The sequence below is a fragment of the Arthrobacter sp. P1_D12 genome, assembly GCF_056406175.1.
Genome location: NZ_JBFUAR010000025.1, coordinates 57,376 through 114,321 on the forward strand (window position 1 = coordinate 57,376; position 56,946 = coordinate 114,321).

Sequence of the window (56,946 nt, forward strand, 5' to 3'; positions counted from 1 at the left end):
GTCAACGGCGTGGAGATTCCCAAGGAGTCCCTCCGCTTCGAACTGCAGGACAAGTCCTACTCCATAGCTGAACTCCCGGAGCAATGGGAAACCCTGTGGTTCGTCGCAGACAAGCCCGACGTGATCATCCCGCTGGACCGCGTCCCCGACGCCGGCGAGGAGATCGACGTCGAGGTCATCCTCACCCTGCGCCTGCTGTATATGCAGATCGCGCCGATGCGTTACGTCGGCAACCGCGTCGCGGTTGAACGGAAAGTGGTGCTCGCATGAAAACCCTGCGCGTGGCCATGATCGGTTATGGCTTCATGGGTGCTGCCCACTCCCAAGGCTGGCGGACGGCGCCGCGGGTATTCGACCTGCCTGCCGAGCCGGAAATGGCGGTTATCGTCGGCCGTAACGCTGAAGCGGTCGCCGCCGCTGCCAGCAAGTGGGGCTGGGCCGAGTCAGCAACAGACTGGCGGGACGTGATCGCCCGTGACGATATCGACGTCGTCGATATCGTCACCCCCGGCGACTCCCACGCCGAAATCGCGATCGCCGCGCTGGAGGCCGGGAAGCACGTTTTGTGCGAAAAACCACTCGCCAACACCGTGGCGGAAGCCGAAGCGATGGCCGAAGCTGCCGAACGGGCGGCTGCCCGGGGTATCCAGGCAATGGTCGGGTTCACCTACCGCCGCGTTCCGGCCGTCACCTTCCTCCGCAACCTCATCGCCGAAGGCGCCGTCGGCACGATCAACCAGGTGCGTGCCTCCTACCGGCAGGACTGGCTGGTGGACCCGGAGATGCCGCTGGCGTGGCGCCTGCAGAAGGAACGCGCCGGCTCGGGGGCCCTGGGGGATATCGGTGCCCACGCCATCGACCTGGCCCAGTTCGTCACCGGCTTGAACCTGGAGAAGGTGTCCGGCGTTATCGACACCATCGTGAAGGAGCGGCCTCTTTTGAAGGGCTCCACTTCAGGCACTGGCCCTTCCGATACCGGGCTTTCCGGCGCTGCCGGTGTCGGCTCCGGCGTCGGCTCCGGCCAGGTGACGGTGGACGATATCGCCATCTTCACGGGCCGCTTCGAATCCGGCGCGCTGGCGTCGTTCGAGGCCACCCGGTTTGCCACCGGCCGGAAGAACGCGCTCCAGATTGAGGTTTCCGGGGACAAGGGCGCCCTGGCCTTCGACCTGGAGGACCTCAACAGCGTCCAGTTCTACGACCGTACGGCACCTGCGGACCGCCAGGGCTTCCGGAAGGTCCTGGTCACGGAAGCGGAGCATCCCTACGTTTCGGCGTGGTGGCCGGCAGGCCACATGCTCGGTTACGAGCACGGGTTCTCCCACCAGGTCAAGGACCTCGTGGAGGGCATCGTGGGCGGCGCCGTCCCGCATTCGTCGTTCGCTGACGGGCTGAGGGTGCAGCGGGTGCTCGACGCTGTCGAGCGCAGTTCCGAAAATGATTCCGTCTGGACACGGGTCGCTGCCGGCGTTCCCGTGCCGGCCAGTTGAGGAGGGGAAGTACGTGGCACGACCAATTACCTTGTTCACCGGCCAGTGGGCCGACCTGCCGTTCGAGGAGGTGGCCCGGCTCGCCGGCGAATGGGGCTACGACGGGCTGGAGATCGCCTGCTGGGGTGACCACCTGGATCCCTGGCGCTGGGACGACGACGCCTATGTGCAGGGCAAGCTGGACATTCTTGAACGCCACGGACTCACAGTCTGGACCATCTCCAACCACCTCAAGGGCCAGGCCGTCTGCGACGACCCGATCGACGAACGGCACCGCGGCATCCTGCCGGACGTCGTATGGGGCGACGGCGATCCTGAAGGGGTCCGCCGTCGTGCCGCCGAGGAACTGAAGAACACGGCACGGCTCGCCGCAAAGCTGGGCGTGAAAACGGTGACCGGCTTTACGGGATCGTCCATCTGGAAGTACGTGGCGATGTTCCCGCCCGCCTCCGAAAAGATGGTCGACGCCGGCTACCAGGACTTTGCCGACCGGTGGAACCCCATCCTCGATGTCTTTGACGAGGTGGGCGTCCGGTTCGCCCATGAGGTGCACCCATCAGAGATCGCGTACGACTACTGGACAACGCAGCGCGCCCTCGAGGCGATCGGGCACCGCGAGGCCTTTGGCCTGAACTGGGACCCGAGCCACATGGTGTGGCAGGACATCGACCCTGTGGGGTTCCTGTGGGACTTCAAGGACCGGATCTACCATGTGCACTGCAAGGATACGAAGAAGCGCCTGTCCAACGGGCGCAACGGCCGGCTGTCCTCCCATTTGCCCTGGGCTGATCCGCGCCGCGGCTGGGACTTCATCTCCACCGGCCACGGCGACGTGCCGTGGGAGGATGCGTTCCGGATGCTGAACGCCATCGACTACCGCGGACCGCTGTCCGTGGAGTGGGAGGACGCCGGAATGGACCGGCTGGATGGCGCCCCCGAAGCGCTGGCTTTCGTCCGCCGACTCTCCGGCTATGAACCCTCCGCCGCAGCTTTCGACGCCGCATTCAGCACGAAGTAATTCGCAAACAAGTGAGGGCGGGCCCCCGGGGGCGGGCGTCATCTCCGTTGGGTCGTCCTGCAGCCACTCGTGGCCGCCCCATTCGCTGGTCAGCGTGCCCGTGAAGCCGGTCCCGCGCAGCAGGCTGCCAAGGTCATGCAGCGGCTGGGAAACCCGGCCGCCGTCGTCCTCCAGATCCCAGAACTTCAGATGGAAGGCGCCCACCAGGGGGAGGATGCCCTGCAGATCTGCGGCGTCACTGCGGCCGAAGCGGATGAGCAGGTTCATGAAGAGGGTGTGGATGCGCGGCGGAACCTTCCCTGCGCGGAGCAGGGCGGTGACGGCATCGGGGGTGGCGGGATCGCGCCAGTCATTCTCCAGGCGCGCCAGAAGATCGGAAGGAACGCCGCCCTGCCGCAACTCATGAAGGTAGGTGACGGGAAGGGCCGGCATGAGCATGCTGATGTCGACGAGTACCCGCACGTGGTCATCTGCCAGCCCGGCTATCGCATCCAGTGCTGGTGCCACCGAAGGGTTGTTTGGAGTCTGCTGCCCTTGGATTTCTTCGTACAGCACCAGATCGAGTTCATGCAGCAGCGGCTGCAGCAGGGTGAGCAGTTCCGTGCCCGCCTGTCCGATCGGTAACCGGATCCCGCGGGCACCCACTCGGCTGGCGGCGCTGAGCTGGGGGACCAGGAAGTCCAAGCGCTCCTGCAACGAGCGGCGGTCGGTTGGGGACGTGAAGTCGTCGAGGCTGGCGCCAACGATGCTGACGCGGCCCCCTCTTGCCGCCAGCGAATCCCGCAGTTCGTCTACCTCGGCGTCCTGCGGAGCGGGGAAGGACCGCCACAGCAGCCCAGGTTCGAGTTCTATTGTCTTCGCCACGGAATCCGCGATGCCAATCACAACGTCCGCGGCTGTCCGCCGGGCTGCCGTGATCTCCGGAATCCAGTTGAACGAGCTGGCGCAGAGGGGCCAGTTGTGAGGAAGTGCGGGGGCCATGTGATGCCTTCCCATTTATGCTTGTTAATGACAAACTTATGTCACTTTTAGGATAAAGGATGGAAGCCATGTTGCAAACCGCTTTGCGCGAAGATGCGCTGACGGCCACGCCGGAAGGCTTTGAACTCCGGCTCGGCCTGTCATGGATCCGCTCCATGCCCCTTTCCAGCGTGGCTGGGCTCGCAGTTGAGGTCGACGGCATCCCGGTGGCGCCAGGGGAGTTGACGGTGGTGCTGGGGGCCCGGCGCGTGCGTGCGGACGCATTGCAGGCGGAGTCCGGGTGGTGGTTCGTGCAGGACAGGGTGGTCCTGGCCGGCCGGCGCGAGCTTTCCCGCGGGGTGCACGCCATCGCCGTCGACTTCCAGCTGCTGGTGCCCTACCTTCAGGCGCGTCCCGGTTCGCCGCTGGTCCTGCCGTTCCATCTGGAGGCCCGGCTGGAGCTTGACCGGGAACCGGTGCCCAGCGTCTCCCGCGATGTGGCCTGAGCGGCTATGCCCAGGCCGCGCGGTGGACCCTATGCGGGGACAGCGGCCCGTTCCGGTGAGGGCCTGCCGTCAGCAAACCAGCGCGGGAAGGTGACATCGAACAGCTGCTCGCGCGCCAGCTCAGCTCCTCCGCGCAAGGGTTCGCGCTCATCGTTGACGGACAAGGTGATGGTGAGGTCGCGGGTGGCGAGCGGCAGGGACAGCTCGTAGACCCGCTGGCGCACTTCGGCCAGGAATACTTCGCCGGCCGATCCCATGGCCCCGCCGATGACGATGATTCCGGGGTTGAACATGTTCACCAGCGCTGCAATGGTCTCACCCGCTACCCGGGCCGACTTTTGAATCAGTGTGATGGCCAGCGGGTCCCCGGCCTGGGCCGCGAGGGTGATCTCCTCGAGGGTCAGTGTCCCCTTTTTTGCCAGCGGGGCCAGGGAGCTCCGGGTGCCTTCCTTGACAGCCTCTTCCGCGTCCCTGACCAGGGCCCAACCGCTGGCCACCGCTTCGAGACAGCCGATCTTGCCGCAGCGGCATTGGGCATGGGAGTCGGAGACCCGGACATGGCCGATGTCGCCGGCCGCGCCGTTGGCACCGCGGTGGATCCTGCCCTGGGACAGCAGGCCGGCACCGATGCCCGAACCGATCTTGCAATAGATGAGGTTCGCAAGGGATTCGCGACGCCGGGCGCGCTCACCAAGGGCCAGCAGGTTGACGTCGTTATCCACCCACACCGGTGCGTTGAAGCGGTCCTCGAAGGGCGTGCGGACATCGAATCCATTCCACCCGGGCATGATCGGAGGTGCCACCGGTTGTCCCGTGGCGAAGTCAACCGGGCCGGGGAGGCCCACCACTACGCCCCAGACGGGCACTTGGTGATCCTTTTTCAGCACGTCGTCAACGAGGGCCATCACTGCGTCAATGGTCTTCTCGGGGCCCTGGGCGATATCCCAGGTGCGGTGCGTGTGTTCCAGGATGTCGCCGTCAAGGGCGGTGACGCCAACCCTTATATGAGCGGCTCCGAGGGCACATATGACGATCCGTCCCTGCTCCGCGCGGAAGCGAAGGGTCCGGGGCGCGCGGCCACCGGAGGAGGCGCCGAATTCTCCATCCCCGAGAAAGCCGATCTCAATGGCCTGGTCCACACGCTGGCTGACAACGCCCCTGCCCAGCCCGGTGACCTTGCCGATTTCAGGGCGCGTTGTTGCCTCGCCCGTTCGCACCAGGTTGACGATCCTCAGCAGGCTCGTCACTTCATCCGTTTGTGCTCCAAAGCGGAGTGTGGACTCTGTCGTCATGATCACAATTCTCACACATAAGAGCGGACTAAGGTGGGGTTGAACGCGACTATAGCCGGATATTTCCGTACTTATGAATAATATGGACAAAAGAGGAGGTTGATGATGCCTTGGAATGTAGGAGTTCTTGGGGCCGGACCGGGCGTCGCGGCCCTGCATCTGCCGGTGCTGGGGCGCCTGGCGGACCTGTTCAAGGTGGTGCACATTGCCGATGCGGGAAGTGGGCGCGCCCAGGGCCTGGCCGAAAGGCTTGGTGCCCGGTGGTCAGTGGGGGAGGCGGACCTGCTTGCGGACCCGGCAGTTCACCTGGTGGCCATCTGCAGCCCGCCCGCTGAACATGCCCGCCAAATCCTGGCGGCTGTAGCCGCTGGGAAGCCTGCCATCTTTTGCGAGAAGCCATTGGCCACCAGCAGGGAAGAAGCCGACGAGGTCATCTCTGCCTGCCGGCTCGCGGGAACGGTCCTTCTGGTGGGGACGAACCACCTGTTTGACGCCGCGTGGGGGCGGGCCAGGCATCATCTCGTCGCCCTCGCAGGCCGGGTGCAGGCGATCTCCGTGACGCTGGCGCTTCCGCCGAATGACAGGTACCACCGGCTGGTCGCCGAGGGCGGCCCTTTCCAGGCCGCCCGGCGGGAACGCCTGGACCTCGACAGTCCCGCGGTTGCGGCCGGCGTCCTGCGGCAGCTGCTGACCGGTCTCGCGATCCATGATCTTCCGGCCGTGAGGGACATCGCGCCAGGCATCGACGAGGTTGTTTACGCCAGGGTCGCCCCGCCAGTCGGCTACCTTGTGGGGTATCGGGCCGGCGGAATCCTGGTCCAGTTGGCGCTTACCATGCTTCCGGAAGGACCGGATGCTCTCTGGAGGATGAATATCGCCACCTCCCACGACCGCATCGAGGTGAATTTCCCGCCCGCCTTTGTCCATGCCGGAAGCGCGGCCACCCGAGTGCGAAGCACGGACGGGCAGTGGACGGAGTACAGGCGGGATCCGGAAGACGGCTATATGGCGCAGTGGCGCCTGCTTGCCTCACTCCTTGAAGGCGGGGTCCCAGTTGAGTACGACGAACTGCTGGCTGACTCACACTTTGCAATCGACCTGGCCGATGCTGCCGCAGCGAAGGTTCTGGAAGGGGTGCCGCAATGAGTTCGGCAAATCCAGGGCTCGGCATCTTCACCGTGTTGCCTTCCTATGTCGCGGCTGTCGCCGAGCTTGCCGTCAGTGCTGCACTCACCAGAGACGTCAGTGGGGCGGTGGCTGTGGTGCCCGGATCCGGCGATTGGTGGCAGGGCATGCTGGACGCCCGGGCCAGGGGAGCGGCAGCGGTGGTGATTGCGGACCCTGCTGCGCTCCCGCAGAAAGGACCCGGAGCCTACCCATGGCCCGGTGACATCCCGGTCATCGTTGAGCGTCCCCGGCTGCGCCCGGATGTGGTTGCCGACGCGGTCCGGGCAGGACGAGGCAGGCCGGCCCGGATCGTCACCGTTGAGTGCGCCGCCCCCGCGGCAGGTCTTGAAGCGGTAATCCGCGACGGCTTGGGCTGGGCGCGGTCACTGGTCCGGGGCCCGTTGACGCTCCAGGTGTGCAGTGCCACGGCGCACGCCAGGATTGCTCTGCTGGATTCAGGGGGATCCGCGGGCGGGGCAATACCCGTCACCCTGGGGGCGACGGCGGCAGCGGGCCTTCACGCCGACGGCCTGCTCCAGGTGCTGGCCCTCGGCGAGGTGCGAACCGAAGTCACCGTGGACCAGCAGGCCGGGCTGACGCGGCTGGAGACGTCCACTGAGGACGGGACACTAAGGGCGCCGGAGCGCTATGAATCATCAGCCCGTCTGGCGCTGCGCCGGGCCATTGAGGCGCAGTCTTCGGGCCAGCCCGGAACGGACCTGGATGAGCTGCTCGAGGACATGTCCCTCACGCGCGCCGTGCTTGCTACATAAGGGATGCCCGCCACAGGTGTCTAATTCACGCATTCTTTTGTTGCTTTCAAACTAAAGTGGGGTAGCATGAGTAACGGCGCCGGGGTTCCTTCCGAACCCGTTCTCCGTCGTGATGGTGCGCCGGAGGCACAACACGTCGCGTCGACGGCCCGATCGTTCGGGTAGATCACTATGCCACTTTCACCTTTGAGACTCCGTCTCCTTGTTATCTCCCTGCTCACGGTTTCGTTCCTCGGGGCCCTGGACCACACCGTGGTGTCCACATCCCTGGCCACGGTTGCGGGTGAGCTGGGCGCGCTGAAGCTCATGAGCTGGGTTGTTGTGGGATACACCCTCGCGAGCACAGTGCTGCTGCCGGTGCTCGGCAAACTAGGCGATGTCCTGGGAGCCCGCCGGATCTTCCTCGGTTCGCTGGTAATGTTCCTGGCGGCCTCCCTGGCCTGCGGCTTTTCGCAGGACATGGCATGGCTTATCGCCGCGCGCGTCCTGCAGGGGATGAGCTCCGCGGGCCTGCAGCTGATGTCGCAGACCATCATCGCCAGGGTCACCTCGCAGCGGGAACGTCCGCGCTACATGGCCATCATTGGCGCAGCTTTCCCCATCGCGGTCCTGGTTGGCCCCGTTCTCGGCGGCGCCATCACCGATTACTGGGGCTGGCAGTGGGTTTTCTGGATCAACATCCCGGTGGGCGCTGCAGCCCTGGCCCTTGCCCTGGTTGCCGTTCCCCACCTGGAGCCCGGCCCCATGCCCCGCCACTTCGATGTTGCCGGGGCGGCTGTTTTTACCGCTGCACTGGTGGCCCTTGTCCTCGCCGCCACCTGGGCCGCAGAACGCAGCGCGGGCCCCGCCGCCGCTGCCGCGCTCGCGGTCAGCATGCTGGGCTTCGTTGCCTTCTACTTTGTTGAGCGCCGCGCACCCGAACCCATCGTCCCCCTGCATTTCTTCGCCAACCGGACCATCGCGGCAGGCACCGCACTCTCGGCGATTATCGGCGTCGGCCTCTTCTCCATCACCGCCTATTTGCCGACGTACGTCCAAATGGCGTACCAGACCACCGCCACCGTGTCCGGGCTCGTGCCCATCGCAACCGTGTTCGGCATGCTGACCAGCAACCTGCTGACCGGATGGCTGGCCAGCAGGACGGGGCGGTACCGGATCTTCCCCATCCTGGGAACATCGTTGGGGGCCGCCGGACTATTTGTGATGGCGGTGTTGCCCGCCGGGCTTCCGCTGTGGGTTCCCATGATCGTTATGGCCGTTGTTGGGATGGGCACCGGCGCGTTCATGAGCCTGATCGTCACTGTGGTCCAGGGAGCTGCTCCGGCCAGCCAGACCGGCACCATCACCGCGACGATCAACCTGGTGCGGCAGGTGGGGTCAACAGTGGCGACGGCGATTATCGGCGGGGTGATCGGCTTCGGCGTGGCGGCCCTTTTGCCGGCGGGCCTGGACGCTTCCACCCTGACCCCGCAACTGGTCAAAGGGGCCGCCCCGGCAGTCCAGGCCAGCGTGGCTCAGGTCTACGCTTCAGTCTTCACACCCATCTTTATTGCCTTGGCGGCCACGTACGTAGTGGGAATAGTCGCGGCGGTCCTGCTTCCGCACGGGCGCCTCTCCGACGAACCCGTTCCCGCCCCCCAAACAACTTCCGAATCCCTTTCGGCCTGATTTCAAAGGAGACATCATGTCCAACCCAACCATCGCCGTCGTCGGCAGCGGGCCGATCGGCTCCACCTATGCGCGGGTGCTCCTCGAGCAGGTCCCGGACGCGCGGGTGGTGATGTTCGAAGCCGGACCGCAGGTGACGGAGGTTCCCGGCGCAAGCGTCCGCAACATCGCCGACCCTGGCGAAAAGGCCCGTGCCCGCGAAATGTCGCAGGGGCCGCAGGCCGGCGCCTACCGTGAGTCGCTCGGCATCCCGGCAGCCACGGTCACCGAGGGAATGTTCACCGCCCGCCAGGGCACCCACCTTCTCGACTTCGGCGGCGCGGGCTCCGCCCACGCCTCGAGTTTTCCCGCGGCGGCTGCGGCCACCAACGTCGGCGGCCAGGGTGCGCACTGGACCTGCGCGACGCCGTCGCCCGCCTTCAGTGAAAAAATCCCCTTCATAGCGGACGACGAATGGGACGGGCTGATTGAGGACGCGAAGCAGCTGCTGCATGTCCACAGCGCAGCGTTTGCCGACTCCGCCGTTGGTGAGGCCATTCGGACCCTCCTCGATGAAGAGTTCGGCGCGGAGCTGCCGGATGGGTACGGCGTGGGCACCCTTCCGGTTGCCGGGGACCCGCAGCCCGACGGCTCCGTGCGTTGGGCGGGGGCCGACGTCGTCCTCGGCCCGCTGGTCGACAAGGACAGTCCGGTCTCGAAGCAGTTCGAACTCCGTGACCTCACCCTGGTCCGCCGCGTGGAACTGGACGGACACCGGGTCACCGGTGTCACCGTCGAGGACCTCCGCACCGGGGAGAAGTCATTCGTGGCAGCGGACACCGTGGTGGTGGCCGCCGATGCCTTCCGCTCCCCGCAGCTTCTCTGGGCATCCGGTGTGCGGCCGCAGGCCCTCGGCCACTACCTGACCGAGCATCCCGTGGTCATCTCCACGGTGGCGCTGGACGCCGAAAGGATGGGGCGGTACGCCACCGAAGAGGACCTTAAGGCCGAGCTGGCCCGGCGCGCACTGAACCCGGCAGACCCCGTCGCGGCGGTCAACCGCATCCCGTTCTCGGAGCCGGAACACCCCTTCTCCGTCCAGGTGATGTACACCGAGACCACGCCGTTCCCGATGGAGCCGGGAACCCCCTACTCCGAGAACCGCTGGGGCTACGTCAACATGGGCTACGGCATGCGCAAGCACCCGCGCTACGAGGATGCCGTCACGTTCGACGACAATGAGCCGGACTACCGGGGATTCCCCAACATGAGAATCGAGTACGCGCTCACAGAACGGGAAAACGCGGAAATCGCCGAGGCAACCGAGCGGCTGCGGCGTGCCGGCAAGGCCCTTGGTGCCTTCGTGGCCGAGCCCAGGCTCATGCCGAACGGCTCGAGCCTGCACTACCAGGGCACCATGCGCATGGGTGAAACCGACGACGGCACCTCGGTGGCGGATCCGTGGTCACGCGTGTGGGGCTACAACAACCTGGTGGTGGGAGGAAATGCGCTCATTCCGACGGCAACTGCCATGAATCCCACGCTGATGAGCGTGGCCATCGCCGTCCGCGGCGCCCGGAAGGTTGCTGAGGAGCTTGGTTCGCAGAGTGCCTAGGTCAACTGTTCGTAGGGGCGCAGACGCCCGCCAGCTGTGGCTGGGCTGACGTCGAGGCACGGATAACCTGTGGGTATGAAGAACCTGGACCTCAACCTGCTGCCCCAGCTGCAGGTCCTGTTGGAACTGCGGAACATCTCCCGGGCAGCCGAGAGGCTCCAGCTCAGCCAGCCGGCCACCAGCGCCGCAATGGCCAGGCTCCGGCGCCATTTCGACGACGAACTCCTGGTGCGGAACGGGCGCACCTATGACCTCACGCCGTTCGCACAGTCCCTGGTCCCGCTGGTTGATGAAGCCATGCTTCACATCCAGCGGGCCACGCGGGTGCGGTCCGGCTTCGACGCCGGCACGAGCGAGCGGGAGTTCATTATCGCCGCCTCGGACTACGCGGCGGCCCTGATCGTGGGGCCGCTGCGGGGGATCCTGCGCGAGGAGGCCCCCGGAGTGTCGGTGGATTTCGTTCCCACAGCCAAGTCCGGGATCCAGGGCCAGATGGCCGACTACTCAAAAATCGACCTGCTCGTCGGGCCCACGGGATACCAGATGCAGGGAGCCAGCAAGCAGCTGTTCCGGGACAGCTTTGTTGCTGTGGCTGACGCCGGAAATCCCCTGCTCCAGCAGCCCCGGCTCACCGTGGAGGACCTGGCCACCGTTCCCCACGCCGTCGGCTATTTCGGTGAGGGAATCAGCACCCCGGCGGACAAGTTGTTCGAATCGCGAGGTATTCAGCGCCGCGTGGCGGCTGTGGTGGCCGGGTTCCTGTCCCTGCCACTCCTGGTGGAAGGGACAGACCTCGTGGCGCTCGTCCCCGGGATGCTGGCAGCACGGGCCCAGCGCGGCGCGGATATCGTTGTGCTGGGGTTCTCCGAAGGCGCTGAAGCGTCCCTCGTGGAAGCGATGTACTGGCACCCGTCCCAGGCGGAGGACCCTGCCAGCGTCTGGCTGCGTTCCGTGGTCCAGCGGGCCTGTTCCCGGCTGCACGAACTTTTCCCCATCACCGCGCACCCGGTAGCTATCCACGCGGCGGATACCACCTAGAGCCAAAGCGCCGTTCCCCATCCGGACCATCCCTGCGAAAGTCGAAGAAACGCACTTTCGAAAGGGATCCCGCATGCCTGTCTCCAGCCAGCGCCTGGACGGCAAGACCGCCGTCATCACCGGAACGGCCAGCGGCCAAGGCAGGGCGGCGGCGCTCGCCTTCGCCGAGGCGGGCGCCGTGGTGGTGGGCTGTGACATGGACGACGACGGCGCCGCGGCCACCGTCCGCCAGGTCACCGCAGCCGGGGGCCGGATGAGCAGCAGTCGGGTTGACCTCACGGACGAGGCCGCTGTGGCGGCCTGGGCGCAGGATGTAGCCGCAAACCACGGCCAGGTCCACATCCTGTATGCCAACGCGGCGGTCACCCGCTTCGCCCCGGTGGAGCAGCTCACGTTTGCCGACTGGAAGTGGAATGTCGAACACGAGATGGATGTGGTCTTCCTGCCGGTCAAATACTTCTGGCCACAACTGATCCAGGTGCGGGACGCCGCCATTGTGCTGGTGGGATCCACGGCAGGAGTTACCGGTTCCATGACCAACGGCCGGCTGGCCCACACCGCCACGAAAGGGGCCGTGGTGGCCATGACCAGGCAGCTCGCGGCCGAAGGGGCTCCGCATGGACTCCGCGTCAATACTGTCAGCCCCGGAATGATCCGCACCGCAGCGACCGAGGGCAACCTCCTGGCCGCCGACCACCCCATGCGGTCCATCGCCGGCAGCATCCCGTTGGGCCGGATCGGCACGCCGGAAGAAGTGGCCAAATGCGCGCTGTTCCTGGCCTCCGACGAAGCGTCATACGTGACGGGCGCCAACCTGATGGTCGACGGCGGCTGGTCGGCCGTGCTGCCGGGCTAGTTGGAATCGTGCGCCGCGTCAGCGCATGGCGTCGGAGACAGACTTTGCTCCGCCGTGGCCCGACTGGCCGCCGTCCACCGGGATCTCGGCACCGGTCACGAAGGACGAGAGCGGGCTGAGGAGGAACAGCACGACGCCGGCCACTTCCTCCACGCTTCCAGTGCGGCCCAGCGGGGTCTCTGCCAGGGTGGCCTGCCTGAATTCGGGCTTGGCGCTCGCCGTCATGGGCGTTTCGATGAAGCCCGGATGGACAGTATTAACGCGGATCCCCCGCGGGCCGAGTTCCATGGCGGCGACCTGCGAGAGTCCCCGCAACGCCCACTTGCTGGCGGTGTAGGCCACCGGATAGTGCGCGGTCAGGCCCGCGACGGAACCGACATTGACGATGGATGCGGCACTGCCCATCAGCGGTGCGAGCGCCTGGATTCCCAGCAGGCTTCCGGCGACATTGACTTCATAGACGCGCTGCAGGTCAGCCACAGAGGCATCCAGCAACCGGCTCCGCTGGGTGATGCCTGCATTGTTGACCAGCCCGTCCACCTGCCACCCCTTGGTCTGTATCCAGTGCGCGAGATCGGACCAGCCGGAGGCATCGCGGACGTCCAGCTGACGGTACACCAGCGCACCGGCCGAAGCCGATGACACGGCGGCCAGCTCGGCTGGCATGTCCCCTGCGAGGTCTGTGGCAATGACGCGGGCCCGGGCTTCCACCAGCATGCGCGCCTCGGCAGCGCCCTGGCCCTGGCCGGCGCCGGTGACCACCACGGTCCGGCCATCGAGCTGAAGGGAGACCACCCTACGTCCCGGAAGGAACCGTAAAGGCAACCCGGTTGCGCGGACGCTGCCGGGCACGCACCAGAGTCCCGGCGTTGCGGCGTTCACCTACCGTGTTCTCGATTGTCCCGATGCCTTCCACCGTCATGCGGACCACGTCTCCCGTCTTCAGCGGCGGGGGAGTCTTCGCGCCGTTCCGTCCCCAGAGCTCCGCGAGGCAACCGCTGCCGCAGGTGCCGGAGCCCAGCACATCGCCGGGCCCGACCACGGAATCCTGCGAGGCGTAGGCCACGAGCTCGGCGAACGGCCAGCCCATGTTGGACAGCAGGTCCTGGCCGATGGCTTTCCCGTTGACTTCCACGGCCATGGAGATCGGCAGGAACCCCTCGGCGTCGTGCAGGTCCTCGAACTCATCCGCGGTGACAATCCAGGGCCCCAGGGTATTGGCGAAATCCTTTCCCTTGCACGGGCCGAGACTGACCTTCATCTCCCGGCGCTGCAGGTCCCGCGCCGACCAGTCGTTGAGGACGGTGTAGCCGAGGATGTGCCGGTGCGCCTCCGCTGCAGTCAGGTTCCGGCCGTCGCTTCCGGGGACGCGCCCGACGACGGCGGCGACTTCGGTTTCAAAGTCCAGATCCTCGCAGCCCGCCGGAATACCAATCACCTCACCGGTGCCGGTCACCGTATGCGGGTTGGTGAAGTAAAAGGTGGGCGCCTCGTACCATTCGGGCACCACGCCGGCCACGCCGTCGATGCTCTTCCGCACGCCTTCGACGTGTTCCTCGAACGCGACAAAATCCCGGATGGTGGCGGGCGCCAGTGGGGCGAGCAGCTGCACGTCCGCCAGCGGAACGGCCGGGCCAGACCCGATGATCCGCCGGGCCACACCCAGCGTCTCCTCGAGCCCGGCGTCCAGGAGCATCTGGACCGTGTGGCCGGCGGGGAGGGCGTAGCAGGTTCCGCCGTCGACGAAGCCGGACTGCGTCCCGCCGTCGTGATTCCAGCGTGCGATCTTGACCATGAAAATTCTTCCTTAGGCTGTGCGGCGGGCAGTGAGGGCCGAGGCGGGGGTGATGCCCAGGGCAGCAGCGTTGCCGGACAGCACCCTGGCCTCGTCCTCGGCGGAAAGCTGTGCCGCGATGACCTCGGCCGCGGGGCGGTCGGAGCCCATGTCGAACGGGTAGTCCGAGCCGAGCAGCACCTGCCCCGGGCCAGCGGCGGCCACGAGGGCCCGCAGTTCGGCCGGGCTGTGGACCAGGGAGTCGAAGAACAGCTTCTTCACATACGACGACGGCGGCTCAGCGCAGCCGTGTGCCTCCGGCCGGACCCGCCAGGCGTGATCGGAGCGGCCAAGGCTGGTGGGAAGGTAGCCGCCGCCGTGCGCGGCCAGAACTTTGAGATCCGGGTGCCGGTCCAGGACCCCGCTGAAAATCAGGTGGGACAGAGCCACCGCATTTTCCGCGGGCTGGGAGACGGTGTTGGCGAGGTAGAAGCGGTCCAGCCGCTCGTCCAGCGAGCACCCGAACGGGTGCAGGAAGACCAGAGCACCAAGCTCCTCGGCCCGGCTCCAGAACGGCTCCAGCCTGGGGTCGGAGAGCTCAACGGTGCTGCGCCCCGGGTCGGCGGGGGTGGCGGCGAACGAGCCGATTTCCACGCCTAGCAACCCGCACTCCAGCATGGCGTGTTCCAGGGCTTCGACCATCAAGGAAGGGTGCTGCAGCGGGACCAGGCCCAGGCCGTTCAGCCGTTCGGGGGCGCGGTCCACTAACTCCCGCACCGCCTGGTTGGCAGCCTTGGCAACCTGCAGGGCCAGCTCTTCCGCGGCGAAATAGTAGAAGTGCGACGGCGACGGCGAAACCAGCTGCACGTCCACGCCTTGGGCGTCCATGTCCGCAAGACGGCGGTCCAGGTCCGTCAGCTGCGGCCAGCGCTCCTTGATCATCTTTCCCGAAGCGGCCATCGACTCTGGTCCGTTACGCCGGACTTCCAGGGCCTGTTGAGCGCCGAAGCCCTCGGGATCAGCTTCGGCCACCAATTGCTGCAGGGCCGGAAGCAGGATGTGGGCGTGGACGTCCACGGTCGGATTTTCAGCACGGCCGGTGCTCATGCGGGCTCCCTAACCAAGCTGGAGACTGAATGCATGAGGCCCGGTACGTTGGCTTCCCGGACGCCGTCGAGCATCCACTGGCCCAGCTGGACGGAGGCGTCGACCACTGCTTTTGCCCGGTCCAGTCGGCGGTCGGTGAACTCTTTCCAGAGCGTCTCGGTAATGTCGTCGGCGCCGATCAGGATATCGGCCAGCACGGCTGCGTCTTCCATTGCCATGGCAGCACCTTGCGCGATGGTCGGCGGGCAGCTGTGGGCGGCGTCGCCGATGATGACGGTGCGGCCGCGGTTCCACGGCCCGTCCACCAGGTGGGTAGTGAACCACGTGTAGTTGATACGGGCGCTCTGGTCCAGGTTGGCGCGGATCTCGTTCCACGGGCCGCCGTAGGCTGCGGCGAGTTCGGCCATAATGCGGGGGCCGTCCTCGTGCTTGCGCTCCTGGGCCCTTTCCACGAGGTAGGCATAGATGGTGTCCGGGCCGGTGGGGCAGTAGCCGGCAATAAAGCAAGGCCCGCCGTACGTCAGGTCGGTGCGGACCACGTCCTGCGGCCGTTCCACGAACGCGCGCCAGATGCCCATGCCCGTGGACCGGGGTTCACCATCGATGCCGATGGCCTTGCGGACAGCTGAGTGCAGGCCGTCGGCGCCGATCAGGAGGTCGTAGCGGGCGGTGCCGCCGTCGGCGGTGCTCACGGTGACGGAACCGCCGTCGTCCGTTATTTCGGTGACCGTCTTGCCGTAGCTGATCCGCGCGCCTGCCCGCCCGGCACGCTCGCGGAGGATGGCGGTGAGGTCGGGGCGGTACATGCCCAGGGTGGCTGGGAGATCGTCACCGCCGGTCCGCATGTCATCCAACACGGCGATGACGGTGCCGGCGGGGTCCGGGGCGCGCAGGCCGAGGGTGCTGAACGCGTAGCCCTTCGCCTCGATTTGCTCCCAGACACCCAGCTGGCGGAGGACCCGCAGGGCGTTCCCCTGCAACGTGATTCCAGAGCCAAGGGTTTGCGGGGCATCGGCCTTCTCCAGGATTTCAACCTGGATTCCCGCGTCGGCCAGCAGGATGGCGGCGGTCAGTCCCGCGGCTCCCGCCCCGACGATTCCGACGTTCTGTACTGCTGCCATCGCTGACTCCTTTGTATTGACGGCGTGACTGATGATGGTTGTGGTGCTGTTGTACTGAAAGCTACCCGACGGTGTTTACCGGAGGGCGATCGGGTTGACGGGCGATCCGACGGCGCCGGTAATGGGCAGGGGCGCCGCGGTGAGCAGGAAGTCGTACCTGCCGTCTGCCGCGCAAGCCTCCGCGAGGCCGTCCGGGTCCCACATTTCGCCGAGGAACAGTCCGAGGTTGGGGATGGCGATCTGGTGGAGGGGCTGGAAGGCGCCGTCGAACTCGTTGGGCCGGACCTCGAAACCCCAGGTGTCCGTGGCGATCCCCGCGATTTCACTGCGGTGAAGCCAGGGTGCGGTGCTGAAGGACAGCCCGGGGGCTGAGCCGCCGGCGTAGTCGCCCCAGCCGTCGCGGCGCACCCGGGTGTGCTGTCCGGTGCGGATCACCAGGATGTCGCCCCGGCCAACCTTTGAGCTGGGGCCCTGCAGGTCGATGGTCCGCTGGAGGTGTTCGGGGGTGATGGCGAAACCGTCCGGCAGCTCGCCGTCGTTCCTTCCCAGTTCGGGTCCGAGCGCGCGGCCGACGTCCAGCAGGACGCCGCGGGTGACGATCTTGGCCGCGGCGGTTTCGATGCCGGTGACCAGGTCGCCTTCGGAGGTGACCACGTCCCCTGCGGCGCGGCCGTTCCAGGCCTTGCCCTGGTCGAAGATGTGGCCGAGGCCGTCCCACTGGGTGGAGCACTGCAGCGGCATGGCAATGACGTCGTCCGCGCCGCCGAAGCCGTGCGGGAAGCCCTGGTTGCCGCGTTCGGCGTCCACCCCGGTATCGGTCATGGTGTGGACAGGGTTGGTGCGCCGCCGCCAGCCTTTCTGCGGTCCGTTGGTGTCGAACGGCTGGGACAGCGAGAAGGCCTCGCCCGTCTTTACCAGGGCTGCTGCTTCAATGCGCTTGTCCGCGTCGATGAAGTTCAGGGTCCCAAGTACGTCGTCCTGGCCCCAGCGGCCCCAGTTGTTGTGGGATTCGGCCATGGCGCGGATGCTGCCGAGCGGATCGTCACGCCGGATGACCGGGGAATCGGTGGCTGATTCCCCGGTGCCGGTGGTGGTTGGTGCTGTGTCCTGGCTGGTCACTGCTGGCTGCCTTCAGTGACAACTTCGTCCTCGCAGTGGATGAGCTGGGTGCCCAGGCCCGTAATGGTGCCCTCCATGACGTCGCCGTCCCGGAGCAGCCTTCCCCAGTGCTGGCCGTTGCCGGCGGGGCTTCCGGTGAGCACCAGGTCTCCCGGGCGCAGCGGCATGATCTGGGAGGCCTCGCTGATCAGCTTGGCGACACCGAAGATCATGTCTGAGGTGGACTCGTCCTGCATTGCCCTGCCGTTGAGCTTCAGCGTGACCTGGACGTCCTGCGGGTCGCCGAAGAACTTGGCGGGTACCAGCAGCGGTCCGGTGGGCAGGAAGCCGGGGGCGTTCTTGGCGCGGTACCAGTCCGAGCCGATCGCTGGCATGTCCTTGCGGAACACGTACTCACGGGTTGTGATGTCGTTGACCATGGTGTAGCCGAAGACGTAGTCCAGGGCTTCCTCGGGGGTGACCCGGAACGCCGTCCTGCCGATCACCGCGGCCAGTTCAAGTTCCCAGTCGTGGGACTTGGAGTAGGCAGGCAGGGTGAGGTCGTCCGTGGCGGACGCGATCGCCGTCGGGAGCCCGATGAAGAAGTACGGCGTTCCCTGACCCGCGCGCTTGTCCATCATCGCGGCGGTCCGGTCCCGGACTTCGTCCTCGTCCTGGCCGGGTTCGCGGTGGGCTGCAGCGAGGTCGATGACGTGCTTGCGGTAGTTGGCGCCGGTCTGAAGGACCTGGACAGGCTCTACCGGGGCGAGGACCTCGATGTCGGCCATTGCCAGGCCGGTATCCTCGCCGGCCGATGCGGCGATGGCGTCCAGCTGGCTCTCGGTCGTGTCCCAGTGCTCGATCAGGGCGTTGATCTCCCCATCCAGCGGCAGGACGCGGTCGCCGACCAGCAGGCCCGCGCGGGCCTTGCTGTCACCGGTCTCCTGGAACCGGATGAGTGCATATTGTGTTTCGGCCATGGTGTCCTAGCCCCGTCCCTGCTTGGCGTAGGGGTTCAGGAGGGCTTCTTTCATCTCCGGGGACGCGCCTTCTTCGGTGGCGGTAAAGCCTTCCGCGGGAGGGAAGGATTCGGTCATGGAGTGCGGCATGGCGCCGTTCTTGTAGAAGTTGTTGGAGCCCTCGGAGGGCTTCCAGGTGTTGGCTTCCCAGTCCGGGACGTAGTTGCGGTATCCGCCGGAGTTGAGCTCGACGCGCAGGCCTGACGGGTCGCGGAAGTAGAGGAAGTTCTGCTCGCCCACGCCGTGGATGGAGGGGCCGTATTCCATGGCGGTGCCGTTTTCCATCATGACGTCCGCGGTGCGGAGCAGGTCTTCGGTGGCGTCCACCCAGAAGGCGATGTGGTTGACGCGTCCCGCGCGGCTGGAGGTGTCCAGGACCACGCCCAGGTCGTGGGACTTTTCGTTGGTCGTGAGCACGGAGAAGACGGTGATGGGTGCCTCGTCCAGGTCCACGAACGCCATCACGCGGAAGCCCAGGGCCTCGTTGTACCACTTGGCGAAGCCGCGGACATCGGAGGAGGCCACGGTGACGTGGTCCAGGAAGCGGGGCGCTGCGGCATGGCTGCTGCGGCGCTCCGGCCGGTCCGGGTAGGTGGATTCAAAACCGGGCTCAGCCACGAACTTCTCAACGTCGAAGAAGAGGCGCATGGGGTGGCCATAGGGGCCGGTGAATTCGTAGGCCTTGCCGTAGCCGTGGCCGCCGACGGTCCAGCTGCCCTGGACGCCGGTTGCTTCGACGCGCTGGGCTGCGGCTTCCAGGGCGGCTTGGGAGTTGGCGCGCCAGGCCATCCGGCCCAGGGAAGCTTCCGGACCTTCGGTGAGGACCAGGCTGTAGCGGTAGTAGTCACCCCAGCAGCGCAGGTAGACGTTGCCGTCCACGCGGTCGATGATGCGCATGCCGAACTTTTCCTCGTAGAACCGTGCCGAGGCTTCGACGTCGGGGGTGGTGATCTCGAGGTGGGCAAGATGGGAGAGGGGAGTTTCCACGTTGAATTCCTTCTAAGTACTGATTGCCTTGAGTGGGGTCGCTGCAGGTCTAGTAACCAGACTGAGGCAAAAGAGGTATTCGGTGAAGAGGCGTTTCCTGATGCCACCTATTTGTATGGCAGATACCTGGCCTGAGTGGTCGATCCGCGCGCAATGCCGTACCCGCTGCTCCGGCTTTTGAACCAGTGCCGGGTGAACCAGTGCCGGAGTTCCTAGCCCGCCGCGGGCGCGGTGCGGGTGGTTGTGCCGAGGCCCGCGGGGTCGGCCAGGAAGGGGGTAAACGCCAGCTCCGCGGCCCCGATCATCATCAGGTCAGAACCGAGCGCTGCACGGTAGATCTCGACCTGGCCGGCGGGGCCGTCCATTGCCTGGGAGAGCAGCACTCCGTCCGCCGACTCCGGTGCGAGGGCGTACAGCGTTCCCAGGAAACCGTCCAGGACGATCGCCTCGGGGTTGAAAATGTTCACGGCATTGCGCAGGGCTATGTCCAGGAACATGAGCTGACGTGCCACTTCGTCGTTCACCTCAGCACTGCTGCTGGTCGCCAGCGCCTTTTCGAGGTCGGCGGTGTCGCCGCGGCTTAGGCCGGCCAGTTCGAGGAGGCGGGACTGGGAGACTTCGGTTTCCAGGCAGCCCGTGGCGCCGCAGTGGCAGCTCTTTCCTCCGGAGCGGACAAAGGTATGGCCGATCTCCCCGGCGTAGCCGGAGGCCCCCCTGAGCAATTGCCCGTCGGAGATGATTCCGCCGCCGATGCCGCTGGCGCCGCCGTTGAGGTAGATCAGGTTCCCCTGCCCGGCGCCGGCGCCGAAAATCAGCTCCGCTTCGGCGCCGAGGGAGGCGTCGTTCGCGGCCTGGCACGGATAGCCGGTGGCTTCGCTCAGCATTCGGGCGACCGGCTCGTTCCGCCAGCCCAGGTGCGGAGCGTGCCGGACCACGCCGTCGTCGCGGTTGACCAGGCCCGGCACGGCCATGCCAATGCCCGTGATCCGGTAGGACGCATCCAGCTCGGAGCGCATCCCGGCGATAACAGCCGATGCGATATTCACCGCTTCGCGGGCGCTCGGAATCCGTTCAGTGTCGAAGCGGATCTTCTTTTGCACCTTCCCCCCGAGACTGACCAGGCCGATAGTGACGGCGTCGATCTCTGGGTTGACTGCCAACGCCGCGACCGACGGGCTCGGATGGACGTCCGGACTCGGCCTGCCGACCTGCCCTTCACCGGCGCGCGCCGTTTCATAGACCAGGCCCAACGCAACGAGCTGTCCGATCAGCGTCCCGACGGTGGAACGGTTCAGTCCCGTGTGCCGGGTCAGTTGGGCACGGCTGAGGACGCCGTGGTGGTGGACGAGGGAGGTCAGCAGCGACAAATTGTTGCGGCGGGACGGATCCGGCTCCCTCGCCGCCGCGGAAGCAAGAGTACGTGGAGGCATCATCGTGACACTATCAGCGGCCGGCCACCGTGCAGTTCAGGAAGGCGTTGCGGAATTTCCCATCCGAATCCAGCCGGAGGTCTTGCGGTTCCGACGCAGTGCACGGATGGGTTTCGGAGCTGAGGCTTTCCGGCCAATCGCGTTCAGCCACCATCTGATCAATCACGGTGGATTCCTTCCCTCAAGGGCCTCATTGCTAGATCTGCCGCCCAAATTGCTGTTATGCACAACTTAACATCCACTCACCCGCAGCGCCAGAGCCGGGTACCCATTCCGCGCTAGCGGGGGTTGACACCGACAAAATTCATAATATGTTTGGGTCTAGAACAATTCCCGCTGGTTTCCCCGCCAGCCGCGCAACAGCAGCCACCCCTACCTTCGGAGCATTCAATGGCGATTCAGCCCACCCGTGACGACAAGTTTTCCTTCGGCCTCTGGACGGTGGGCTGGGAGGCCCAGGACCAGTTCGGTTCCGCCACCCGCCCGCCGCTGGATACGGTCGAAGCCGTCAACAGGCTCAGCGACCTCGGCGCCTACGGCATCACCTTCCACGACAACGACCTCTTTCCCTTCGGCTGCTCCGCGGCCGACCGCCAGCGCGAAATCGACCGGCTCACAGGTGCGCTGAAGGCCACCGGCATGATCGTCCCGATGGTCACCACCAACCTCTTCAGCCACCCCGTCTTCAAGGACGGCGGCTTCACCAGCAACGACCGCGGCGTCCGGCGCTTCGCCCTGCGCAAGGTCCTGGACAACATTGACCTCGCCGCCGAGCTGGGTGCGGAAACCTTCGTCATGTGGGGCGGCCGCGAAGGCAGCGAATACGACGCCGCGAAGGACATCCGCGGCGCGCTGGAACGCTACCGCGAAGCCGTGAACCTGCTGGGCGACTACGTCACGGACAACGGCTACAACATCCGGTTCGCCATCGAGCCCAAGCCCAACGAACCCCGCGGCGACATCCTCCTGCCCACCCTGGGCCACGCCCTGGCGTTCATCGAAACCCTCGAGCGCCCCGAACTGGTGGGCATCAACCCCGAGACCGGGCACGAGCAGATGGCCGGACTGAACTTCACCCACGGCATCGCCCAGGCGCTCTACCAGGGCAAGCTCTTCCACATCGACCTCAACGGCCAGCGCAGCATCAAGTTCGACCAGGACCTGGTGTTCGGCCACGGCGACCTGCAGAACGCGTTCTCCCTCGTGGACCTGCTCGAAAACGGCGGCCCCGACGGCGGACCGGCCTACGACGGCCCGCGCCACTTCGACTACAAGCCCAGCCGCACCGAGGACATCGACGGCGTATGGGACTCCGCGGCCGCCAACATGCAGACCTACCTGCTGCTCAAGGAACGCGCCAAGGCTTTCCGCGCCGACCCCGAGGTCCAGGCCGCGCTGCAGGCCTCCCGCGTGGCGGAAATCAACGAACCCACCCTCAATCCGGGCGAAGGCTACGAACAGCTCCGCGCCGACCGCGCCTCCTACGAGGACTTCGACGCCGGCGCCTACTTCGGCGGCAAGGGCTTCGGCTTCGTGAAGCTGCAGCAGCTCTTCATCGAGCACCTGCTCGGCGCCCGCTAAGACCGTGACGGCTGCTCCCATGACACTTGTTGCCGGCGTCGACTCCTCCACCCAAAGCTGCAAAGTGGTGGTCCTCGACGCCGGCACCGGCACGCTGGTCCGCGAGGGCCGGACCGCCCACCCGGACGGAACGGAAGTCCACCCGGACCACTGGTGGCGGGCCTTGTCAGCGGCGTTCGACGACGCCGGCGGGCTGGCGGACGTCAGCGCGCTCTCGGTGGGGGGCCAGCAGCACGGCATGGTGCTGCTGGACCACGACGGCAACGTAGTGCGCCCGGCGCTGCTGTGGAACGACACCCGATCGGCGTCGGCAGCGGCCGCTCTCACCGACGAAGTGGGGGCGGAGGACTTTGCCCGCAGGACCGGGCTGGTCCCGGTGGCCTCCTTCACCATCACCAAGATCCGCTGGGTCCGGGACCACGAACCGGACCTGGCGGACCGGGTGGCGGCTGTTGCGCTGCCCCACGACTGGCTGACCTGGCGGCTCCGCGGTTACGGCCCGGCAGCAGCCAGCCCGCTGGGCCCGGACCTGGACCAGCTCACCACCGACCGCTCCGATGCCAGCGGCACCGGATACTGGAGCCCTTCGGCCGGCGAATACGATCTGGAGCTGTTCAAACTGGCCTTCGGCCGGGACGCCAGGGAGGCCAGCGGGGGTGCCGGGCACCGGGATCCAGGCACCGTGGTTCTGCCGCGGGTGCTTCGCCCCGGGGACGCCGCCGGGGGGGTTCACCCCGGCTGCTTCGGACCCGCGACCAAGCTGCCCGGCCAGTCCGGATCAAGCCCGGCCGGACCCGGGCACCGCATTCTCCTCGGTGCCGGCGCCGGGGACAACGCGGCCGCCGCCCTCGGTCTGGGGGCCGAACCCGGTGACGTGGTGGTGTCTGTCGGCACCAGCGGCACGGTGTTCTCGGTGGCCTCGCGGGCCGTTGCCGATCCCAGCGGAACGGTGGCGTGCTTCGCGGACGCCAGCGGAGAATACCTGCCCATCGCCGTCACACTCAATGCCGCGCGCGTGCTCGGCTCCGTGGCCGGCATCCTGGGCGTGGACTTCGACGAACTTGCGCGACTTGCCCTGGGCGCCGAACCCGGCGCCGGCGGCGTGGTGCTGGTGCCGTATTTCGAAGGTGAGCGCACGCCCAACCTGCCCCACGCCAAGGCCAGCTTCCACGGGCTCAGCATTGCCTCCAGCACCAGGAGCAACCTGGCCCGGGCCGCCATCGAAGGCATGCTCTGCGGGCTGTCCGGCGGCCTGGAAGCCCTGCGGGCGCAAGGCGGCGCGGCAACACGGCTCCTGCTGATCGGCGGCGCCGTGCAGAACCCCGCGGTGCAGGCCATCGCAGCCCAGGTCTTCGACCTGCCGGTCGTGGTCCCGAACCCGGGGGAGTACGTGGCCCGGGGGGCTGCCGTCCAGGCAGCCTGGGCCTCCAGCGGCAACCGGCCGGCCTGGCCGGTCGCGGTGGACGCCGCACCCGCCCCGGACTTCCACCCGGCCATTATGCAAAACTACCTGCGGGCGAGCAGTCGCGTAGACCCCGGCAACTGAGCCGGAGCTCATGAATGCCTTTGCTTCATCGGGGTAACGAAATGCCGGCTGACCGCTGAGAATACGGTGGTCCTCGTCGGCTGAGTTAGCCGCCACAACACCGCCGCCCGGCCCCGCCATCCCTAACAGGTGCCTATCGGTCCTTGATCCCTATCATCACCATTACGGTGCGGGCTGCCCGGCCGATCCCGAATCCGAGGACACCTCGGGCTGCGGGGTCGGTTCAGTTGCAGGGGCAGGCTCCGGGCTCTGGCCGGTTTCGGGGGCGACGTCCGCTGGCGTGCTGTCGCTTGGTGCGCCGGCTCCCGGCACTGCGGTTCCGGCCGAGCCGCTGTCCGCGCCACTGGTGCTACCGTCCGTGGTCAGGCCATCTACTTTGTTGGCGCCTTCCTCGACTTTCGCAGGCACTTGCTCAACTTGCCCAGGTCCTTCCTTCACGTCCTTGGTGGATGCGTCCGTTTTGTCCGGGGCAGTCGGAGTGCCGCCCAGGGCCGTGCCCAGCGTCGTCGTGGGTCCGGTCGCACCGCCCTCGATGCTCGACGCCGACGAGACAAGGCTGGAGATGGGCTTATTGGTTCCGAATTCGACCGCAGTGACACCGACCATCGCGATCACGAATGCGGCAGCGCTGACCGCCCCGACCTTGATCCAGGTCTTCGGTGTGAACTGCCTCTTCAGCCGTTTGGCTCGAGGTCCGTCGCTCCCGGCCGGGGCGCTGGCGGCCAGCACGCCGGCGTCGTCAGCGGGCAGTCCACCCCGGCGTCGCTTTGGGATTTTCGTCATTGCCACGGTGGCGGCCGAACTGAGTGTCCGGGCATACAGGGCGGCGCCCACCGTGGCAACGATGGAGCCGAGTGCGGCGCCAATAAGAGTCCCGGCAACGCCAAGAAAGGACCCCACCAAGGCAGAGGTCACAGCGGCCAACGCCGATCCAATAGTCTGGGTGCCACTTAGCCCGAGGAGCTGTTTCGGCTTGTCTTCAATAGCGGAGTCTGCAGGCATCTTCAAACACATTTCAGTCAGATAAATGTTACGAACAGATAACTTTACCCTGCTGGCGGGTGGCTCCTGGCTGCCTGCGTAAAAATTTGAGACGCTTCACGGTAGATGATCGGCGCCATCCACGCCTCAGACGCCGGCTGGCCCGCACTGTAGTCGCCTTCGCCCAAACGCCAGCGGACGACGGCGGAAGCCCCGCCGCCGTCCGGTAAAGAGTCCGGTAAACGATCAGACCTCCGCCGCAGTCCGTCGGGCCCGGGCGGCCCGCACGAGCCCGCTGGACACGGCCGCTCCCACGAGGGCGAGGGCCGCGAGCACGAGGAACACGATGTGGTAACCGCCGGCTCCCGGATTCGCGTCGAGGATTGCCCCGTAGACGATGAAAGCGAACATCCCTGGTGCATAGCCGACCAGGCAAGCGATTCCGAAAGCCGTGCCGCTGGTCTCCTCCGGAATCCCGACCTCGTCCATCGGCGCCCAGAACACACCCCGCATGGTGAAGACGATCAGTGAAAACAGCAGGGTCACGATCATCGCCGGGATCTGGCTGCCCGGATCGGCCGGGAGGAGCAGCAGCACCGCCACCACCGGGATCAGGCACAGGAACGCCAACCGGATGTACCGGCTCGCACCCTTGACTACCTTGTCCGCGAGGACTCCGCCGAGCGGGCCACCGATGATTTTCAGACCGTACTGGTTGATGATGCCGTAGGCGCCGACCAGCGCGACAGGCAGCCCGTACACGTAGGTCAAATACGGGATGAAATAGGTGAGGCCGCAGTACACGACGTACACCATGAACACGGTGAAGCTCACCCACCACAGCTGCGGCTGCTTCGCGGCACGCCAGATTTCGCCGAGGCCGGCCTTCTTCTTCTTCGGCACGGGCTGCTGGCCCGCCGGCTCGCTTGTCTGATTGCTTGGCTGACTGCGAAGCAGCAGGAACAACAGCACGCCGACGACGACGTCAATGATGGCGTAGAAGGCAATGGCCGCACGGAATCCGCCGGTACCCGAACCGAGTAGGACGAAGATTCCCAGCGCGGAGAACGCCACGGCAGTGTCGACGACGCCGCGACCGCCCTCGAGGAGGCCGAAGAGCCGCCCCTGTTCCTTCGAGCCGCCAAGCTGGCGGATGCTCTTCAGCAACGCGGGCCAGACCAGGCAGTCCGAGCACACGGCGAGCAGCGCGAACAGGAGCAGGAGCGTGCTGAAGCCGGGGAAGGTGCTGAGGAACAGGCCCAGCGCTCCGGTTCCGACGAGTCCGAGCGGGATGAGGATCCGCGTGGAGAAGCGATCGGCGAGGTAACCGCCGACAATGAAGAGCGCCGTCGCGACCATCGAGTTGACGCTCAGCAGGGTGCCGATCTCAGTGTGGCTGAGGCCCATTGCCTCCTGCATGGGGACGTAGAACGCGTCCTTGAGGTTGGCGAGCTTATAGATCGTGCCGCCCGCCATGACGAGCAGGGCGAAGCGGATCCACTTGCTCCAGTCGACACGGTTCGTGGACTTCCCGGGGGTCTGAGTCAATGTGGTCATCGTGCACCTGCCAGAGAGTTCGTTGTGTCGAGCTGCGCGACGGCGACGTTGCGCAGCGAGGTCAGCAGATCCTTCACATAGGCCACCTGGTGGTCGGCCCAGCCTGGTTCTGCAGCGAGCAGTTCATCCCGGGTCCATCCGGCCGGGATGCCGGTAGTGCTCAGATCGCGGTACGGGATGAACGGGTCCGCGCCCTCGCCGGCGTGCCGGAAGGCGGGAGCGTAGTAAAGGTTTTCCTGTTCGAGGGCCAGGGCGATGACCTGGGGCTCGTCCTCGCCGAGCATCAGGAGCTCGAAGAGCATCCGCGCACCGGGCAAGTCGTCTTCAGGGCTTCCCTGCAGCACGCCGCGGTGACCATAGCCGTCCCCCTCGGGAAGAACATGGACCCCTTTCAGGTGAACCTGCAGGATGTGCGGCGCGAGCGCGGAGAGGGCATCCATCGGGCGCTCGCAGGCATTGATCATGTTCCCGAAATCAAACATGGCGTGCAGGCGCGGATGGGAGACCCGGCCCAGCAACTCGGCGATCTCGGTGGAGCGCAGTTCCTCGTGCTGCTCGAAGGAGAAGTGCAGATCGTGCTCGTCTGCGAGCACGGCGAGCCGGCGCAGGTCCTGCTCGATCAGTGTCATCACCTGCGAGAGCGTGCCCTCGAAGCGCGAGTAGACGCGGATGTGCTGGACGCCGAGGACCCCCGCGATGCGGACCACCTCGTCCACGTCCGCGCGCAGGGTGGTGCTGATCTCGAGGTGGATCCCCAGGCCCAGGTGGCGCGCGCGGTCGGCGAACTCGCGCAGCCTGTTCTCGCTCATCCGGCCCAGGCTCCGCTCCTCGCCGTCGAGGAGGTGGATGCAGGCGCCGGCCAGGCCGTGCCGATGCGCGAAGTCGAGCACATCATCGGGCCCGTACCCGCCGTAGGTCAGGTTGCCAAGGAGGGCGTAAGCGTGTGCGAACAGAGGGGCGCGGTCGATCCGTTCGATCAGGGTCCGGGCCAGCTCGTCGGTCAGGCGGGGCAGGGACCCGATCTCCTCATCGTTGAGGCGGGATCTCAGGAGCGCCTGAAATTGGGCGTCGGCAGGGGGCATCGTTGGCTCCTCGGGAGGCGTGTCAGGGGTGGTGGCGAATGTCACTCACCATTTGTACGCCGGTAATGGAACGCAAAAAAGATCCATTAAGGCCATAGTCGTTAAGTCCATTCAGGAACCTGTGGCGACGCGCTCCCATCGGTCCCACGCGGCGGCCATCCTGCTGACAGCCTGCGGCATGTGCTCTTCCGCGGTGCCGGCGAACCCGATCAGCAGCGCCGGGGGGAGCTGCCGGGTGAGCCGGTACTCGCCGAGGGGGTAGGTGTACACCCGGCCCGCGGCCAGTCCCCTGGCTACCTCGATATCGTCGACCGGTTCACGGAGCCAACCCATGACGTGCAGGCCGGCGTCGACCGGGGCGGCTTCAATCCTGTGGCTCAACTGGTGATCGATTGCTTCGAGCAGGGCGTCCTGACGTGCCGCGTAGAGACGCCGGGTGCGGCGAAGGTGGGCGTGCATATGCCCTTCCGACAGGAAGTCAGTGAGTGCCATCTGGAGCACCATCGCGGGCGGGCGGCCGATGACCGATGATGCGGATGCGAACGGCTTCACCAGGTCCTCCGGCAGTACGCAGTATCCGAGGCGGATCGACGGCGCGAGCACCTTGCTGAAGGAGCCCACAGTGATCACCTGCCTGCTCAAATCGAGCCCGAACAGGGTGGGGAGGAATTTCCCGCGGTAGCGCAGCTCGCTGTCGCAGTCGTCCTCGACGATCCAGCTCCCGTTTCGTTGCGCCCACGCGATCCACTCCGCCCTTCGCCCCGGGCTCATCGCAATGCCGAGCGGATGCTGCCGCGCGGGGGTCAGGCAGGCCAGGCGTGCCGGAGCCGCGTCGTCGTCCGGGAGGACTGCTCCCTCGTCGTCGACGGGGACGCCCCGGACCGGACAGCCCTGGGACTGGAAGGCGAGCCGTCCGGAGATGTGTCCCGGGTCCTCGACGACGACGGGGTCGCCGGCGTCGAGCAGGAGAACCGCCAGCACGTTGAAGGCCTGCTGCGCGCCGGAGGTGACGACCACCTGGTCCGCCGTGCACCCCAGGGCTCTCACGTCGTTGACGTATTCCGCGATCGCTTCCCGCAATGGGCGGTAGCCGTGGGGATCGCTGTACCCGATCGCAAGCGGATCGGTGCGCCCGGCATGGCGCCCCAACAGGCGCTTCCAGGTCGCCGCGGGGAAAGCCGAGGACGCAACCTGACTGGCAACGAACGATTCGGTCTCGGCCGGCGCCCACGTGTGCGGCGCCTCGCTGAACAGGTCGGTGCCCCGCGAAGAGGTGGCGGCTCCGCGTTCGGACAGCGGCGGCCGGGACATCGGCCGCTGCGGGGCGGCATCGCTCCACAGGGTGTCGACGTAGGTGCCGTCACCCGCACGTGAGCGCAGGAAGCCCTCAGCAGTGAGTTGCTCGAACGCAGACACGACAGTGATCCGCGATACTCCCAGCTCGGTGACGAGTGTGCGGGTCGAGGGCAAGCGGGTTCCGCTCGGCATAGAACCCGTCAGGATCTGGGTGCGCAACTGCGCATACAGCTGCTGGTGCAAAGGCTCAGCCGCTGCGCGGTCGAGCTCAAGTCCGGCCAGCAGTCGGCCACCAGCGCTCTTCATCCCGCGAACCGCGGAGCTGATTTCACCATGGCCCCATTTTACGGGCCCGATTCCAGCTGGCCGTCGGTCCGGACGTTGCGGCAGATGGCGGGATCGTTGGACACCCGGACGGGCGGGTGCCTAAACGAGGGGCCACGGGTAGCGCATGCCGGTGCGGTCAACCGGCAGGACCCGCGCGTGCAGCAGGCGCTGGACGCGGCGCTGCAGGGCGGTGACCTCGTCGTCGTCGAGGAGTTCGGCCACCTCGGGAGGCGTGGCCTCGGCGAGCGGGGCGATGTCCTCGAGCAGGGCATCGGGGATGGGTTCACCGGCGAAGTCCCAGATCACGGTGCGGAGTTTGAAAGCGGCGGAGAAGCAGAGTCCGTGGTCGATGCCCCAGACCCGTCCGTCGTCGCCGCGCAGCACGTGCCCGCTTTTGCGGTCGGTGTTGTTGGCGACGTAGTCGAACAGGGCGATGCGGGCCAGGTCGCGGTGCGTCTCGGGGGCGTCTTCGATAAGGGTGAAGTAATGCTCGCCGAAGTCGCACTCGATGAACCACTGCAGGGACCCGACCCCCAACGGGGCTTCCTCGCGGATCACGGTCGGCGGCACGAGACCCCACGACAGGGACTCGCTGAGCAGGTAGGCGGCGCGTTCCCGCCGGTACAGTCCGGGCTCGAAATCGGACAACGGCCGTTCGCCGGCCTCCGGCTTGTAGACCGCGTACCCCTCGTCCTCGCAGCAGGAGACCTGGACCAGGAACGTCTCGTTGCTGCTGCGCGGGATGCGCCCGAGCAGCTCGACGCGGCCCTCGGCGAGCAGGGTCAGCTCTCGGCCGGACACTGTCCCTCCCAACTTAATAACAGCACCCCGTTCACGGCGCCCTCAGCCCGCTGAGGGGCTCGGACGTCGAATTCACCATGAGCACGGCGGGGTCCTGCCCCTCCACAAACGAGATGGCCGACACCGAGCCCGGGCTGATAACGATCCGTTGGAAAAGGTCCAGTTGCGTGCCCAGGGCGTGGGCGACGGCGGCCTTGATGGGATCGGCGTGGGAGAAGCAGACCACGACACCCCCGGCGTGGGCCGCGCACAGGGGCTCTAGTGCTCCGATGATCCGCGCCTGCATTTCCGTGAAGCTCTCACCGTTCGGGAAACGGAAGGCGGATGGGCTATGCTGCACGGTCTGCCACTCGGGCAGGGCCGCCAGGTCCGCGATCGCGGCACCGGTCCATTCGCCGAAATCGCACTCCAGCAGCCCCTCGTCGTGCGCCACCGCCAGTCCCGTGCGGGCCGCCGTCGGCTCTGCCGTCTCGCAGGCGCGCTCCAGCGGGGAGGAATAGAGGGCGTCGACGGACAAGCCCGCGAGCCGTTCCGCGACCCGTTCCGCCTGGGCCCGGCCCCGGTCGGACAGATGCAGTCCGGGGGCGCGCCCTGGGAGCACCATGCCCGTGGTCGGCGTTTCCCCGTGGCGCACCAGAAGCAGGAGCGTGCCCTGCCGCTCGGGTGAGGTCGCGGGGGCCGGAGGTGCCGGCGCGGTTGATGCAGTCATCAAGAATCAGCCTAACGCTCACCGCCTGCCCCGTCCCTCGCAAGCTCGGACCGGGGACCCGGGCGGCTCTCTTGCACCCCGGCCCAATGCGCAGGAATCTGCAAGAACCCTCGATTCCCCGCACGGTAGAGGTCTACGGTGGAGGAGTGAGTGATCGCCCCGATATCTTCACTGTTGGTGAACTGCGTGCCTCCGGCCACGTGCACAAGGACCTGCGCCGCGAAATCCGCGACAACCTGCTCGCCGCCCTTGCCGCCGGCCGGGATCCCTGGCCCGGGATGTTCGGGTTCAGCCGGACCGTCCTGCCCCAGCTCGAGCGGGCCCTGCTCGCCGGGCACGACGTTGCCCTGCTGGGCGAACGGGGCCAGGGCAAGACGCGGCTCCTGCGCACCCTGGCCGGGCTGCTGGACGAGTGGTCGCCGGTGATCGAGGAATCGGAACTGAACGAACACCCGTACGAACCGATCACGGAGCATTCCCGGGCCCGTGCCCTCACCGAGGGGGACCGGCTGCGGGTGGCGTGGCGGCACCGCTCGGAACGGTACGTCGAAAAGCTCGCGACGCCGGACACGTCCGTCGCGGACCTGATCGGCGACGTCGACCCGATGCGGGTGGCCGAGGGGCGCCGGCTCGGGGACCCGGAAACCATCCACTACGGCCTGGTCCCGCGCTCCAACCGCGGCATCATTGCCATCAACGAGCTGCCCGACCTGGCCGAGCGGATCCAGGTCTCGATGCTCAACGTGATGGAGGAACGCGATATACAGATCCGCGGCTACGTGCTGCGGCTGCCGCTGGACGTCCTGGTGGTCGCGTCCGCCAACCCGGAGGACTACACCAACCGCGGCCGGATCATCACGCCCCTGCGGGACCGCTTCGGCGCCGAGATCCGCACCCACTACCCGATCGAGCTCGACGACGAGGTCGCCGTCATCCGGCAGGAGGGTCAGCTGGTGGCCGGCGTCCCGCCCGTCATCCTGGAGATCCTGGCCCGCTACACCCGGGCGCTGCGGCAGTCGCCGGCGGTCAACCAGACCTCCGGGGTTTCAGCGCGGTTCGCCATCGCCGGCGCCGAAACCGTGGCCGCGGCGGCCCTGCGCCGGGCCAGCGTGCGCGGCGAGGACGAGGCTGTCGCCCGGATCATCGACCTGGACGCCGCCGTGGACGTCCTCGCCGGGAAGATCGAGTTCGAATCCGGTGAGGAAGGCCGTGAACAGGACGTCCTGGACCACCTCCTGCGCATGGCCACCGCGGAAGCCGTGCGGGCGCACTTCCACGGCCTGGACATGGGCCCGCTCGTGGCCGCGCTCGACGGCCACGCCACGGTCACCACCGGGGAACTGGTCACCGCGCGGGAGTTCCTTCACAATCTTCCGTCCCTCAACGGATCCAGCCTCTACGACGACATCAGTGAGCGCCTGGGCGCGGAAAACGACGGGCAGCGCGCCGCCGCCGTCGAACTTGCACTGGAAGGGCTCTACCTTGCCCGGCGGATCTCCAAGGAGTCCGACGACGAGGAGACGATCTACGGGTAGGCAGCTTTACGGCTAAGGAGGCCTCATGACCGCTCACAACCGGTCCAGGTATGGCCGGTACACGGGAGGACCGGATCCGCTCGCCCCGCCGGTGGACCTGGCGGAGGCGCTGGACGCCGTCGCCGAGGACGTCATGGCCGGATACTCGCCCCGGCACGCCCTCCGGGAGTTCCTGCGCCGCGGCGGCCGGAACCGGGAAGGCCTCGACGACCTCGCCGGCCGCGTTCAGCAGCGGCGCAGTGAACTGCTGGCCCGGCACAACCTGGACGGCACCCTCAGCGAAGTCCAGAAGCTGCTGGAGACTGCGGTGCTGGAGGAGCGCAAACAACTAGCCCGCGACGCGATGATGGACAACACCGACCGCGCCTTCCGGGAGATGCAGCTGCAGAACCTGCCGCGCTCCACGGCGGCGGCGGTCAACGAGCTCGCCTCCTATGACTGGCAGTCCGGCACCGCGCGGGAGGCCTACGAGCGGATCAAGGATCTGCTGGGCCGCGAACTCCTGGACCAGCGGTTCGCTGGCATGAAGGAGGCGCTCGAGGGCGCCACCGAGGAGGATCGCGCGGCCGTGGCCGAGATGCTGCAGGACCTCAACGGGCTCCTCGGCAAACACCGCCGCGGCGAGGACACCGACGCGGACTTCCAGGAATTCATGGCCAAGCACGGCCAGTTCTTCCCGGAGAACCCGCAGTCGGTCGAGGAGCTGGTGGACGCGCTCGCCCAGCGCGCGGCCGCCGCCCAGCGGCTCCTGCAATCCATGTCCGCCGAGCAGCGCGAGGAGCTGATGCGGCTCTCCGCGCAGGCGTTCGGCTCGCCCGAGCTTATGGCACAGCTGGGCCAACTCGATTCCAACCTGCAGGCTTTGCGCCCCGGCGAGGACTGGTCCGGCTCAGAACGCTTCGAGGGCGAGGAAGGACTCGGGCTCGGCGACGGCACCGGCGTGCTCCAGGACATCGCCGAACTGGACGAGCTGGCCGAACAGCTCTCCCAGGCCTACAGCGGGTCACGCCTCGATGACCTGGACCTGGACGCCCTCGACCGCCAGCTCGGACAGAATGCCGCCGTGTCGGCCCGCACCCTCGCGGAGATCGAGCGGGCCATGCAGGACGGCGGCTTCCTCCAGCGCAGCGCCGACGGTGATCTCCGGCTGTCCCCGCAGGCCATGCGGCGGCTCGGCAGGTCGCTGTTGCGGGACACCGCCAAGCAGCTCTCCGGCCGGCAGGGCCGCCGGGACACGCGGGTTGCCGGGGCGGCCGGGGAGCAGACCGGCTCCAGCCGCCAATGGGAGTTCGGCGACGCCGAGCCGTGGGACGTCACCCGCACCATCACCAACGCGATCCGCCGCACGATCGCCGACGGCGGTGACCCGGGCCGCGGACTGCGCCTCGCCGTGGGTGATATCGAAGTCACGGAGACGGAGGCGCGCACGCAGGCCGCCGTCGTCCTGCTCGCGGATGTGTCCTTCTCGATGGCCGCCGAGGGACGCTGGGTGCCCATGAAACGCACCGCCCTCGCCCTGCACCACCTCGTCTCAACCCGGTTCCGCGGCGACCGGCTGCAGCTGATCACGTTCGGCCGCTACGCGCAGACCATGGACATTGGTGAGCTCACGGCCCTGCCGGCCCTGCGGGAACAGGGAACCAACCTGCATCACGGCCTGCTGCTGGCCGGCCGGTTCTTCCGCCAGCACCCCTCGATGCAGCCCGTCCTGCTCGTGGTGACCGACGGCGAACCCACCGCGCACCTGCTGGCCGACGGCGAGTCCTGGTTCTGCTGGCCGCCGGACCCGGAGACCATCCGCGTGACGGTCGCCGAACTGGACCGCCTGGCCCGCGCCGGCACGCAGGCCACGTTCTTCCGGCTCGGCGACGACCCTTCCCTGGAACGCTTCGTCCAGCGGATGGCCCGCCGCATCGACGGCCGCGTGGTGGCGCCCGAGGCCGGGGACCTGGGCGCGGCCGTGGTGGGGGAGTACCTCCGCGCCCACTTCCGCGGCCGCCCCTACGACGACGCCGACTGGGCGCAATAGACACTGCTCAATAGACGACCGCACCGGGAGTGATGCACGTGACCACGATGCCTGCCGAGGGAGTCGGTTTCCGCTCCAAACGCGGACCTGTCCTCATCGCCCTGATGCTCTCCACCGGCCTGGTGGCGATCGACGCGACCGTGGTGGCGACAGCCGTGCCCGCGATCGTGCACGACATTGGCGGGTTCACGTCGTTCCCCTGGCTGTTCTCCGCCTATCTGCTGGCGCAGGCCGTGTCCGTCCCGGTCTACGCGAAGCTCTCCGACACCATCGGCCGCAAGCCGATCATGCTGATCGGAATCGGCCTGTTCCTGCTCGGCTCGATCCTGTGCGGAGCAGCCTGGAGCATGCCGGCCCTCATCGCCTTCCGCGTCGTGCAGGGCCTGGGCGCCGGCGCGGTCCAGCCGATGGCCATCACCATCGCCGGGGATATCTACACCCTCGCCGAGCGGGCAAAAGTGCAGGGCTACCTGGCGAGCGTGTGGGCTGTCTCCTCAGTGGTGGGCCCGACGCTTGGGGGAGTGTTTGCCTCGCTCGGGATCTGGCGCGGCATTTTCCTCGTGAACATCCCCCTCTGCCTTGTGGCCGGATGGATGCTGGTCCGGTCGTTCCACGAGAACATCGAGCCCGTGAAGCACCGGGTCGACTATCTGGGCTCGGGGCTGCTCACGGTCTCGCTCACGCTGCTCATTCTCGGGGCCCTCGAGGGTGGCCAGGCCTGGGCCTGGGACTCCGGCATCAGCGACGCAGTGTTCGCCGGCGGTGCCTTCCTGTTCGTCGCGTTTATCCTTGTCGAACGGCGGGCGGCGGAGCCGGTCCTGCCTTCGTGGGTGGTGTCCCGGCGGCTGCTGGCGACGACGGCGATGGTCGCTTTCGGCGTGGGAGCGGTCATGCTGGGCATCACATCGTACGTTCCGACGTTCCTCGTAGGAGCCCTCTCGACCTCCCCGATCGTGGCCGGGCTCGCCCTGGCGGCGCTGACCATCGGCTGGCCCATCAGTGCGTCCCAGTCAGGGCGCCTGTACCTGCGCATCGGGTTCCGGAACACTGCCCTGATCGGCATCACGGTCACCGTCATCGGCACGGGAGTCCTGGCCGTCACCGCCTCCGTCCCCAACGTTGCGCTCGTCGCCTTCAGCTGCTTCATCGTCGGGCTCGGACTCGGGCTGGTCGCGACCCCGACCCTGATCGCCGCCCAGACGAGCGTCGAATGGAACGAGCGCGGCGTGGTCACCGGCACCAACCTTTTCGCCCGGTCGATCGGCAGCTCCATCGGCGTCGCCGTCTTCGGCGCGATAGCGAACGCTGTCTACGCCGGTACCCCGCACGGCGATACGGATCCCCACACGATCGTGGCGGCCTCATCCGCCGTGTTCCTGGCCGTCATGATCGCCGCCGTGCTCACCGTCGTCGCCGTCATCGGCATGCCCGCGACGAAACCCGTCAAGCAGGTCCAGGCCGCCGCGCGAGGGTCATCCAGCAGCGGATGACCGCGGTTCCGCTGTCACTTTTGGGGTCTTGCTGGGGCGTTCATCGCCGGATGCCGAGGGTGGCGATGAGATCTTCGTGCAATTCGAACCAGATGCGGTGGAAGGAGTCGCGGTCTGTGGCGGTGAGCCACGCCGGCTCCGTGGCTGCGTTTTCCATTGCCAGATCGAGGCGTTCCGCGTATCCGCTGAACCTCGGCAACACAGCGGTCAGGCGGACTTCCAGATCGCTGAAGGACGCCAACGCCTGGGTGAAGGTTTGCTGTGTTGGCTCGTCGATCCCATCGTTGGACTGACTTCCCTCGGCGAGCCAGCGGAGTTGGAGTTTGCTGCAGGCGGCCACGACTCCAGCGTTCAGGGGTGCAAACTTCGCGTGCACGGCGGTGACTGCTGCCTGGCCGCCCGCGCTGTCCAGCTCCTCGGCCAGGAGCCGTTCGTTTTCAGTTCTGCCGGCCACGGTCAGGGACCAGCCCCGGTTTCCCCCGAATGAGGAGCGCGACGCCCACCCGTTCGCGCCAGCGTCAATGAGGAGCCGTTCGACGTCGTGCGGATCCTGGCCAAACCGGGCGGCAACTGATTCAGTGTCAGCGAAGCCGAGCAGCCTCAGGGCGTGGAGGGTGAGCAGCATGGATGGCTGCTGCGGGCTCATGGACCCGCTCCGGGACCTGCCGGTTTCGCGCGGACGGTTCCGTGAGTTCCGTCGACCACGAGCGTCGTTCCGTCCGTGATGCGGGTCAGGGCGCCGGCCACCCCCAGAACAGCGGGGATGCCCTGTTCGCGGGCCACAATGGCGGCGTGCGAGAGCATCCCGCCCGTTTCCGTGATGACGGCGGCGGCGATCCCGAACAGGGGCGTCCAGGCGGGGTCAGTGGTGCGGCAGACCAGGACGTCGCCGGGGGCCAGCGCGGGGAATTCGTCGACGCTGTGAACGGTCCGGGCGGTCCCGCAGGCGGTGCCCGGGCTGGCGCCGATGCCGGTGAGAACCGCGCCGGCGCGATCCCTGCCTTCTGCTCCGGCACTGGCCTCAGGGGTGAATTCCACGTCAGCCCACCAGGCCCGTCTCGGGCCTGCCGGACAGCCGATCCAGTCGCTGCTGCGCGGCCTGCGCCGAGCGGAGGCCCAGGCTCTGGGCAATCTGGGGCCAGGTCAGCCCCTCCGCCCGCGCCAGGAACAGGAGTGCCGTTTCCAGGCCATCGGTCTCTGCCCGCGCGGCTGACACAAGGGTGAGGGCGGCCCGCACGTCCAGACCATCCACCGGCTCTCCGCGGTCTGTCCCGTTGGACCGCCACAGGACGTGCTGGATGAGGTCACTCGCTGAAGGGGGCTGCCGCTCACCCAGCCAGGGCCGGGGCGGGAGTTCGGCGGCGCCCCGGTCCAGCAACATCCGCGTGGCCTCGCTTTGGCGCTGAGCCTGCGCAGCGTCGCCGCCCGGACGGGTCCCGTCGGTCTCGTTCATTCCAGACCCTCTTTCCCGTTGGTTCGGCGCCCCTCGACTCCACCAGCTTCTGGCATCAACATCCTGTTGTCAACGAACTGTTGATGTTTCGGGGGAAGGACGAGTCGTTGAGAGGGCGCGGACAGGAACGCCACCCGGCCAACTGCCGGGTGGCGTTCCAAGGGGCTGTTTTGCCGGCTGTCCACGACCGGGCTGTTGCAGGAGGTTACTTTCCGGTGTTGCTGTTGCTGTTGCCGTGTTCGGTGGAGGCGACGGCGCCGGTCTGTTCGTTGAGCAGGACCTTGTCGTTGCGCTGTTTGTCGAAGGTGAACATGGCGTTCACCGACCCGGCGGTGGCGTCGGCGGAGGCGTCGCCGATCCGGCCGGTGCGCCAGTTGTCCTCGATGAAGCGCAGGATCGAGGCCTGGTCGGTCTGGGTGTGGTCCACGTAGTTCTTCTTCGCGTAGGGGGAAATGACCACCAGCGGCTGGCGCGGGCCGGGGCCGCAGCGGTCAGCGTAGCCGCCGGCCATCGGGACGCCGCTGGCTGCGGCGTGCTGGCACCAGGCGTCGTCGTCGGCGGTGTTGGAGGAGTTCTTTGCCGTGGCGGCGACGTGGTCGTACCAGCCGTCCGAGTCGTCGTAGGCGAGCACCACGGCAGTGTTGTCCCAGTTCCGGGATTTCTGGATCTGGTTCACGGTGCTGGTGATGAAGTTCTGCTCGTCGATCGGGTCAGAGTAGGCGGCGTGGCCGTCCTGGAACATTCCCGCTTTCAGGAAGGACACGGCGGGCATGTTGTCGGTGTTGACCACCCTGTTGAACGCGGTGAGGTCGTACTGGTGGTTCGCCTGTCCGTTGTGGCCGATTTCCGCGTCGGACGCCGGTGCCAGGTGGTGCGGGTTGGCGGTGGAGGCGTAGTACTGGAACGGCTCGTGGTGAGGGGAGTAGTCAACCACGCTGGCGTCGGCGGCGTTCGTGTGGCTGGACAGGCACGACGCCGGGGAGTCCGCGGTCGCGGCGGTGGTCGGCGTGAAACCGCCCTGGAACCAGCCCCAGGACGTGCCCTTGGCGTTGAGCAGGTCGCCGATGTTCCTGCCGCTCATGCCGGCCAGGTTGCCGGTTTTGGCGTGGTTGCTGTTCGAGCAGTCGTCGTGGACCGGGTCCGGGTCGTTGATGACGGTGCCGACGCCGTTCGCATCCGGCAGGCTGACAGCACTGCTGCCGGCCGCCGGGGTGGCCACAGGTTGCCCTGCGGCGGTGTACTCGGTGGCCCCGTGGGTCTGGCCGGATACCAGATTCAGCGCCCCGGGTGTGGAGGGTCCGAAGACAGTGCTGAAGTGGTTGTCGCTCATGGAGTAGTTCTGGGCGTAGTTCCAGATACCGGTGACGGTGTTTCCGTCGTAGTAGTCCATGGTGAGCCCGGGGCGGCCGTACTGGTTGGTGCCGCAGGCGTCGCGGCTGGTGAACTCGACGAACTTGTCCATCGCGCCGCCGTTGTATGCCTTCTGCTCGGCGGTGTATCCGTGGTCCTGGTCGCAGGTGACGGCCTGCGCCGGTGAGAGCCGGGCAGGCTGCGCCGAGTTGGGGTTGCTCGGTGCCAGGAGGCCGGCGGTGGCCAGAGTGTTGATGCCCTTGGGGGTGTTTTTCGCGGCGGTGAAGGAGGCCGTCGCGGTGCCGGTGCCCTGCTGGGTTTCACCCGGGAGATTGGCAGCCTTGGGGTAGGTGGCGAAGTAGTGGTCGAAGGAGACGTTCTCCTGGAAGATCACCACCACGTGCTTGATTGGCGTTGCGGTACCGTTGTGGTTTTCACCGGCGGAGGCCGGACCTGCGCCGATACCGAACATTCCGGCTGTCAGTGCCGAGGCGGCCAGGGCTGCCGCGCCCGTGGCGGCGATCCGCTTCCGGGTGAATCGTTGTGCTGAAGGAGGCATGGGGGTAGCCAATCGTTGGTGTTCAGGGATGCCGGCGGCTGATGGCAGGCATTCGTATGCTGCTTGGGTGGCCGGCCTGCGTTACTTGGCTGGCGTGACCGTGGCCTCGTAGGTGAGGATTTCGGTGCCGTTGCCTTCCTCGCCGTTGTCGGGGGCCACCTTCATGGTGAGGCGGCCGCCGTCGGCCGTCATTTTGAACGGGTTGCGCGTGGCCACATGGCCTGCGGTGGACCACTGCTGGAAGAGGACATCGCGGATTACGCTGCGGGATTTGAGGTCGATCATCGCCATCCCGCCGAGTTCGTAGGTGGCGCCGGTGCCGCCGGCCGCCGGGGTCTGCGGGAGGTTGGTGATCCCGCCGCAGAGCATCCGGGAGTTGGGCACGTACTGGCAGTCCTGGTAGTCGATGAAGTAGTTCGGGTTCTGCCAGGTCGAGAGCTGCTTGCCCTGCAGATCCCATTCGGCGAAGCGGCGCGAGCCCCAGGTGTTGCCGACCAGGTGGCCGGTCTGCTTGTCCATCACGATGCCGCCGAAGTGGTCCTTCACCTCGAACTGCTTGTGCACTTCCAGGGTGGTCGCGTCTACCCGGTAGATGATGGCGCTGCTGTCCGGCCGGTACTGGGCCACGGGGATCCAAACGTTGGTGCCGTCGAAGTCGATGCCGCCGGGGTGGTACATGTCGCCCGCTCCCAGGACGATGTCCTTTTGCAGGGCGCCGGCCTTGTCCATGACGAACAGGTGGCCGACGCCCTTGCCGGGGGTGCGGTCGAAGCCGTTTTGCGGGGTCGGGAACTTCACGGTCGGTTCGATGATCTGAACGGCCGAGAGGAAGATGTGGTCCTGGCTGTAGGCGATTCCCTCCGTGTGGTACGTCGGGAAGTTCAGCTTCAGCTTCGACGTCTGCTGCCAGTTCGTGTTCCGGTCAACGCCGTTGAAGGCGTCGGCCAGAGCCGTGTTCCTGTCACCGTGGTTGCCGGCACCGGTGGGGTTGTCTGCGGCCTGGGCGGCCGCGGTGATGCTGATTGCGGACGCGGCCAGGACGATTGCTGCGGCGGCCGTGAGGATGCCTCGGGTGTGAGTCGTGCTCATTCGGGAGCCTCTCAAAGGTTGGATCTCAACAAGAGATCGCCACGCTACTTCCCGGTAATTAATCCCCGATACGGGCAGGTGAACGGCAGATGGCCGGCAGCGGTCCGGCAGACCGGCTTAGTTTCAACGCGGATCTGATCCCCCACCGTTGTTGGCTTGGACCCTTTCAGCCGCTCAGGCGAGGACGGCGAGGCCCGCCAGGGTGCCGCCGTCGCCTTCGGCCAGCAGTCCGACGGCGGTGCCGGAGTTCGCGGGAAAGACCAGATCGGTGATGGTGGCCAGGCCGTCCTGCGCGAAGACCTCGACCGAGCAGCGGTCCAGGAAGACCTGGAGCCGTAGCCGGCCGTCCTCCAGGGACACGGCAACGCGCTCCACCGACGGGAATGACTCGTGGAAGCCCACGTTGCCGGATTCGGTCCGGTCCAGGCTGAGCTCCGCAGTGCGGCAGTCGTAGGCCAGGACAGTGCGCGCTCCGGCTCCGGGGAGGTCGGCGGATTCCCCGCCCGTGTCGCCGCCGGCCCGGAGCACCAGGCCCACCCTGCCGGCGGCGCCGGGCTCGAAGTCCGCGTCGATGCGCAGCACATCACCAAAGGCCTCGGCCGGAAGCCAGGTCACCCCGTCCGCCAACGGCCGCCGGGCCAGGGCAAACACCTCGGTACCGTGGGTGTGGAACGGGTCCACCGCCTCCTGCACCAACACCGGGCGCCCGCCGCGGGAGACCAGCCGGACTTCACGGACCAGGGACATCGCGCTGCGCCAGCCGTCCGAGGGCGTTGAGGCGGCGTACTGCCAGTTGTTCATCCAGCCGATCATGAGCCGCCGTCCGTCCGGGACGTTGCTGAAGGACACGGCCGCGTAGTAGTCCCGGCCCCAGTCGAGCCACCCGTAGTCGGCCATCCGGCTGTCGTCGGCCTGCACGCCGTCGGTGACGGTGGTTTCGGAACGGAACGTCACGCCGTCGAAGGTTCCGATGAAGTACTGGCCGCCCGAGCCGCCGGCGATGCCGCCGGGGCTCAGGTTGACCACCAGGACCCACCGGGTGTTGGAGGCGTGGCCGTCCACCGGCAGCTCGAACAGGTCCGGGCATTCCCACACCCCTTCCGTGGCGTTCGCCGGGCCGAAGGTGCTCAGGTACTCCCAGGTCAACAGGTCCGCCGACTTGTACAGGACCACCTCGTGGTGGACCGCCTCGACGGCGACCATCACCCAGTAGCTGCCGGCGGCGCCGTCGTGCCAAAAGACCTTGGGGTCGCGGAAGTCCGCGGAGGCGCGGTCCAGTACCGGGTTCCCGGCGTACTTGGTCCAGGTGGCGCCGTCGTCCGTGCTGTAGGCGAGGGACTGTGCCTGCCGTCCGGCGAGCGGTGAGGCGGGCGAGTACGCGCTGGTGTAGATGGCCACGAGCGGGGGCACGCCTCCGACGCCGAAGCCGCTGGTGTTGTGGACATCGACCACCGCGGAGCCGGAAAAGATGGCCTCCTGCTCATCGCAGGCGATGGCTACGGGTTGTTCGTCCCAGTGCTGCAGGTCCGTGGAGGTGGCGTGGCCCCAGGACATGTTGCCCCACTCCTCGCCGTGCGGGTTGTGCTGGTAGAAGAGGTGGTAGATGCCGTTGGCGTAGACCAGCCCGTTGGGGTCATTGAGCCAGTTGCGCTCCGCCGAGTAGTGCCACTTTGGCCGGTACTGGCAGTCGAGTTCTGTAAGTGCTTTCATGAGGGTTCTTTACAGGCTTTCGCGTGAGGAGGCTGGTCAGCCCTTGACGCCGCTGGAGGCGATGCTGTTGATGAAGGATCGCTGGAACGCGATGAACAGGACCACCACGGGAATGGTGATGAGGGACGCGTAAGCCATCACCTCGCCCCAGGAGACGTTGAGCTGGAAGAAGTACTGGATGCCGATCATCACCGGGCGGAGTTCCTCGGACTGGACCACCATGAGCGGCCACAGGTAGGAGTTCCAGGCGGGCAGGAAGGTCAGGATGGCCACGGTGGCGGTGGCCGGTCCCGCGAGCGGCATGACCACCTTGCGGTAGATGGTGAACCAGCCGGCGCCGTCGATCCGGGCGGCTTCGTCCAGTTCCTTCGGGATGGACTCGAAGTACTGGTGGAACAGGTAGATGGAGAACGCGTTGGCGATGAACGGGATGATCTGGACCTGGTAGGTGTCCAGCCAGCCCTTCGAGATCTCGAGGCTGAACCCGTTGAGCTCAAAGTACGGCAACTGGTTGACCCACCACACCAGCGGCAGCGCCAGCGTCTGGAAGGGCACGATGAGGGTGGCGAGGATCGCGGTGAACACCACGCGCTTGCCGCGGACCTCCATGCGGGACAGGGCAAACGCGCAGAGGCTGTTGATGAAGATGCCGAGCACCACCGTGACCGCGGAAATGCCGATGGAGTTGATCAGGAAGCGGGCGGCGGGGACCCGGTCGAACACGGCCGCGTAGTTGTCCAGTGAAATGTTGCCGACCGGCAGGAACGCCGCCACCGAGGACATGTCGCCGAAGATCTGCTGGTCCGGCTTGAGCGAGGACACCATCATGAACACGATGGGGAAGGCGGCGACGGCGGCGAACAGGAGGCGGACCGCCGTGGTGGCGGCACTGCCGAGACCCTTGGAAATGAGTGTCTGTTTCACGTCAGTCCTTCTCTCGGGTCAGGTAGCGCTGCACTGCGGAGATCAGCAGGACGAGCACGAAGAACACGAGCGAGATGGCCGAGGCGTAGGAGGTCTCCTGCTGCTTGAAGCCGGAGCGCACCGCCTCGTAGATGATGGTGGTGGTGGAATCGAGGGGCCCGCCCTGGGTCATGACGCTGACCTGGTCGAAGAGCCCGAGCGCCTGGATGGTGATGGTCACCAGGACCAGGGTGCGGGTGTGGGTGAGGCCGGGCCAGGTCACGTAGCGGAACTGGTGCCAGCGGCTGGCCCCGTCGAGTTGGGCGGCCTCGTACAGTTCCCCGGAGATGCTTTGCAGGCCTGCGAGCCAGATGATCATGTGGAATCCTGCGGCCTGCCAGATGGACAGGGCGATGATGGCCGGCATGGCGGTGGCGGGATCGTTGAGCCAGTCCGGGCCGTTGATGAGGCCGAAACTGGCCGCCGACAGCAACTCATTGATCAGGCCGTCCTTGCGGTACATGAACAGCCACAGCAGGGACACCACCACCATGGACGTCACCACGGGAAGGAAGTAGATGGTGCGGAAGAAGTTCACGCCGCGGAACTTCTTGTTGATCAGGAGGGCCATCGCCAGGGCGAGTCCGGACTGGACGGGCACCACCACGACGGCGAAGTAGCTGACGTTCAGCAGCGAGCGCCAGAACACGGGATCCGCGAAGAGCCGCGCGAAGTTGTCCGTGCCGACAAACTCGACGGGCCGCGGGGAAACAAGCCGGGCGTTCGTAAATGCCAGGCCGAAGCCCAGGACCGCCGGGAGGAAGACGAAGGCGAGCAGGAGGACCGCGGCCGGGGCGATCATGCCCCACCCGCTGATCTGTTCGCGCAGGTGGCGCGGCCGGCGGCGCGGTTTGCTGGGCGGTGCGGCCGGGGCCGGATCCGCCAGACGGCGCCCGGGGGAGGGGAGTTGGGTGGTTGTCATGGTTTTCTCCGTCGACAGTCAGGGCCGGAGGTACTTTCGGCGGCGGTTGCGCACCGCCGTCGTACCGTTTGGCAGCCGGCTAGTTCTTGTAGCCGCCGTTGGACTTGATGTTGGCGTCGATGGCCTTGACCGACTTGTCCAGCGCCGTCTTGGGGTCGGCGCCGGCGAGGATGTCCTGAACCGCCTTGCCGTATTCGGTGGCGATGAAGGGATAGGCCGGGGTCTCGGGACGCATCACCGCGTAGTTGCGGGAAAGGTCCATGAAGATCCGGTTCGTGCCGCCCTTGGCATATTCGGGGATCAGTGCGGCGGCTTCGTCGGTGGCCGGGATGGTGCCCGTTGCCTTAGCCACCGCGGCCAGGTTTTCCGGCTTCAGTGAGTAGGAGAGGTAGTCCATGGCTGCCGCGGAGTTGTTGCAGCCGCTGGTCACGCCCCACTGCCAGGAGGCGCCGCCGATCTTGGGGCCGGTCCCGAGGTCCACGGACGGCATGACCACGAGGTCCTTACCTACCGCTGCGCGTGCTTTGTCCGCGGCCCAGGAGCCGGTGTAGAGAAGGCCGCTCTTGTTGTTGAGGAAGTCCTGGGTGGAGTCCTTGCCGCTCTTCTTAGCCATGAAGCCCTGGTCGGCAAGGCCGCGGAACCACTGGGCCCACTCGATGGCCTTGTCGCCATTGAGGACGCCGTCTGCCGACTGGAACCCGTCGCGGTTGATCAGGTCCCCACCGAAGGACTGCAGGAACGGGGAGTAGGCGTAGGGCAGCCATTCGCCGGTTCCGGCGGTACCCATGTCCAGCGGGTATTCCCACTTGCCCAGGGCCTTGAGCTTGGTCAGCGCGTCCTGGAACTCGTCCTTGGTCCACGGCTTCTCGACCGTGGCGACGCGGACACCGGCTGCCTTGAGGTCGGAGGCGCGTGCGAGCATCGCCAGTGCGACGTCATAGGTGCCAACGGCGTAGGTCTCGCCCTCCCATTTGGCCACCGTGCTCGGCAGGTTCTTGGAAACATCCGCGTCGAGTTTCAGGGGTGTCAGATACTTGGCCCAGGCCCAGTTGGGAACATTGGGGCCATCGATGTCAACAATGCAGGGGAGCTTCCCGGCAGCCGCGGCCGAGACCACGGAGTCGTTATAGGAGTCCTGCGGGAACGCCTGGACCTTGATCTTGGCCTTGGCGCCGGCGCTCTTGTTGTAGGAATCGACGATGTTCTCAACCGCCTTGAGTTCTTCGGCGTTGCCCGCGTTGTGGGTCCACATGGTGATCTCGTTGGAGCCCGCGGACGGGGCAGAGGCGCTGCCCTTGCCGCAGGCGCCCAGGGAGCCGACAAGTGCCGCCGCAGCTACACTGGTGGCGAGGATCCGGGTGAATCGCTTGTTCATGATGGTCAATCTTTCTGCTGAATTTGGCGTGGGAGATTGCCCCGGGTCCTTCGGGACGCGGCCGGTGCAACGGCTGCGTCCCTTCTTATTGCGGTCCCCGGGCAGAGGAGCAGTGGAACGGTGTGGTGATGCCGGCTTGGTGCCGGCAATCGGCTAACTTGGCGGCGGGCCGAGCGACCCCCGCTCAATCAGGGGGCAGTCCAGTTGCGTCTGGACTGCGGGTGCGCCCGGATTTTCGATGTCGTCCAGGATTCGGTGGACCGCCCAACTGCCCATTTCGTAGTGGGGAAGGGCGACGGTGGTGAGCCCCGGCCACAGGGCGTCCGCGATGATTTCGAGATTGTCGATCCCCACAATGGACACGTCCTCCGGAATGCGCAGCCCCAATGCGGTGGCCGCCTGGTAGGCGCCCATGGCAACCCTGTCACTGAAGCAGAACAGGGCTGTGGGGCGGTCAGGCTGACCGAGCAGGCCCAGCGCGGCCTCGCGGCCTCCCGCGGGTTCGGGCTGGCCGATCACGAGGTGGCGGGGGTCGTGCTGCAGGCCGTGACGCCGGAGAGCGTTCAGGAAGCCCTCCCTGCGGCCGTGCGTGGCGGGGATGTCGTCGATGTTGTTGAGCATCCCGATCCGGGTGTGGCCCGCTTGGATGATTGCTTCAACGGCCGTCTCGGCGGCGCCCACCTCGTCGGGGATAACCGAGGAAATGGACTTGTCGTCAGTAACAGAATCCAGCAGTACGGTGGGAAGTCCCTCCAGTTCCGCGGGGACCTGCACGCTTTGGTGGTACATCCTGGCGTAGACCACCCCGTCCACCTGGTGCTGGCGCAGCATATTGATTTCACGGTTTTCCAACTCGCTGTCCAGGCCGGAGTTGACCACCATCACCACGTAGCCGCGGTCGTAGGCGGCGTCCTGCGCCCCGCGGATCATGGCCCCGGCAAAGGGGGTGGTGGTGATTTCGTCACTGACCAGGCCAAGGATTTGGGAGCGCTGGTTGCGCAGGCCGCTGGCCATCTTGTTAGGGGCATACCCAAGATCCCTGGCCACGTCCCGGACGAGTTGCTGCGTCGCCGCCTTCACCCGGAAGCTCGTGGCGTCGTTGAGGGCATGCGACACCGTGGTGACGGAGACCCCGGCGGCCTTGGCTACGTCGCGTATTCCCACTCTTGTCATCATTGACTTCCCTTTGCAAAACGTTTTGTATCTGGTGTGAGACACGTTACACAAAACGTTTTGCAGTTGTCAACGGGACGTCCGGTTCCACCGTGATCCCGGTCCGATGGCGAGGCACTTCACGTCACGACACGGGCTCTGTCAGCCGGAAAGGGCCCCGGTTTCGTAGACTCGATGGGTTCGACAATGTCTCCGCTCCAGGGACAAACCGCCACAGGAAGAGCCATCGATGAAGATTATCGTCCTCGTAAAGGAGGTCCCCGACACGTACGGGGACCGAAAACTGAACCTTGAAACCGGCCTCGCCGATCGAGGAGCAAGTGAGGCAGTCATTGATGAGATCGGTGAGCGGGCCCTGGAGTTGGCCCTGACGTACGCAGACGCGAACGAGGGCGCTGAGGTCGCAATCCTTTCCCTCGCCCCGGAGAGTGCGACGGCAACCATCCGCAAGGGGCTTGCGATGGGCGCGGGAAGCGCCACCCACGTCGCTGACGAGGCGCTCCGGGGTGCGGATCTTGGACTTACCGCTGAAACCCTCGCCGCAGCGATCCGTCGCATGGGGTTTGACCTGGTGATCACCGGCAACGTCTCCACTGACGGATCCGGCGGCATGATTCCCGCGATGCTTGCAGAATTGCTTGACGTGCCGCATGCCACCGGCCTCAGCTCCGTCGAGATCAGCGACGGTGCGGTGTCTGGCTCCAGGGCCGTTGACTCCGGCGTGCAGAAGGTCTCAGCGAACCTGCCCGCGGTGATCTCCATTACCGAGGCACTTCCCGAGGCGCGCTTCCCGAACTTCAAAGGCATTATGGCCGCGAAGAAGAAGCCCCTTGAGGTCTTGACCCTCGCGGACCTCGGGGTCACGGCCGACAATCCGGAGGCGGCGCGTTCGATCATGCTGACCGTTGCGGCGAGGCCCCCGCGCGCGGCGGGCGTGAAGATCATCGACGAGGGTGATGCCGGCGAGAAGCTCGCTGAGTTCCTGATCGAAAACCGACTGGCTTAAGGATCAAGGACATGACTGAATTCCCTCGTGACGCAATCCTCGTTGTCGTGGAAGCCCGGGCATCCGGTGAGCTCGAGAAGGCTGCGGCCGGGCTCTTTGGTGCCGCCGCTGCCGTTGGCACGCCGATTGCATTGGTACTTGCCTCGCCCGGCGCCGGAAGCGCCGCCGCCGCGGAGGCCGCGGCCCTTGGTGCCGCGCGCGCACTCATCGCGGAGACTCCGGATCCTTCCGTGCTTGGGGTGCCGGGCGTTGACGCGCTTGCCGCCGCCGTGGAGCAGGTGCAGCCGGACGCGATCCTGATTTCGCATTCCCTGAACGGGCGCGACCTCGCCGGCCGTTACGCTGCCCGTTCGCGTGCGGCGATTTGTGCCGATGCGGTCGGTGTGTCCCGTGACGACGAGGGCGTCGTGGCACACCACTCCGTCTACGGCGGCGCCTACAACGTGACGTCGACGTCCACGTTTGGGGCGCCGGTGATTACGGTCCGCCAGGGCTCCATCGAGGCGCGGGCGGCGGCTCAGCCGCCAGCGTCGGAAAACTTGGCCGTGACGGGCTCCGCGAAGCCGGCCGCGCGGATCGACTCCTTCGAGGAGGCGCCTGCCGCCACCTCGCGGCCGGAGCTGCGTGGTGCCGCGAAGGTTGTCGCCGGCGGCCGCGGCCTCGGCTCGGAAGAACAGTTCGCACTCGTTGGACAGCTCGCCGATACCCTCGGTGCCGCCGTTGGTGCGTCGCGCGCCGCGGTGGATGCCGGCTACGTCCCGACGTCGCATCAGGTCGGCCAGACCGGGGTTTCCGTGTCACCTCAGCTGTATGTCGCGCTGGGCATTTCCGGCGCGATCCAGCACCGGGCCGGCATGCAGACCGCGAAGATGATCGTCGCCATCAACAAGGACGGGGACGCGCCGATCTTCGAGGTCGCGGACTACGGTGTGGTCGGCGACGTCTTCAAGGTTGTTCCCCAGCTCATTAGCGCACTTGAGGCCCGGAAGAAGTAGCGATGGCAACTCTGTCTCGGTCCATCCGGCGGGGCCTGCCGCGCGTCGAAGGTGGCGAACCTTGGCCTCCAGCAGGCCAGGCGCCCGGCCGCATTGCCACGGCAGAAGTGGCAGAAGCGGCCGATCTGTCGGCGTCTGTTTCCGGGGTGGAATCGGCCGCGGCCGCCGCGCCCTCCGCCCCGGCTGCTGTCCAGGAAACGGCACCGGGTGCGGCGCTGTCCGCGCCGGTCCCGACGGTGATTCCGGCCGCCGCGGTGGCGCGGCAGCTTCGCCGCGGCCTGCCGCGCGTGCCGGGCGGCGAACCTTGGCCGCCGGCGGGAGGGGCTCCGGTACCGGTGGCGGCTCTGTCCGGGGCTCCGGCCACCGGTGCCGCGACGGCATCTGCCGTAGATGCGGCCGTAGATGCTGCCGCGGCTGCTGATGAGAAAGCAGCAGTGCCGACGGCGGCGGCGCCTGCAGCTGCTCCGGCAGCCGCGTCCGCCACACGGACGACGGGAACCACCTCGCTGCGTCGCGGGCTTCCCCGTGCCCCCGGTGGCGAGCCGTGGCCGCCGCCTGGGCTTGCTCCGGCGGTCGCTGCCGCCCCCGCGGTGCAGGCACATCCCGAACGCGTTGCCGACGCTGTCCCTGCCCCGGGTACCAGCGTGGTGAAGGCCGACGCCGAGGCACCAAGGGAACCCGCGGCCACCACCGCCCCGGCGCCCGAAGCGCAGCCCGCCGTCACCGCCCCGGCACCCGCGGCACGGCCCGCCGCCGTCGAAAAGCCCGTGAAGCCCAAGGCCGAGGCAAGGCTCTACGGCTCACGTAGCCTGGGCCAGTGGATCAAGCTCGTCGTGCTCTTCGCCGTCGGCGGAGTGGCCGCCGCAGCGATTCTTGTGCTCGCCGCGCGCGGCGTGACGACGCTGCCGGGCGTGCCCGAGTTCCTCGAGAGATACCCCGGCGCGTATGACCTGCCCGATACGGTGGAGCCCGGCTTCCCGTGGTGGGCGCAGTGGGCGCACTTCCTGAACATCTTCCTGATGGTGCTCATCATTCGCTCCGGCTATCAGGTGCGTACGCAGCAGAAGCCGCCGGCGTACTGGACGCCGAAGCGCGGTGGCAAGAAGATCAGCATCAACCTGTGGCTGCACCAGTCGCTCGACATTTTGTGGCTGGCCAACGGGCTCATCTTTGTGGTGCTGCTGTTTGCCTCTGGCCGCTGGATGAGGATCGTGCCGAGCAGTTGGGAGGCCGTCCCGAACGCGCTCTCCGCGCTCCTGCAGTACATGACACTGGACTGGCCCGTTGAGACCGGCTGGGTGAACTACAACAGCCTGCAGCAGATCATGTACTTCGTGGTGGTTTTCATCGCGGCCCCGGTCGCGGCGATCACGGGTGCGCGTATGAGCGAGTTCTGGCCGAAGAACGCGAAAACGCTGAACAAGGTCTACCCGGTGGAGGTTGCGCGCGCGGTGCACTTCCCGACCATGCTGTTTTTCGTGCTGTTCATTCTCATTCACGTGTTCCTCGTGTTCGCGACCGGTGCGCTGCGCAACCTGAACCACATGTTCGGCGGCACCGACGTGGTGAACTGGGCCGGGTTCTGGCTCTTCGCGGCCGCCATCGCCATCACGGCGGCCGGATGGTACGCCGCCCGCCCGCTGGTGCTCGCGCCCATCGCGAAGCTGTTCGGCCAGGTGAGCAGCCGCTAGGCCGGAATTCCCGCGTTCAGCGGCGCAGCAGGTAATCGGCCACGCCGTCCGGGTTTGCCAGGGCGAGGAGATGGCCGCCGGGCAGGACGTCGGGCTCTATGCCGAGGCGTTCGCGGGCGAGCCGTTGTTGGAAGGCCAGGGGGAAGAAGCGGTCTCCCTTTCCGGTCAGGACGCGGGTCGGGATACCGGGCCAGGCCGTGAAGTTGCAGACTGATTCGAACACCGCCTCTGCTTCGGGGCGTTGGTGCGGTTCCCCTTCCGCGGCGACTTCCGGCGGAACGTCGTGCAGGAAATAGGTGTCCGTGTCGAACTCAGTGCTGTACCCGTGGGCCTGGGCCGCGCTTTGCTGCGCCGCAGCCCAGCCGGTGTTGTCCCACCATGCGCCGGGGGTCTCGCCCGGTACGGGGATCATCGCATTCACGAGGACAAGCCCGGCGACGGGGGCTTTTTCGCACACGAGCGGGGCGGTGAATCCACCCAGCGACTGCGCAACGAGCACCACGTCCTGGCGTCCACCGACGGCTTCGAGCACCCGGCGCGCGTACTCGGGCAGTCCGGCGCTTTCATCGTCGCCGGGCAGATCGACAGCGACGGCTTCGTGGCCGGCCCTCTGCAGCAGCGGAACGACGCGGCTCCAGTACCAGGCCGCGCCGCCCGCTCCGGGGATCAGGACGAATCTGCTCACCGCCGCACCGGCCAAACGACGACGGCGGGACCCCGGGGCCGGACCGGCAGGCGGCGGCCGTTGGGCCGGCTTCGTTTCGATGCGGATCTCATCTCCCCATTGTCACCCCGCCCGCGTCGCCTCCGGCACCCGCAGCACCCCAACAGCCGCCACCAGGTACGGCTCCGGATCCGGGTCCGTCCCGGCGGCCCACTGCATCCAGGCCTCGAACGTCGCGCCGATCAGCGCGGCACACAGATACCCGGCGACATCCCCGGAGACGCCCGCGGACACCAGGTACACCCGGGTCCGCTCGCGCTGCGGCGCCAGGGACTCGTAGCTCCGGCTGGCCAGTTCGGGGTGTTCGGCGATCAGCCGCAGCCGGCCGCGCGTGACCGCCAGGTCCGGCAAGACGGCAACCCCGGCGACCGCCGCGTCGCGCAGCCCCGCCAGGATGTCGCCGCCGGGACCTTCAGCGCGGGCGGAGTCCAGGACCCGCCCCGAGGCCTCGACCACCGGGTCCATGCCGCCCCAGACGAGCTCGGCCTTGCTGGAGAAGTACCGGTACAGGCTCTTGCGCCCGATTCCGGCCGCGCGGGCGATGTCCTCCATGGAGGTCTGCTCGTAGCCGCGCTCGGCGAACAGCCGCAGCGCGATGGCGGCCACGGCGTCGGGATCAATCGTCACAGGACGCCCGGCGGCACGCGGGACGGCGGTGGTCACAGCATCCGAAGGCATCCCACCAGTATTCACCCTTACATAATGACACAGAGTGTCATAAGCTGGGCCGCATCACCGTCAGCAACGTCTGGAAGGACATCATGGGCAACGAAGCTACATGGCAGGAAGCCACCACCACCGGCCGGTTCGCCGGCAGGACCGTCATCGTCACCGGCGCCGCCTCCGGCATCGGCCAGGCCACCGCGCTGCGCATCGCCAAGGAAGGCGGCCGCGTCATCGCCGCCGACATCAGCAAGGAACGCCTGGACGATCTGGTGGCCGAGAACGCCGGGCTGGACCTGGTCCCGGTGGCCGGCGACATCTCCACCGAGGAGACCGTGGCCGCCGTCGTCGCTGCCGCCGGCGGACGCATCGACGCGCTGGCTAACGTTGCCGGGATCATGGACAACTTCGCCCCGATCCACGAGGTGGACGACGACACTTGGGACCGCGTCTTCCGGATCAACGTCACCGCCCTCATGCGCCTGACCCGCGCGGTGGTGCAGCTGATGCTGGACGCCGGCACCGGCTCCGTGGTCAACGTCGCCTCCGAGGCCGGCCTGCGCGGGTCCGCCGCCGGGGCCGCCTACACCGCGTCCAAGCACGCCGTCGTCGGCCTGACCAAAAACTCGGCCGTGATGTACGGGCCCAGGGGCCTGCGCTTCAACGCCGTGGCCCCCGGCCCCACCATCACCAACATCGTGGCCAACTGGGGATCGCAGCTCGCGGCCGAACGCCTCGGCCCGCTGATGCAGGCCACCGTCCCCACGCCCGCCACCGCCGCGCAACTCGCCGCCTCCATCACCTTCCTGCTCAGCGACGACGGCACCAACATCAACGGCGCCATCCTCGCCTCCGACGGCGGCTGGTCGGCCCTGTAAAGCACCTCACCAAAACGCAGGCGGACGACGGCGGGAGCTCCGCCGTCGGCGTTCGTGGTGGCGGCGGCCGGGAGGGCCTGTTTCTATGGTGCCGACCGCCGTAGGCTATGGGCATCCACCACATCGAGGAGGCACTCATGCGCACGGCAACACCCAAGAACCAGGCTGACCAGATCCGCCATCTTTCAGAGAATCTCATCTCTCAGCTCACCGAGGGGAGGGAGTGGGCCACTCCCGGAGTCGAGGCGGCATTGAAAAGAGTGGTGGCCGGGCTCGATGCCGGGATTGAATCGGCGTCTCCGAGGATCCAGACCGGACTACGGCGGCTCGCTGACGACCTCGCCGGTGGAGTGGAAACTCTTGCTCCCCGTGTTCAAGAGGGCCTGAAGCGGGTTGCACCGAGTGTTGTCACGGCACCCGCCCGGGCTAAGTCGCGGCGGACGGCGTCCGGGAAGGCCTGGGTGATTGCCGGAGTGGCGGCGGTTGCGGTGACCGCGGGAGTCGCGGCCTGGCTCTATCTTCGCCGTGCGGATAACGAGCCGGTACCGACTGTGGATGCGCAGCGAACCAGGGGCGTGGACCCCGACCTGCGCGCCGCCTCCACAGAGGATCAGACCTGAGGGACCCTCAGACACCAGGGAGCCCTCTGCGTCCGACGCGGACAGGCCCGTCAATCCTCAGGCGCTGCCAAATACCTATGGCGCTCTTCCCCCGCCGGCCTAGCTCATGTGCTGTGGGTTCAGCAGGGAGGAGCGGACGACGGCGGGAAGTCCCGCCGTCGTCGCTGGGATGGCCGCATTGCCGCAACTGCGCCGCCTGCCACCAGGACTACGACGCCGACGCCCATGTACAGCATGGACGCTGTCCAGTGCGCGTCGAGCAGGGCTCCGGTGATGAGCGGAGCGACGATGGCACCAACGCGGCCTATCCCGATGGCCCAGCCCACGCCGGTGCTCCGGACGGAAGCGCCATAGAGCGCCGGGGTAATTGTGTACATGCCCGCGATGCAGCCGTTGATGAGCATGCCGACAACGCCGCCCGCGACGAAGGCGAGGACCAGCATACCCGCGGTGGAAATGAACATCACCATGGTGGCCGCCGACAGGACGGCGAAGATGACCATCACCTTCCGGCTGTTCCAGCGGATGGTCAGCAGTCCATAGAGCAACGACCCGAAGGTGCCGCCTAACGTCAGCATCAGCCCGCCGACGACTCCCTGGCTTTCGGTCATGCCGGCCGTGACGAGGAGCCGCGGGGTCCAGCTGTTCACGAAGTAGAAACCGAACATGGTGGCAAAGAAGGCAAGCCAGACGAGCCAGGTGGAGCGGCGGTTGCCGGCTGTGAACAGTTCGGAGACCTTGTTCCTGCGATCATTCTTGGCCGCCACTGCCGGCAGTTCGGTGACGGCGGGCTGTCCGATCTTGCGCGCGATCCTGTTCAGGCGGTCCAAGACATTGCGGGGACGCCGGTTAGCGAGGAAGTCCACAGACTCGGGCAGAAGGACAGCGAGCAGTACGAAGACGGCGGCAGTGCAGATGCCGCCGAATAGAAACACAGAACGCCAGCCGAAGCTGGCCTGCAGAGTCACCGCCGCTGCGCCGCCGAGCGTTGCCCCGATGCCATATCCCGCGGTGTAGATGCTGATGGCCAGCCCGCGCCAGCGCTTGGAGGAGTACTCGCTGGCGATGACATTTGTGCAGGCGAGTATCCCGCCGATACCGAGGCCCGTGACCACGCGCCAAATCCCGAGTTCCACGGCAGAGTGCGCTACGGAGGCCAGCAGCATCCCGGCAGTTGCGAGACCGACCGAAATCAGGACCATGGGCCGGCGCCCGATGACATCGGCAAAGGGCGCGAGGCCCAGCGAGCCGATGGCCATCCCGACCAGTCCGGCGCTTAGCAGGATACCCAGTTCGGCGCCGCTAAGGCCGAAGTCCCGGGTCACGCTGTTGGCGGTGAAGGCCATGGCCAGCACATCGAAGCCATCGAGGGCGTTGAGGACGATGCACAGGCCCACGATCAGCCATTGATACAGAGACATACGGGACGCGTCGATGCGTTCTTGAAGTTGCATGGGACTACTTTCTAGAGGCCACGGACGGTCCGGGCAGATGCTGAAACTGAGGTGCAGAAGATCTGGTGGCTCTTCTGGAGGCGGAGGCCGGGCCTCGTCGTTGAAGGCTGGCAGTCGGGAAACTATCTATACTGATAGGTAAATGTGGCGCGGGACACAGCATAACTATGAACGTAGTTAGTTGACAAGGGGTTTAATGGAGGCGGCGCCCGGCCCTGCCGCAAGGCATCGGCAGCAGGGCGCCCTGACGGAGAGGATCGGTGGCGGGTGAGTTTGCGTTATGCCCTGCTTGCGCTGCTGACGTCTCAGCCCCTCACGGGCTATGACGTTTTCAAGCACTTTGAACAATCCGTCGGCTACGTCTGGCACGCACCGGACTCGCAGATCTATCCCGAACTCCGGCGAATGGAAAAGGATGGCCTGCTGAGCGGAGTGGAAGAGCCCTGGGGCAAAAAAGGCAAAAAGAAGCGCTATCACATCACTCCGGAAGGGGTCGAGGCTTTCCGGGCATGGATGAATACCACCCTGGACTACGCCCGGGAGCGTGACCCGATCCATCTTAAGGCGGCCTACCTTGAATGGGCCGACCCCGAAGCCGCGCGAGCGCAGATGCGCGCCCATATTGCCTATCACTCCTCCCGCGCGCAGCAGTGGCAGAACATGGTTGCCGCCTTGGAAGACCGGAGCAACCCCACGCTTGCGCGCCGCCTCGAGGCCGCGCCTGAGGAGGACCGGGCCAAGATTGCCGGCTACAAAATCTTCACCTATGAAGGCATGATCGAACGCGCCAAAGCGGAGATCGAGTGGGCTAGGCGCGGCCTGGAACTGATCGACAAGCTCGAGTCTTGAGTGCCGAAAGGCCCGGATGCCCGACTGGGTGTCCGGGCCTTTTGTCGTCCCCTTCTGCGGTTTCGCTTACGGGGGCAGCTGGGGGGCCTTGCCACTACCTATCAACATAGTTATGCTGTGATCCAAGCCACTACCTATGAGCATAGGTATACCGTGAGAGGAAGGATCGATCATGACCGCGCTGATGCAGTCCATGAGCTCTACAACGAACAAAGTGCTTGGTTATCCGCTTAACGCCTGGTATGTCGCCGCGTGGGACCACGAGGTAACCCGCAAGCCGATGTCGCGCCGGATTGCGGACCGCCCGCTCGCCCTGTACCGCACCGAGGACGGCAAGGCAGTGGCGCTGGCGGACGCCTGCTGGCACCGCCTGGCCCCGCTGTCCATGGGCAGGACCCTCGGCAAGGACCAAATCCAGTGCCCGTACCACGGGATTATCTACAACTCCGCCGGCCGCTGTGTCTCCATGCCCGCCCAGGAAACCATTAATCCCAGCGCCACCGTACCGTCTTTCCCCGTGATCGAGCGCTACCGCTATGTGTGGGTGTGGCTGGGGGATGCCACCCTCGCGGATCCGGCCCTTATCCCGGACATGCACCAAATGAGCTCGGATGATTGGGCCGGTGATGGCGAGACCATTTTGGCACCGTGCAACTACCAGCTCGTTCTGGACAACCTGATGGACCTCACCCATGAGGAATTCGTCCACTCTTCCTCGATCGGCCAGGACGAGCTGAGTGAGTCCGATTTCGTCGTGACCCATGACGACAACACCGTCACGGTATCGCGCTGGATGCTCGACATCGAGGCTCCGCCGTTCTGGCTTAAAAACATGCGGGACAAGTTCCCGGGTTTCGAAGGGCGGGTTGACCGCTGGCAGATCATCACCTTCCAGTCGCCCTCGACCATCAACATCGACGTCGGAGTAGCCAAGGCGGGCACTGGCGCCCCCGAAGGCGACCGCAGCCAGGGCGTCAACGGCTTCGTGATGAACACGATTTCGCCGGAAAGCGCCAAAACATGCCACTACTTCTGGGCCTTCATGCGCAACTACCGGCTGGAAAGCCAGCTGATCACCACCCAGCTGCGCAACGGCGTACACGGCGTGTTCGGCGAGGACGAAGAAATGCTGGCGGCCCAGCAGAATGCTATTGACGCCAACCCGGACTACGAGTTCTACAACCTCAACATCGACGCCGGCGGCATGTGGGTGCGACGGCTGATAGAGCGACAACTCGCCGCCGAAGGCCGACTGATCCCCACCGTCTGACCCGATCGCCCGATCCCAGGAAGTTAGAAGAAGACATGGCTGCAACGAACATCGAAGTCTGGCAGATCGGCACTGTGGTCGAGGCGGAGGACATTACCGCAAAGACCCGGCGCCTGGTCCTGGAACAGTCCAGGCCCATGAAAGCCGAGCCGGGCTCGCACATTGACGTGATGGTCTCGATCAACGGCGAGCAGCACAGGCGCTCCTACTCCATCGTCGATTCGAGCGGGGACGGCCGACGTGTGGCGATCAGCGTCTTCAGGGCCCCTCAATCCCGGGGCGGCTCCCACTTCATGCAGGCCCTAGAGCCAGGTGACCGGCTGGAGATCACGCAGCCGCTGCAGAATTTCCCTCTGCGGATCGGCGCTCC

The 56,946-nt window shown here is 66.8% G+C and carries 53 protein-coding genes (2 of these 53 cut by a window edge); 24 read left to right on the forward strand and 29 right to left on the reverse strand.

Going from position 1 to position 56,946, the window contains the following annotated elements:
• The 5 genes from AC1DZV_RS17590 to AC1DZV_RS17610 form a co-directional block, all read left to right on the forward strand.
• Positions 1-270, forward strand: partial view of a C-glycoside deglycosidase beta subunit domain-containing protein gene (locus AC1DZV_RS17590; RefSeq protein WP_476951398.1) — the 3' portion only. 129 nt of this gene lie to the left of the window's left edge; 270 of the gene's 399 nt are visible here — the last part of the coding sequence; its start codon lies beyond the left edge, outside the window; it ends in the stop codon at positions 268-270.
• On the forward strand, positions 267-1,490 hold the full coding sequence (locus tag AC1DZV_RS17595; protein ID WP_476954244.1) for a Gfo/Idh/MocA family protein: 1,224 nt from the start codon (positions 267-269) through the stop codon (positions 1,488-1,490). The genes AC1DZV_RS17590 and AC1DZV_RS17595 overlap by 4 nt, the downstream gene beginning before the upstream one ends.
• A gap of 13 nt (positions 1,491-1,503) precedes the next feature.
• A complete protein-coding gene (locus AC1DZV_RS17600; RefSeq protein ID WP_476954245.1) occupies positions 1,504-2,508 on the forward strand; it encodes a sugar phosphate isomerase/epimerase family protein in 1,005 nt (334 codons plus the stop codon).
• Positions 2,509-2,577: 69 nt separating this feature from the next.
• Entirely contained in the window at positions 2,578-3,132 is a 555-nt protein-coding gene (locus AC1DZV_RS17605) for a hypothetical protein (protein ID WP_476954246.1), read from the forward strand.
• 425 nt (positions 3,133-3,557) lie between these two features.
• Positions 3,558-3,974 carry a C-glycoside deglycosidase beta subunit domain-containing protein gene (locus tag AC1DZV_RS17610; protein WP_476951394.1) on the forward strand — a complete coding sequence of 139 codons (417 nt, stop codon included), beginning with the start codon at positions 3,558-3,560 and terminating at the stop codon, positions 3,972-3,974.
• Between the two features lie 29 nt (positions 3,975-4,003).
• On the opposite strand, the gene AC1DZV_RS17615 is transcribed toward AC1DZV_RS17610, so the two are convergent.
• Entirely contained in the window at positions 4,004-5,266 is a 1,263-nt protein-coding gene (locus AC1DZV_RS17615) for an ROK family protein (RefSeq protein WP_476951393.1), read from the reverse strand.
• Between the two features lie 102 nt (positions 5,267-5,368).
• On the opposite strand from AC1DZV_RS17615, the gene AC1DZV_RS17620 reads away from it, so the two are divergent.
• The 6 genes from AC1DZV_RS17620 to AC1DZV_RS17645 all read left to right on the forward strand — a co-directional run bounded on the left by AC1DZV_RS17620 (position 5,369) and on the right by AC1DZV_RS17645 (position 12,362).
• Complete coding sequence (locus AC1DZV_RS17620) at positions 5,369-6,412, forward strand: Gfo/Idh/MocA family protein (RefSeq protein WP_476951392.1); 1,044 nt, start codon at positions 5,369-5,371, stop codon at positions 6,410-6,412.
• The gene (locus AC1DZV_RS17625; RefSeq protein ID WP_476954247.1) at positions 6,409-7,206 is read left to right on the forward strand and encodes a hypothetical protein; all 798 of its coding nucleotides are present in this window, start codon (positions 6,409-6,411) and stop codon (positions 7,204-7,206) included. The genes AC1DZV_RS17620 and AC1DZV_RS17625 overlap by 4 nt, the downstream gene beginning before the upstream one ends.
• Before the next feature lie 186 nt (positions 7,207-7,392).
• Positions 7,393-8,874, forward strand: a complete 1,482-nt coding sequence (locus AC1DZV_RS17630; RefSeq protein ID WP_476954248.1) for an MFS transporter — start codon at positions 7,393-7,395, stop codon at positions 8,872-8,874.
• Between the two features lie 16 nt (positions 8,875-8,890).
• The gene (locus AC1DZV_RS17635; RefSeq protein WP_476954249.1) at positions 8,891-10,468 is read left to right on the forward strand and encodes a GMC oxidoreductase; all 1,578 of its coding nucleotides are present in this window, start codon (positions 8,891-8,893) and stop codon (positions 10,466-10,468) included.
• A 75-nt stretch (positions 10,469-10,543) separates the two neighbouring features.
• A complete protein-coding gene (locus tag AC1DZV_RS17640; RefSeq protein WP_476951388.1) occupies positions 10,544-11,506 on the forward strand; it encodes a LysR family transcriptional regulator in 963 nt (320 codons plus the stop codon).
• A 73-nt stretch (positions 11,507-11,579) separates the two neighbouring features.
• Complete coding sequence (locus AC1DZV_RS17645; RefSeq protein ID WP_476951387.1) at positions 11,580-12,362, forward strand: SDR family NAD(P)-dependent oxidoreductase; 783 nt, start codon at positions 11,580-11,582, stop codon at positions 12,360-12,362.
• Between the two features lie 18 nt (positions 12,363-12,380).
• Here the strand turns inward: AC1DZV_RS17645 and AC1DZV_RS17650 are convergent, their stop codons facing one another.
• The 9 genes from AC1DZV_RS17650 to AC1DZV_RS17690 form a co-directional block, all read right to left on the reverse strand.
• On the reverse strand, positions 12,381-13,157 hold the full coding sequence (locus AC1DZV_RS17650; RefSeq protein WP_476951386.1) for an SDR family NAD(P)-dependent oxidoreductase: 777 nt from the start codon (positions 13,155-13,157) through the stop codon (positions 12,381-12,383).
• Position 13,158: 1 nt separating this feature from the next.
• On the reverse strand, positions 13,159-14,157 hold the full coding sequence (locus tag AC1DZV_RS17655) for a fumarylacetoacetate hydrolase family protein (RefSeq protein ID WP_476954250.1): 999 nt from the start codon (positions 14,155-14,157) through the stop codon (positions 13,159-13,161).
• 12 nt (positions 14,158-14,169) lie between these two features.
• Positions 14,170-15,243, reverse strand: coding sequence for an amidohydrolase family protein (locus AC1DZV_RS17660; protein ID WP_476951384.1), 1,074 nt, complete (start codon positions 15,241-15,243; stop codon positions 14,170-14,172).
• Positions 15,240-16,364 carry an FAD-dependent monooxygenase gene (locus AC1DZV_RS17665; protein WP_476954251.1) on the reverse strand — a complete coding sequence of 375 codons (1,125 nt, stop codon included), beginning with the start codon at positions 16,362-16,364 and terminating at the stop codon, positions 15,240-15,242. Before AC1DZV_RS17665 ends, AC1DZV_RS17660 begins: the two co-directional genes overlap by 4 nt.
• Before the next feature lie 75 nt (positions 16,365-16,439).
• Positions 16,440-17,483, reverse strand: a complete 1,044-nt coding sequence (locus AC1DZV_RS17670) for a cyclase family protein (RefSeq protein ID WP_028275798.1) — start codon at positions 17,481-17,483, stop codon at positions 16,440-16,442.
• Positions 17,480-18,442 carry a fumarylacetoacetate hydrolase family protein gene (locus AC1DZV_RS17675; protein ID WP_476954252.1) on the reverse strand — a complete coding sequence of 321 codons (963 nt, stop codon included), beginning with the start codon at positions 18,440-18,442 and terminating at the stop codon, positions 17,480-17,482. The genes AC1DZV_RS17670 and AC1DZV_RS17675 overlap by 4 nt, the downstream gene beginning before the upstream one ends.
• A 6-nt stretch (positions 18,443-18,448) precedes the next feature.
• On the reverse strand, positions 18,449-19,468 hold the full coding sequence (locus AC1DZV_RS17680; protein WP_476954253.1) for a VOC family protein: 1,020 nt from the start codon (positions 19,466-19,468) through the stop codon (positions 18,449-18,451).
• A 212-nt stretch (positions 19,469-19,680) separates the two neighbouring features.
• Positions 19,681-20,901: an ROK family transcriptional regulator gene (locus AC1DZV_RS17685; RefSeq protein WP_476954254.1), complete on the reverse strand. Its 1,221-nt coding sequence runs from the start codon at positions 20,899-20,901 to the stop codon at positions 19,681-19,683.
• Between the two features lie 10 nt (positions 20,902-20,911).
• Positions 20,912-21,064 carry a hypothetical protein gene (locus AC1DZV_RS17690; RefSeq protein ID WP_476954255.1) on the reverse strand — a complete coding sequence of 51 codons (153 nt, stop codon included), beginning with the start codon at positions 21,062-21,064 and terminating at the stop codon, positions 20,912-20,914.
• A gap of 224 nt (positions 21,065-21,288) precedes the next feature.
• Between AC1DZV_RS17690 and xylA the strand changes: the two genes are divergently transcribed.
• Positions 21,289-22,479, forward strand: coding sequence for a xylose isomerase (xylA, locus tag AC1DZV_RS17695; RefSeq protein ID WP_476954256.1), 1,191 nt, complete (start codon positions 21,289-21,291; stop codon positions 22,477-22,479).
• 19 nt (positions 22,480-22,498) lie between these two features.
• Positions 22,499-24,025: a xylulokinase gene (locus tag AC1DZV_RS17700; protein WP_476954257.1), complete on the forward strand. Its 1,527-nt coding sequence runs from the start codon at positions 22,499-22,501 to the stop codon at positions 24,023-24,025.
• 162 nt (positions 24,026-24,187) lie between these two features.
• Here the strand turns inward: AC1DZV_RS17700 and AC1DZV_RS17705 are convergent, their stop codons facing one another.
• The 6 genes from AC1DZV_RS17705 to AC1DZV_RS17730 all read right to left on the reverse strand — a co-directional run bounded on the left by AC1DZV_RS17705 (position 24,188) and on the right by AC1DZV_RS17730 (position 30,778).
• A complete protein-coding gene (locus AC1DZV_RS17705; protein ID WP_476954258.1) occupies positions 24,188-25,027 on the reverse strand; it encodes a hypothetical protein in 840 nt (279 codons plus the stop codon).
• 225 nt (positions 25,028-25,252) lie between these two features.
• Entirely contained in the window at positions 25,253-26,563 is a 1,311-nt protein-coding gene (locus tag AC1DZV_RS17710) for an MFS transporter (RefSeq protein WP_476954259.1), read from the reverse strand.
• The gene (locus tag AC1DZV_RS17715; protein ID WP_476954260.1) at positions 26,560-27,690 is read right to left on the reverse strand and encodes a sugar phosphate isomerase/epimerase family protein; all 1,131 of its coding nucleotides are present in this window, start codon (positions 27,688-27,690) and stop codon (positions 26,560-26,562) included. The genes AC1DZV_RS17710 and AC1DZV_RS17715 overlap by 4 nt, the downstream gene beginning before the upstream one ends.
• Before the next feature lie 66 nt (positions 27,691-27,756).
• On the reverse strand, positions 27,757-29,247 hold the full coding sequence (gene pdxR, locus AC1DZV_RS17720) for a MocR-like pyridoxine biosynthesis transcription factor PdxR (RefSeq protein WP_476954261.1): 1,491 nt from the start codon (positions 29,245-29,247) through the stop codon (positions 27,757-27,759).
• 120 nt (positions 29,248-29,367) lie between these two features.
• Complete coding sequence (locus AC1DZV_RS17725) at positions 29,368-30,069, reverse strand: SCO1664 family protein (protein ID WP_476954262.1); 702 nt, start codon at positions 30,067-30,069, stop codon at positions 29,368-29,370.
• A 31-nt stretch (positions 30,070-30,100) separates the two neighbouring features.
• A complete protein-coding gene (locus AC1DZV_RS17730) occupies positions 30,101-30,778 on the reverse strand; it encodes an MSMEG_4193 family putative phosphomutase (RefSeq protein ID WP_476954263.1) in 678 nt (225 codons plus the stop codon).
• Positions 30,779-30,924: 146 nt separating this feature from the next.
• On the opposite strand from AC1DZV_RS17730, the gene AC1DZV_RS17735 reads away from it, so the two are divergent.
• The 3 genes from AC1DZV_RS17735 to AC1DZV_RS17745 are packed head-to-tail and all read left to right on the forward strand — an operon-like array spanning position 30,925 to position 35,832.
• Positions 30,925-32,313, forward strand: a complete 1,389-nt coding sequence (locus AC1DZV_RS17735) for a sigma 54-interacting transcriptional regulator (RefSeq protein ID WP_476954264.1) — start codon at positions 30,925-30,927, stop codon at positions 32,311-32,313.
• A 25-nt stretch (positions 32,314-32,338) separates the two neighbouring features.
• Positions 32,339-34,342, forward strand: a complete 2,004-nt coding sequence (locus tag AC1DZV_RS17740) for a vWA domain-containing protein (RefSeq protein WP_476954265.1) — start codon at positions 32,339-32,341, stop codon at positions 34,340-34,342.
• Positions 34,343-34,374: 32 nt separating this feature from the next.
• Positions 34,375-35,832, forward strand: a complete 1,458-nt coding sequence (locus AC1DZV_RS17745) for an MFS transporter (RefSeq protein ID WP_476951370.1) — start codon at positions 34,375-34,377, stop codon at positions 35,830-35,832.
• A 40-nt stretch (positions 35,833-35,872) separates the two neighbouring features.
• Here AC1DZV_RS17745 and AC1DZV_RS17750 read toward each other — a convergent pair whose 3' ends face one another.
• The 10 genes from AC1DZV_RS17750 to AC1DZV_RS17795 form a co-directional block, all read right to left on the reverse strand.
• Positions 35,873-36,478, reverse strand: coding sequence for a hypothetical protein (locus AC1DZV_RS17750; protein ID WP_476954266.1), 606 nt, complete (start codon positions 36,476-36,478; stop codon positions 35,873-35,875).
• Positions 36,475-36,870, reverse strand: a complete 396-nt coding sequence (locus AC1DZV_RS17755; protein ID WP_476951362.1) for a PEP-utilizing enzyme — start codon at positions 36,868-36,870, stop codon at positions 36,475-36,477. Before AC1DZV_RS17755 ends, AC1DZV_RS17750 begins: the two co-directional genes overlap by 4 nt.
• Before the next feature lies 1 nt (position 36,871).
• A complete protein-coding gene (locus tag AC1DZV_RS17760; RefSeq protein ID WP_476951361.1) occupies positions 36,872-37,285 on the reverse strand; it encodes a hypothetical protein in 414 nt (137 codons plus the stop codon).
• 205 nt (positions 37,286-37,490) lie between these two features.
• Positions 37,491-39,194 (reverse strand): phospholipase C, encoded by a 1,704-nt coding sequence (locus AC1DZV_RS17765; protein ID WP_476954267.1) that lies wholly within the window; start codon positions 39,192-39,194, stop codon positions 37,491-37,493.
• A gap of 81 nt (positions 39,195-39,275) precedes the next feature.
• Positions 39,276-40,283, reverse strand: a complete 1,008-nt coding sequence (locus AC1DZV_RS17770) for a DUF6454 family protein (protein WP_476954268.1) — start codon at positions 40,281-40,283, stop codon at positions 39,276-39,278.
• A gap of 174 nt (positions 40,284-40,457) precedes the next feature.
• Positions 40,458-41,993 carry a glycoside hydrolase family 32 protein gene (locus tag AC1DZV_RS17775; protein WP_476954269.1) on the reverse strand — a complete coding sequence of 512 codons (1,536 nt, stop codon included), beginning with the start codon at positions 41,991-41,993 and terminating at the stop codon, positions 40,458-40,460.
• A 36-nt stretch (positions 41,994-42,029) separates the two neighbouring features.
• The gene (locus AC1DZV_RS17780; RefSeq protein WP_018775539.1) at positions 42,030-42,917 is read right to left on the reverse strand and encodes a carbohydrate ABC transporter permease; all 888 of its coding nucleotides are present in this window, start codon (positions 42,915-42,917) and stop codon (positions 42,030-42,032) included.
• A 1-nt stretch (position 42,918) separates the two neighbouring features.
• Positions 42,919-43,878, reverse strand: a complete 960-nt coding sequence (locus tag AC1DZV_RS17785; RefSeq protein ID WP_476954270.1) for a carbohydrate ABC transporter permease — start codon at positions 43,876-43,878, stop codon at positions 42,919-42,921.
• A 79-nt stretch (positions 43,879-43,957) separates the two neighbouring features.
• Positions 43,958-45,253, reverse strand: a complete 1,296-nt coding sequence (locus AC1DZV_RS17790) for a sugar ABC transporter substrate-binding protein (RefSeq protein WP_476954271.1) — start codon at positions 45,251-45,253, stop codon at positions 43,958-43,960.
• A gap of 153 nt (positions 45,254-45,406) precedes the next feature.
• The gene (locus tag AC1DZV_RS17795) at positions 45,407-46,426 is read right to left on the reverse strand and encodes a LacI family DNA-binding transcriptional regulator (protein WP_476954285.1); all 1,020 of its coding nucleotides are present in this window, start codon (positions 46,424-46,426) and stop codon (positions 45,407-45,409) included.
• A gap of 229 nt (positions 46,427-46,655) precedes the next feature.
• Between AC1DZV_RS17795 and AC1DZV_RS17800 the strand changes: the two genes are divergently transcribed.
• Genes AC1DZV_RS17800 through AC1DZV_RS17810 form a run of 3 tightly spaced genes read left to right on the forward strand, consistent with a single transcriptional unit; the run spans position 46,656 to position 50,118 of the window.
• Positions 46,656-47,432 (forward strand): electron transfer flavoprotein subunit beta/FixA family protein, encoded by a 777-nt coding sequence (locus AC1DZV_RS17800; RefSeq protein ID WP_476954272.1) that lies wholly within the window; start codon positions 46,656-46,658, stop codon positions 47,430-47,432.
• Between the two features lie 11 nt (positions 47,433-47,443).
• Entirely contained in the window at positions 47,444-48,427 is a 984-nt protein-coding gene (locus AC1DZV_RS17805; protein ID WP_476954273.1) for an electron transfer flavoprotein subunit alpha/FixB family protein, read from the forward strand.
• Positions 48,428-48,429: 2 nt separating this feature from the next.
• The gene (locus tag AC1DZV_RS17810) at positions 48,430-50,118 is read left to right on the forward strand and encodes a cytochrome b/b6 domain-containing protein (RefSeq protein ID WP_476954274.1); all 1,689 of its coding nucleotides are present in this window, start codon (positions 48,430-48,432) and stop codon (positions 50,116-50,118) included.
• A gap of 16 nt (positions 50,119-50,134) precedes the next feature.
• Here AC1DZV_RS17810 and AC1DZV_RS17815 read toward each other — a convergent pair whose 3' ends face one another.
• On the reverse strand, positions 50,135-50,803 hold the full coding sequence (locus tag AC1DZV_RS17815) for an alpha/beta fold hydrolase (protein ID WP_476954275.1): 669 nt from the start codon (positions 50,801-50,803) through the stop codon (positions 50,135-50,137).
• A gap of 102 nt (positions 50,804-50,905) precedes the next feature.
• A complete protein-coding gene (locus tag AC1DZV_RS17820) occupies positions 50,906-51,520 on the reverse strand; it encodes a TetR family transcriptional regulator (RefSeq protein WP_476954276.1) in 615 nt (204 codons plus the stop codon).
• A gap of 83 nt (positions 51,521-51,603) precedes the next feature.
• Between AC1DZV_RS17820 and AC1DZV_RS17825 the strand changes: the two genes are divergently transcribed.
• Together AC1DZV_RS17825 and AC1DZV_RS17830 are read left to right on the forward strand one after the other, a co-directional pair.
• The gene (locus AC1DZV_RS17825) at positions 51,604-52,383 is read left to right on the forward strand and encodes an SDR family NAD(P)-dependent oxidoreductase (RefSeq protein WP_476954277.1); all 780 of its coding nucleotides are present in this window, start codon (positions 51,604-51,606) and stop codon (positions 52,381-52,383) included.
• A gap of 137 nt (positions 52,384-52,520) precedes the next feature.
• A complete protein-coding gene (locus AC1DZV_RS17830; RefSeq protein ID WP_476954278.1) occupies positions 52,521-53,003 on the forward strand; it encodes a hypothetical protein in 483 nt (160 codons plus the stop codon).
• Between the two features lie 119 nt (positions 53,004-53,122).
• Here AC1DZV_RS17830 and AC1DZV_RS17835 read toward each other — a convergent pair whose 3' ends face one another.
• Positions 53,123-54,457, reverse strand: coding sequence for an MFS transporter (locus AC1DZV_RS17835; protein ID WP_476954279.1), 1,335 nt, complete (start codon positions 54,455-54,457; stop codon positions 53,123-53,125).
• Positions 54,458-54,724: 267 nt separating this feature from the next.
• On the opposite strand from AC1DZV_RS17835, the gene AC1DZV_RS17840 reads away from it, so the two are divergent.
• The 3 genes from AC1DZV_RS17840 to AC1DZV_RS17850 form a co-directional block, all read left to right on the forward strand.
• The gene (locus tag AC1DZV_RS17840; RefSeq protein WP_459385646.1) at positions 54,725-55,306 is read left to right on the forward strand and encodes a PadR family transcriptional regulator; all 582 of its coding nucleotides are present in this window, start codon (positions 54,725-54,727) and stop codon (positions 55,304-55,306) included.
• Between the two features lie 172 nt (positions 55,307-55,478).
• A complete protein-coding gene (locus AC1DZV_RS17845; RefSeq protein ID WP_476954280.1) occupies positions 55,479-56,576 on the forward strand; it encodes an aromatic ring-hydroxylating oxygenase subunit alpha in 1,098 nt (365 codons plus the stop codon).
• A gap of 35 nt (positions 56,577-56,611) precedes the next feature.
• A protein-coding gene (locus AC1DZV_RS17850) for a PDR/VanB family oxidoreductase (protein WP_476951347.1) crosses the window boundary here: on the forward strand, positions 56,612-56,946 show its 5' portion. The gene runs 670 nt beyond the window's last position; only the first 335 of its 1,005 coding nucleotides appear in the window; it begins with the start codon at positions 56,612-56,614; its stop codon lies off the right edge, out of view.

Bases quoted from the DNA above. Each gene is read 5' to 3' on its own strand.
- AC1DZV_RS17665 (WP_476954251.1), bottom strand. From the start codon at position 16,364: ATGGCAGCAGTACAGAACGTCGGAATCGTCGGGGCGGGAGCCGCGGGA.
- AC1DZV_RS17645 (WP_476951387.1), top strand. From the start codon at position 11,580: ATGCCTGTCTCCAGCCAGCGCCTGGACGGCAAGACCGCCGTCATCACC.
- AC1DZV_RS17610 (WP_476951394.1), top strand. From the start codon at position 3,558: ATGTTGCAAACCGCTTTGCGCGAAGATGCGCTGACGGCCACGCCGGAA.
- AC1DZV_RS17710 (WP_476954259.1), bottom strand. From the start codon at position 26,563: ATGACCACATTGACTCAGACCCCCGGGAAGTCCACGAACCGTGTCGAC.
- AC1DZV_RS17770 (WP_476954268.1), bottom strand. From the start codon at position 40,283: ATGAGCACGACTCACACCCGAGGCATCCTCACGGCCGCCGCAGCAATC.
- AC1DZV_RS17745 (WP_476951370.1), top strand. From the start codon at position 34,375: ATGCACGTGACCACGATGCCTGCCGAGGGAGTCGGTTTCCGCTCCAAA.
- AC1DZV_RS17655 (WP_476954250.1), bottom strand. From the start codon at position 14,157: ATGGTCAAGATCGCACGCTGGAATCACGACGGCGGGACGCAGTCCGGC.
- AC1DZV_RS17730 (WP_476954263.1), bottom strand. From the start codon at position 30,778: ATGACTGCATCAACCGCGCCGGCACCTCCGGCCCCCGCGACCTCACCC.
- AC1DZV_RS17805 (WP_476954273.1), top strand. From the start codon at position 47,444: ATGACTGAATTCCCTCGTGACGCAATCCTCGTTGTCGTGGAAGCCCGG.
- AC1DZV_RS17810 (WP_476954274.1), top strand. From the start codon at position 48,430: ATGGCAACTCTGTCTCGGTCCATCCGGCGGGGCCTGCCGCGCGTCGAA.
- AC1DZV_RS17785 (WP_476954270.1), bottom strand. From the start codon at position 43,878: ATGACAACCACCCAACTCCCCTCCCCCGGGCGCCGTCTGGCGGATCCG.
- AC1DZV_RS17795 (WP_476954285.1), bottom strand. From the start codon at position 46,426: ATGACAAGAGTGGGAATACGCGACGTAGCCAAGGCCGCCGGGGTCTCC.
- AC1DZV_RS17760 (WP_476951361.1), bottom strand. From the start codon at position 37,285: ATGAACGAGACCGACGGGACCCGTCCGGGCGGCGACGCTGCGCAGGCT.
- AC1DZV_RS17765 (WP_476954267.1), bottom strand. From the start codon at position 39,194: ATGCCTCCTTCAGCACAACGATTCACCCGGAAGCGGATCGCCGCCACG.
- AC1DZV_RS17675 (WP_476954252.1), bottom strand. From the start codon at position 18,442: ATGGCCGAAACACAATATGCACTCATCCGGTTCCAGGAGACCGGTGAC.
- AC1DZV_RS17705 (WP_476954258.1), bottom strand. From the start codon at position 25,027: ATGCCTGCAGACTCCGCTATTGAAGACAAGCCGAAACAGCTCCTCGGG.
- AC1DZV_RS17775 (WP_476954269.1), bottom strand. From the start codon at position 41,993: ATGAAAGCACTTACAGAACTCGACTGCCAGTACCGGCCAAAGTGGCAC.
- AC1DZV_RS17835 (WP_476954279.1), bottom strand. From the start codon at position 54,457: ATGCAACTTCAAGAACGCATCGACGCGTCCCGTATGTCTCTGTATCAA.
- AC1DZV_RS17685 (WP_476954254.1), bottom strand. From the start codon at position 20,901: ATGATGCCTCCACGTACTCTTGCTTCCGCGGCGGCGAGGGAGCCGGAT.
- AC1DZV_RS17790 (WP_476954271.1), bottom strand. From the start codon at position 45,253: ATGAACAAGCGATTCACCCGGATCCTCGCCACCAGTGTAGCTGCGGCG.
- AC1DZV_RS17830 (WP_476954278.1), top strand. From the start codon at position 52,521: ATGCGCACGGCAACACCCAAGAACCAGGCTGACCAGATCCGCCATCTT.
- AC1DZV_RS17845 (WP_476954280.1), top strand. From the start codon at position 55,479: ATGACCGCGCTGATGCAGTCCATGAGCTCTACAACGAACAAAGTGCTT.
- AC1DZV_RS17820 (WP_476954276.1), bottom strand. From the start codon at position 51,520: ATGCCTTCGGATGCTGTGACCACCGCCGTCCCGCGTGCCGCCGGGCGT.
- AC1DZV_RS17635 (WP_476954249.1), top strand. From the start codon at position 8,891: ATGTCCAACCCAACCATCGCCGTCGTCGGCAGCGGGCCGATCGGCTCC.
- AC1DZV_RS17660 (WP_476951384.1), bottom strand. From the start codon at position 15,243: ATGAGCACCGGCCGTGCTGAAAATCCGACCGTGGACGTCCACGCCCAC.
- AC1DZV_RS17620 (WP_476951392.1), top strand. From the start codon at position 5,369: ATGATGCCTTGGAATGTAGGAGTTCTTGGGGCCGGACCGGGCGTCGCG.
- AC1DZV_RS17640 (WP_476951388.1), top strand. From the start codon at position 10,544: ATGAAGAACCTGGACCTCAACCTGCTGCCCCAGCTGCAGGTCCTGTTG.
- AC1DZV_RS17740 (WP_476954265.1), top strand. From the start codon at position 32,339: ATGACCGCTCACAACCGGTCCAGGTATGGCCGGTACACGGGAGGACCG.
- AC1DZV_RS17800 (WP_476954272.1), top strand. From the start codon at position 46,656: ATGAAGATTATCGTCCTCGTAAAGGAGGTCCCCGACACGTACGGGGAC.
- AC1DZV_RS17615 (WP_476951393.1), bottom strand. From the start codon at position 5,266: ATGACGACAGAGTCCACACTCCGCTTTGGAGCACAAACGGATGAAGTG.
- xylA (WP_476954256.1), top strand. From the start codon at position 21,289: ATGGCGATTCAGCCCACCCGTGACGACAAGTTTTCCTTCGGCCTCTGG.
- AC1DZV_RS17700 (WP_476954257.1), top strand. From the start codon at position 22,499: ATGACACTTGTTGCCGGCGTCGACTCCTCCACCCAAAGCTGCAAAGTG.
- AC1DZV_RS17750 (WP_476954266.1), bottom strand. From the start codon at position 36,478: ATGAGCCCGCAGCAGCCATCCATGCTGCTCACCCTCCACGCCCTGAGG.
- pdxR (WP_476954261.1), bottom strand. From the start codon at position 29,247: ATGAAGAGCGCTGGTGGCCGACTGCTGGCCGGACTTGAGCTCGACCGC.
- AC1DZV_RS17625 (WP_476954247.1), top strand. From the start codon at position 6,409: ATGAGTTCGGCAAATCCAGGGCTCGGCATCTTCACCGTGTTGCCTTCC.
- AC1DZV_RS17825 (WP_476954277.1), top strand. From the start codon at position 51,604: ATGGGCAACGAAGCTACATGGCAGGAAGCCACCACCACCGGCCGGTTC.
- AC1DZV_RS17595 (WP_476954244.1), top strand. From the start codon at position 267: ATGAAAACCCTGCGCGTGGCCATGATCGGTTATGGCTTCATGGGTGCT.